The organism is Pseudoxanthomonas sp., from assembly GCF_027498035.1.
Lineage (GTDB): Bacteria > Pseudomonadota > Gammaproteobacteria > Xanthomonadales > Xanthomonadaceae > Pseudoxanthomonas_A.
In genome coordinates, this window is the sequence record NZ_CP114978.1 from 2,416,042 (window position 1) to 2,472,022 (window position 55,981).

The following is a 55,981-nucleotide window of genomic DNA, read 5'->3' on the forward strand; positions in this document are numbered from 1 at the left end:
GCAGCGACAGCGGCGGGTACAGCGTCCAGCCACCGGCAACCGCGCCACCGGGCAGGAACAGCGTCAGCAGCAGCATCGAGAAGGCCACCGGCAGCAGCCAGAACGACCAGTTGTTCATGCGCGGCAGGGCCATGTCCGGCGCGCCGATCTGCAGCGGGATCATCCAGTTGCCCAGGCCGACGAAGGCCGGCATCACCCCACCGAAGATCATCACCAGCGCATGCACCGTGGTCATCTGGTTGAAGAATTCAGGCTTGACGAACTGCAGGCCCGGTTCCATCAGCTCGGCGCGGATCACCACGCTCATCGCCGCGCCGATGATGAACATGATGAAGCTGAAGATCAGGTAGAGCGTACCGATGTCCTTGTGGTTCGTTGAAAAGAACCAGCGCTCGACGAACCCCTGCTTGTGGGCATGGTGATCGTCGTGGTGCTCTGCGGCGGAGTGGGCCATGGGGCGTGTTCCTCGAAAGCAGCGATGTGGCGGAAAGATCAGGCCTGCGGAGACGCGGGCGCTGCTTCAGTGGTGGGCGTGACGCTGGCGCTGCTGTCAGCGGGCGCGGCTTGTTCGGGCGTGGCATCCGGCGCAGGCGAACCCTCGACCGGTGCCGGCGACACCGGGGCGACCGGCTTCTGCGCGGCCAGCCACTGCTGGAATTCGGCCTTGGACACCGCGCGCACCACGATCGGCATGAAGCCGTGGTCCTTGCCGCACAGTTCGGCGCACTGGCCACGATAGACGCCGGGTTCTTCGATATTCGTCCAGGCTTCGTTGATCAGGCCCGGGATCGCGTCCTGCTTCCAGCCCAGCGCCGGCACCCACCAGGAATGGATGACATCGTCGGCGGTGATCACGAAGCGGATCTTGGTATCCACCGGCAGCACCAGCGGATGATCCACGTCCAGCAGGTAATGCGGATTGGTCGCGGCGGTCGGCACCTTGCCGGACTGGCGCATGCGATCCGAATCACGGTCCAGGCGGCTGGTGAATTCCACGCCCTGGCCCAGGTATTCGTACTTCCACATCCACTGGTAGCCGGTGACCTTGATGGTCATTTCCGAATCGCGGGTGTCGTACATCGCGATCAGCTTGGCCGTGGCCGGCCACGCCATCACCACCAGGATGATGATCGGGACGATGGTCCAGATCAGCTCGGCCGTGGTGTTGTGGCTGAACTGGGCGGCGACCGCGCCCTTGGACTTGCGGAACTTGAACATCGCATAGCCCATCGCGCCGAACACGATCACGCCGATGACCACGCAGACCCACAGCGCCACCATGTGCGCCTCATAGGCCATCCGGGCGGTATGGGTCACGCCCTTGCCCATGTTGAGCTGCCATTCCCTGGGATCGGCCTGCTGTGCCAGCGCCATCCTGGGAAGTCCTGCCAGTGCCAGCAGTACACCAACGTGCCTGCACCAAGCCTTCAGTTGCGTCATTGCCTAGACCCCACCCAGTGTCATCGGTCACGGCCGCAGCGCGGCCGCCAGTAAAGCGCGTAACTGTGTTGCCAACTGCTTGCGTTCGTCCGGACCCAGAAGCGCTCCCACCTCCACATGCCGGCCGCTGGAAGAAAGCGTGATCCGTTCGCCCTCGCCGCCCACGCCCAGCCGCACCCAGTAGGGATGGGCCCGGAACGCGGGTGCAGGCTGCGCTGACCGCCGCACCTCCACCAGTTCCGGGCCGATCGCGATCACTTCATCGCGCTGCCCGGATATCCATGCCGCCCGCAACGCCAGCCCGACCAGAGCGCTGTGCAGCACGGCGAACAGGGGCGCAAAGACATTGCCAGCCCACCAGCCCACCGCGGCCGCACCCAACATCAGGGCCGAACAGGCCGCGAACAGCTGCATGAACTGGGATGCATCGAGCGCCCTGGGTGGTCGCAGCGTCAGCTGCGTCCCCCGTCCCTCCGGGCCTTGATGCATCACCTCGATCATGTCGCCGCCCCGCACCTGTCACGCTGCGGAAAACGCCTGAATGGTAGCTGCGGGGGGCCACCCCGGCAACCGAGCGATTTTTGTGCAAACGCACATAAACGCTGCACGCTCAGGCATTTGCCGAGGGTCCGGCGCCGGCGCGAAGCCCGCCTGAGTGCGCTGACACCACGCCCACGGGCACCGATCGCCCGCGCGGGGATTCGCGGCGCCAACGGGATCGCCGCGAGACACACATTCCGGCACGTCCGGCCATTGCACCAAAGATGGAGGCCGACGCACGACGCAATGGCGGTGTCCGGGTGGGTGACGCGCCACGGCCAATCGCCACTATTCTCGCCACTGCACCGAAAGCCAGGTTGGCGACGACACGCCGCATCATCGGAGAAGCGTGCCGTCGCGCGCGTCAGCCTCAGCGCCGAACAGGCTGGCATGTTCCTTGCGTGATATGTCGATCACAGCAGTCGATGTCGCATGCCATACCGTCCGCAGTGGGGGGCAAGACCATGACCAACTCGGTGTTTTTCAGCCTGATCAGCGATTGCACGCTGTCGGTCGTGCTGTTTTTCCTGTTCCTGTACGTCGCCCGGATCTCGCGCACGCTGTACGGCATCGGGACCTGGGGGGCGGCGCATCTGGCCTACACCCTGGGCGCAGCCACGATCGATGTCGCCACCGATGCCTTGCGGGCACGCGGCCATCTGGGCGCAGCCATGTTGGCGACCAACCTGGGCGGCATGATCGCCTGCGCGGGCATGACCGGACTGGCCTGGGCCGTGGTGCAGTTCGTCCAGCAGCGCCCGCTGCGTCGACGTGAGCTGGCATGGATGCCGCTGGCGCTGCTGTTGCCGGCAATCGCCTGGTGCATCCGCGGCACCCAGCATGCGCAGGGCGTGGCGCTGAGTGCGGTCGAGGTGCTGTCACTGCTGGTGATGATCTGGCAACTACGGACCTTGAACACCACGCCCGACCGGGTTCCAGCGCGATTGATGATGGCCGCCTGCATCCTGCTGGTCGGTATCTACAGCAGTGTGGTCCCAGGCTGGTTCAAGGGCCTGTTCGGCCTCGACGACATGTGGGTCAGCGCCGACCTGGCGCTGTGGTTCATGCTCAATTTCTGCATGCTGACCCTGACCAGCTTCCATGCGGCCGAAGCGCTGCGCCGCAGCGCCCTGATCGACCCGCTGACCGGCGCGCTCAACCGGCGTGGACTCAGCCATGGCCTGGACCAACGCCGTGCCCCGGGTGCCGCCGCAATACCCGAAGGCCTGGCGGTCCTGGCCCTGGACCTGGATCGCTTCAAGGCGATCAACGACCAGCACGGCCATCGCACGGGCGACCGCGTGCTGCAGGCATTTTCCGACACCGTGCGCCGCTGCATCCGCCAGGACGACTTGTTCGCACGCACCGGTGGCGAGGAGTTCGTGGTGGTGAGCGCGGGGCTGGATCGCGATGAAGCTGCACAGCTGGCCGAGCGCATCCGCCTGGCGACCGAACAGATGCAGCTCCCGCAGCATCCCGGCCTACATGTCGGCGTGAGCGTAGGCGCGGCCTGCACCGTCCGGCGCGTCGCGGTCAGCGACTTGATGGATCTGGCCGACCAGGCGCTGTACGCCGCCAAGCATGGCGGCCGCAATCGCGTGGAACTGCACGAAGCCGGCTGAGTCACGCACAAAAGAAACCCCGCACGAGGCGGGGCTTCTTCACTACACGCTTGAAGCACGCGTCGGCCGAAGCCGACGCGAAGGATCAGAACTTGTAGGTGTACGAACCCGCCAGGATGTCGCCGGACACGTCGAACGAGCCCGCCAGCGTGCTGGAGGTGACCGAGGTCTCGTCGACGGTCGGGTCGGAGGTGAACAGGTGGGTATAGCCCAGGTTCCACTCACTGCTCGGCGAGGAAGTCCAGGTCAGACCCAGCGACAGCCACCTGCGGGTGGTGTCCGGCACGCGCACGTCGCGATATTCCACCGTGGTCGGGGTCTGGTCATAGGCCAGGCCGCCGCGGAAGGTCAGCGCGTCGCTCAGCTTGTAGTCCGCACCGACCGAGACGAAGGTCGTGTCGCGGTAGTTGAACACCAGCGTGTTGTCGGCCTGGGCCGAGTCGAAGTCGACGGTGATCTTGTCGAACTTGCTCCACGCCGTGCGGGTCACGTCCGCCGCGATCAGCCAGTGGTCGTTGATGATGTGGGTGAAGCTGGCCGTGGCGGTGGCCGGCATGATGACCTTGGCGCTGCCACCGGTGTTGATGTACTGCCCCGCCGCGGCTACGGCCAGCACGGCCGCAGCCTGACCCGGGACGTCGAAGGTGGCCTTGCCGTTGTCGATCTTGTGGTCGACCTGCGAGCGGTAGGTCAGGCCGATGTGGGTGTTCTCATCGATGCTGAACAGGCCGCCCAGGGTGAAGCCCATATCGGTACTGTCGCCCTTGACGCGCGAGTAGCCGTCAGCGCTGCCTGGGGTGAAGCCCGGCACGCCCTGCGCATACAGCGCGGTGCCGAAGTCGATGGCGTTGCTCAGGTCCACGTCCAGGCGTTCGGCGAACACCGACGCACCGAAGGACACCCACGGATTGACGTCGTAGGAGAACGAGATGCCGGCGTCGATGGCCTGCAGCTCGGTCTTGATGCCCTGGTAGCGGCCAACCCAGTCGCGGTCGTATTCGGTCTTGAAGCCGTACGGCACGGTGAGCGAGGCACCCAGGTGCATGTTGTCGCCGATCGGGGTGGCGAAGTAGATCGAGGGAACGGCCGCGATCGTGCCGGCATTGCCGCCGTCGCCACCACTGATCGCCGAGCCGGTACCAGCACCGGTCGCACCGACGTAGTTGCCACTGCCCTTGAAATCGGCGCCGAAGCTGATCGCGCTGACGCCGACGGACAGCTGGCGACCTTCGAGCAGGCGCATCGCGGCCGGATTGTTCACAACGACCGCGGTATCACCCGGGGCGCTGGCCGAACCAGCGAACGCGCGGCCCTGGGCCTTGGCGCTGTTTTCCTTCAGCTGGAACGCCGCAGCATGGGCGTGGCCACTGAGAAGAACGCCTGCGACACCGGCGGCCAGCAAGGAAAGACGGAAAAGATTCTGGGAAGACAGCATTTGGATGATCTCCGGAAGACAATATTTGGAACTGCCCGCGTCGTCGCGCTTGGCACCGTCATCAATGACGGCACCCTGCGCGCCGGAAGCCCCTCCCGACATACGACGGCGTATGTCAGTATAACGATTCGGGCTAACGCAACCGTAACGTTCATATTGGCTTTTAGTCGGGTTCAGGCCAGCTCCTGTACACCCGCCTTCGCAATTGGATTGCCCTGACCCGTGTTCATTTCCACGCCTTCCCGCCGCAAGCCGACCGTCCGCTGGGCCACGCCCCTGCTGTTTGCGTTGCTATGGCTCGCCTTCCTGTGGGCGATCACGCGCTCGGCGGGCCTGTACCGCAATCTGCTGCTGGAATGGGGCGCCCTGACCGGCGGCCTGGATACACCGCAGGACTGGCTGCAGGGCTTCACCGATGGCTCGGTGCTGCGCCTGTTCACCGCCTTGTTCCTGCATGCCGACTGGGCCCACCTGCTGGGCAACCTGGTGTTCCTGCTGATCTTCGGTCTGCCCGCCGAACGCGCGATGCGGGCCGTGGCGCTTCCTGCTGCTGTTCCTGCTGGGCGGTGCGGTGTCGAACCTGGCCGCGGTGCTGGTGATCGGCACGCCGGACCGGGTGATCATCGGCGCCAGTGGCGCGGTCTCGGCCGTGATCGGCGCCTACCTGGCGCTGTTTCCCAATGCGAAGCTGGGCGTGGTGGTGCCGCTGGGCTTGTTCCTGCAGTTCGTCAAGGCGCCGGCCGCGGTGCTGATCGGGGTCTGGGCGATCCTGCAGGTGGTGTTCGCCTACAGCGGCCCGGCGTTCGGCGCGGTGGCCTGGTCCGCGCATCTGGCCGGCTTCGTGTTCGGCGTGGTGTTCGCGCTGTTCGTGCGGGCGGCCATCGCGCGGCGGATGCGACGCCGCCACGGCTACTGAGCCGGCAGCCGTGGGAAAATAGCGGTGCAGCCCCCACCTCGGCGGCATCACTTCGTCTTCCGAATCCCGCGCCATGTCCAAGCCACTCTACAAAGTGACCTTCCTCAACCACGGCAAGGTGTATGAGCTGTACGCGCGCCAGGTGGCTTCGTCCAACGCGTTGTGGGGCTTCACCGAAGTCGGTGAGCTGGTGTTCGACGTGCACGATGGCCTGGTCGTCGACCCGACCGAAGAACGGCTGCGCGAAGAATTCGGCAACACCCGCGTGCTGCACCTGCCGATGCAGAGCATCGTGCGCGTGGAGGAAGTGGAGAAGAAAGGCGTCAGCGCAATCCGCGATGCGGTCAGCGGCGAAAAAGTCGTCACCCCGTTCCCGATGCCGTCACGGCCGCGCTGATGCCGATGCGCGTCGTCATCCCCGATGACTACCAGCGCGCGAGTGCCGCCCTACCCGCCTTGCACGCGCAGGGCGATGGGCTGCAGATCGAGGTGCTCGGCGCATTGCCCGATGACTTCGAACAACGCATCGCGCTGCTGAAAGACGCGCAGGCGCTGGTGCTGATCCGCGAACGCACGCAGATCGATGCTGCGCTGCTCGCACACCTGCCACGGCTGCTGCTGATCAGCCAGACCGGCAAGATCGGCGCGCATGTCGATGTCACCGCCTGCACCGCACACGGCGTGGCCATTGCCGAAGGCGTGGGCTCGCCGATCGCACCGGCGGAACTGACCTGGGCGTTGATCATGGCCGCGATGCGGCGCCTGCCCGACTATGCCGCCGCGCTGCAAACCGGGCGCTGGCAGGACGTGGGCGATGCGCGCCTGGGGCGCACGCTGCACGGGCGCACGCTTGGCATCTGGAGCTACGGCAAGATCGGTCGACTGGTCGCAGGCTATGGCCGTGCATTCGGCATGCAGGTGCTGGTCTGGGGCGGCGACGCGGCACGTGCGGCGGCGCAGGCCGATGGTTATGCGATGGCACCGTCGTGCGAGGCACTGTTCGAACGCAGCGATGTGCTGACGCTACACCGGCGCCTGGTGCCAGGCACGCGCCATCAGCTCGATGGCGCACTGTTGTCACGCATGAAATCCGATGCACTGCTGGTCAACACCAGCCGTGCCGAACTGATCGCGCCCGGCGCATTGCTGGCGGCGCTCGATGCAGGTCACCCAGGCATGGCGGCGCTGGACGTGTTTGAACACGAGCCGGCCAAACCGCAGCACGAACCGTTGCTCTCGCACCCGCGCGTGCTGGCGATGCCGCACCTGGGTTACGTCGAGCAGGACAGCTACGCGCTGTACCTGGGCACCGCGCTGGACAACGTGCGCGCATTCGCGACCGGTACGCCGCAGAACATCCTCAATCCGGAAGCGCTGTCCGCGCACCGCTGAGCCACGGCGCGCGCAAGGGCAAGGGCAAGGCTTACTTGCCCGGCGATGTGGCCGGCGTGGGCGCGACGTCACCTGCAGGTGACGCAGGGTCGGCCGCTGCCGGCTTGGCCGGCACTCCTGCAGGCTTCTTCGCAACCGGCTTGGCCTTGGCCGCTGCAGCCTTGGCATCGACCGCCTTCTGCGCCGCCGCGACCGACCCCGGATGCTTCAGCTCGGCCAGCGCCTGCTCCACCGGCTTGTCACCATTGAGCACGTCGCCGGCGGTATAGCCTTCGGCGCCTTCCTGATCGCCATGCAGGTGGCCCGGCAGGTTGGCTTCGCTGTAATTGGCAAGTGAGGGCGGGAGTTCCTCGTTGCCGGCGTCGTCGGGTTTGAGCAGCACGTCCGGGACAATGCCGGTGGCCTGGATCGACTTGCCGCTGGGCGTGTAATAGCGCGCGGTAGTCAGCTTGACCGAGTCACCGTTGTCCAGCGGCAGCACGGTCTGCACCGAGCCCTTGCCGAAGGTGCGGCTGCCGATGATGCGCACGCGGTTGTTGTCGCGCAGCGCGCCGGCCAGCACCTCGGCCGCGCTGGCCGAGCCACCATCGACCAGTACCACGACCGGCACGCCGCCCAGGCGATCGCCGGGCGTGGCCTCGAACTTGGCGTCACTGATCGCGATGCGGCCCTTGGTGGTGACGATGGTGCCCTTCTCCAGCAGGTCGTCTGCAATCTGCACGGCCGCGGTCAGCAGGCCACCCGGATTGCTGCGCAGGTCCAGCACCACGCCCTTCAGCGCGCCCTTGGATTTGACCTCGTCCACGGCTTTCTGGAAGTCCGCGCCGGTGTCGGCCTGGAAGGCGCTGATGCGGATATAGCCATAGCCCGGCTCCAGCATGCGCGAACGCACGCTGGCCACGCGGATGGTCTCGCGGGTCAGCACCTTGTCGAAGGGCTTGGGGGTCTTCTCGCGGACGATGGTCAGGGTGACCTTGCTGCCGACCGGGCCGCGCAGCGGCTCCATCGAGTCTTTCATGCCGCCCAACGACTTGCCGTCGATGGCGATGATCAGGTCGCCGGACTGAATGCCGGCGCGCGCGGCCGGCGTGCCGTCGATGGGGGAAACCACCTGCAGCGAGCCATCCGGCTGGGCCAGCAACTCCACGCCGATGCCATCGTAGGCGCCGTTGGCCTGCTCGTCGAAATCCTTGGCGTCTTCCTTGTCCAGATAGGCGCTGTGCGGGTCCAGGTCCAGCAGCAGGCCGCGGATCGCCGAATGCATCAGCTTCTGGTCGTCAACCGGCTCCACGTAGGCCTGCTTGACCGCGTTGAAGACCGAGACGAAGCGGCGGATCTCGTCCAGCGGCACGTCGGATGGCGTGGATTCTGACGCGGACGGATCGTCACTGGAGCCGACCGGCTTGGCGTCGTCGGTGCCGGTATCTTCCTGCTGGGTGGCGGGCGCCTGCTGTTGCGAGGTGTCCTGCGTCGTGGGCGTGGCTTCCTGGGCCAATGCCGGCGCGATGGCCAGCAGCAGGGACGACAGCAACAGGGACACACGCATGCGGCAACTCCGGGTGGATCGTGGGGACAGGTGCGGCTCGATTATGCGCGAAGCCAGGCTAAAACCTTGTTCCTGGCCACAAGGCCCGCACTTCCCCCTCGTCAGCGGCTTAGCGCCGCTGCAACCAGGACGACGGATCCACCGGCGAGCCGCCCTTGCGCAGTTCGAAGTAAAGCGCCGGAGTGCCCCAGCCGCCGGAACTGCCGACCTTGGCCACCGCTTCGCCCTTCTTCACCGTGTCGCCGGCATCGCGCAGCAGCGATTCGTTGTGCGCGTACAGGCTCATGTAGCCGTTGCCGTGGTCGATGATCAGGATCAGGCCGTAGCCGGTCATCCATTCGGAGAACACCACGGTGCCGTCGGCCACCGCGCTCACGGTGCTGCCGACCGGCGCACCGATCAACACGCCCTGGCTGGCGCGGCCGTCGGGCAGCTGCCCACCGAAGCGCGCCAGCAGGTTGCCCGATGCCGGCCAGCCCAGGCCACCCACTTTCAGCGCCGGCCCGGTTGCGACCTTGGGCGGCGGAGGCGGTGGCGCCTTGCGTGGCGGCGGTGCGGGACGGCCTTCGGCCAACGCTTCCTCGCGATCTTTCTGCGCCTGTTCGCGCGCGGCGGTTTCGCGTGCCGCTTCTTCGCGACGGGCGCGTTCGGCGGCGGCGCGGCGTTCGGCTTCGGCCCGTGCAGCGGCGGCACGCAGGTTGGCGAGCAGGGTTTCCAGCGCCTTGGCGTCGCGACCCAGCGCCTGGGCACGGTCACCGCGGTCTTCGTAACGCTCGTCCAGCTGGGCGACCAGCTTGGCCTGGCTGCCGCGGTCGCGCTTGAGCTGGGCGACCTGGGTCTGCTGCTGCTGGTGCGTAGCCTGCAGCGCGGCGCGACGGGTTTCGATTTCCGCTTCCAGCGTGCGCAATTCCTCCAACTGGCCGGTCAGCGCGTCGATGCGATGGGCGACATCGCCCTGCACGTAGCGGTGATAGACCATCGCCCGGTTCGCATCGGCCACCTTGTCCTGCGACAGCAGCACTTTCAGCGGTGCGTTGCTGCCAGTCATGTAGGCGGCGCGCACCAGCTGCGACAGCTCCTTGCGCTGCCCGGACAGATGCTGCTGCATGGCGTCACGTTTGGCCTGCAGTTCGGCCAGGGCCGCGGCCTCCTTCTGCAGCGCGGCCTGGGTCTGGGCCAGCTTGCGACTGCTGCTGCCGACCTGTTCATCGGCCGCGCGCAGCTGGCGCGACGCTTCGCCGCGCTGGCCTTCCAGGTCGCGGCGTTCGGCGGCCACGCTCTTGAGTTCCTTGCGGATGCCTTCGAGCTTCTTCTGCGTCTCTTTCTGGCTCTGCGCCAGGGCGATGCCACAGCCAGCCGTGGCCAGGGCCGCCAACAGCCCCAGCCTCACCTTGCGCAGCAGCACCGGCTTCATTCGGAGAACAGACTCACGCCGGTCATTTCGGCCGGCTTGGGCAGGCCGAGCAGGTCCAGCAGGGTCGGGGCGACATCGCGCAGGGCGCCACCTGCGCGCAGGTGCACGTTGCTGCGCTCACCCAGGTAGACCAGAGGCACCGGGCCGACGGTGTGGGCGGTGTGCGGCTGGCCGGTCTTGGGATCAGCCATCATCTCCAGGTTGCCGTGGTCGGCGGTGATGATCATGGCGCCATGTGCGGCGCGCACGGCTGCTTCGACTTTTCCGATCGCCACGTCGACCGCCTCGGCGGCCTGAATGGCCGCTTCCAGGATGCCGCTGTGACCGACCATGTCCGGGTTGGCCAGGTTGCAGATGATCACGTCGAAATTGCCGGAGCCGATCGCGTCGACCAGCTTGTCGGTGACTTCCGGCGCGCTCATTTCCGGCTGCAGGTCATAGGTGGCGACCTTGGGACTGGGCACCAGGATGCGCTGCTCGCCGACGTATTCGTCTTCGCGCCCGCCGCTGAAGAAGAACGTCACGTGCGCGTACTTCTCGGTTTCGGCGATGCGCAACTGGGTGAGGTGGTGCTCGGCCAGCAGTTCGCCCAGGGTGTGCTTGAGGTCGTCCGGGCCGAAGGCCACGTGCGCCGGCAGCTTGGCGTCGTACTCACTCATGCAGACGAAACGCGCCAGCTTCGGCTTGCGTGCTTCAAAGCCGTCGAAGGATGGCGACACGAACGCGCCGGTCAGCTGGCGGGCGCGGTCGGCGCGGAAGTTGAAGAAGATCACCGCATCGCCATCGGCCATCGGCGTGGCGCCGTCGATCACGGTCGGCAGCACGAATTCGTCATTCTCGCCGCGTGCATAGGCCGCGGCCAGCGCTTCCACGCCCGAGGCCGCGGTGAACTCACCCTTGGCTTCGACCATCGCGTCCCACGCCTTGCGCAGGCGATCCCAACGCTTGTCGCGGTCCATGGCGTAGTAGCGGCCGGACACCGAGGCGATGTGCGCGTTGCCCAGTTCGGTGCACTTGGCCTGCAACTTTTCCAGGCTGGCTTGCGCCGAACGCGGCGGCATGTCGCGGCCGTCCAGGAAACCATGCACGGCGACCTTGGCCACGCCACGGCGCTTGGCCAGTTCCATCAGCGCGAACAGGTGCTGCTCGTGGCTGTGCACGCCACCCGGCGAAAGCAGGCCCATCAACTGCAGGGTGCCGCCATCGGCCTTGACCGCGTCGCAGGCGGCGACCAGTTCGGCGTTGTCGAAGAAGCTTCCATCCTCGATGGCCGCATCGATCCGGGTCAGGTCCTGGTAGACGACGCGACCGGCACCCAGGTTCATGTGACCCACTTCCGAATTGCCCATCTGCCCGTCCGGCAGGCCCACGTGGCGGCCCTCGGTGTGGATCAGCGTGTTGGGACAGGTCTTCAGCAGCCGCCGCCAGTTGGGCAGCGTGGCCTGGGCCACGGCATTGTCGGTCGGGTCTTCGCGATGGCCCCAGCCATCCAGGATCAGCAGGACGACGGGCTTGGGGCGCTGGACGGAATCGGGCACGGGCAGGGACTTCCTCGACGTAGGCAGGCGCCGATTGTAGCGGGCGCTGCCGTGACGGCCTGCATGCGGTTTCGCGCCGGTTTAAACCTTCGGCCGGCAGGCTGCATCCCACTGGGCATCCACCAACACGGAAACACCGCCATGACCGACCGAAACCGTCGCCTGCCCATCGTCGCCCTGAGCCTGGCCCTGGCCCTGGCCACCGGCAGCGCTGCCGCCCAGCAGTCCATCGACAAGGTGCTGGGCAGCATCACTGCGCAGGCCGGCCAGGCCTATGGCGACCTGGAGACCGTCAACGGCAGCATCAGCATCGAGACCGGCGCCACCACCAAGGATGCCGGCACCGTCAACGGCGGCATCAGCGTGGCCGACAAGGCCATCACCGGCGACCTGGAAACCGTCAACGGCAGCATCAAGCTGGGCCGCGACGTCACCGTCAACGGCAGCCTGGAGACGGTCAACGGCAGCGTCTTCGTCGACCGCGGCGGCAAGATCACCAAGGGCATCGAGAACGTCAACGGCTCCATCGGCATCGTCGGCACCGACCTGGGTGGCGGGATCGAAACGGTCAACGGCGACATCACCGTCGGCGCGGGCTCGCATGTGCGCGGCGGCATCAAGATCGAGAAGAACGAATCCTGGGGCAAGAAGAACCGCAACAACCGCGACCTGCGCGTGATCATCGGGCCGAACGCGGTGGTCGAAGGCGCACTGGTGTTCGAACGCCCGGTCAAGCTGTACGTGCACAGCAGCGCCAAAATCGGCAGCGTGACCGGCGCCACGCCGGTGGCCTACAGCGGCGATACCGCACCGACCGAATAAACCCGCTGTCGGCATGGACAGGTGCCCGCGGCATATGCCGCGGGCTCGGGCTGGCTAGAATCCCCGGTTCCTGACGCCACCCCAAGGAACCCGCATGTCCCGCAAGCTGCTGCTGGGCCTGGCCGCGCTGACCGCGCTGTCAGCCTGCAAGAAGCCCGAATCCCCGGAGGCGCCCGCCGCTTCCGCCCCCCCGTCGGAGACCGTCGCCGCGCCTGCCGCGCCACATGCCTTCGCCCCGGAGATCAACGCCGCCGACTTCGGCGAACTGGTCAAGACCCTGTCTTCGGATGCGCTCGAAGGCCGCGGCCCCGGCACCGCTGGCGAAGACAAGACCGTCGCCTACATCACCGGGCAGATGCAGCGGATCGGCCTGCAGCCAGGCAATCACGGCAGCTGGACCCAGGACGTATCGATGGTGGAAACCACCGCCGACCCGGGCACGGCCATCACCCTGACCGAAGGCGACGGCACCACCAAGGCGCTGGCGTTCGGTGACCAGATGGTGATCGGCACGCGCACCGGCAAGACCGAAGTGAAAGTCGACAACAGCGAGCTGGTGTTCGTCGGCTACGGCGTGGATGCGCCGGAACGCAAGTGGAACGACTACGGCAACGCCAAGAGCTGGAAGGGCAAGACCGTGGTGATGTTCGTCAATGACCCGGGTTTCCACGTCGACGACGCCACGCTGTTCGACGGCAAGAAGATGACCTACTACGGCCGCTGGACCTACAAGTTCGAAGAAGCCGCACGCAAGGGCGCCGACGCGGCGATCATCATCCATGACACCGCCGGCGCCAGTTACGGCTGGGACGTGGTCAAGAACTCCTGGTCCGGCGCGCAGTACGACCTGCCGTCCAGGGACGATCCCGAACCGCGCGTGCCTGCGCAGGGCTGGATCACCCAGGACGTGGCGCGCGAGCTGTTCGCCAAGGCCGGGCTGGACCTGGACCAGGCTTACAAGGACGCGTCCAGGCGCGGGTTCAAGCCGGTGTCGCTGAAGGCCAAGGTCTCCTTCGACCTGAAGAGCAGCATCAGCGAAAAACAGTCGCGCAACGTGATCGGCGTGCTGCCGGGCAGCGAGAAGCCGGACGAAGCCGTGCTGTACATGGCCCACTGGGACCACCTGGGCAAGCATGACAACGAAGACGGCGACAACATCTACAACGGCGCGGTCGACAACGCGACCGGCGTGGCCGGCATCCTGGAAGTCGCCGATGCGTTCGCCCACCAGACGCCGAAGCCGAAGCGTTCGGTGGTGTTCCTGGCGGTGACGCTGGAGGAATCGGGCCTGCTCGGCTCCAAGTATTACGTCGCGCACCCGACCTTCCCGCTCGACAAGATCGCCGGCGTGATCAACATCGATGCGATGTCGGTGGCCGGCAAGGCCAGGGACGTGACCGTCACCGGCTTCGGCGCCTCGCAGCTGGAGGACATCCTCAAGCCGCTGGCCGAGGCGCAGGGCCGCACGCTGCACGCCGAATCGGCGCCGCAGAGCGGCTTCTATTTCCGCTCGGATCATTTCAACTTCGCCAAGGCCGGCGTACCGGCACTGTACACCGACGGCGGCGAAGACCTGCTCGAAGGCGGCAAGGCGGCCGGCGAGGCCTACGCCAAGGACTACGGCGAGCACCGCTACCACTCACCGGCCGACGAATACGACCCGGCCACCTGGAAGCTCGACGGCACCGTGCAGGACCTGGACCTGCTCTACGGCGTGGGCAAGTCGCTGGCCAGCGATGGCCAGTGGCCCAACTGGTATGCCGGCAACCCGTTCAAGGCCGCGCGCGACAGGATGATGAAGGCACCGGCGACGGCGAAGTAACGCCTGGTCCAGCGTCGCCAAGCAATCAACACAGGCCCGCAGATCGCGGGCCTGTGCATTTTCCGAAGATCACCACGGCAGCTCCGGGATTCGGCGGCCGCCTGCGACCAGCGTCATGCTGGCTTATGGCACCCGCGGTGCGCGCTCGCTGACCACGCCAGCTTCGACGATCTCGAGATGCGTCGGCGGCGCATCGCCGACGCCATCGAAGACCACCTGCAAGTCCCGCTCGCGCGCGAAGAAGCGTCGTGGCGATGCCGCATACAGCGGTAAATGGAAATCCCCTGCCGTCAGCAGCAGATGCGTCCCCTCAACCGTGATCCTGGCAAGACCAGCGGCACGGGTGTCGTACCGGCCCACCAGTCGCTGCAACTGCCCGGCATCCAACGACAGCACTGGATCGGTCGCCCGGTAGGGAGCGGCCTGATGATCGAAGCTCATGATGCGATGCATGCGCCACTGCATATCCGGGCCACGCGTCCACACCGAGGAAAATCGTGCCGAACCGTCAAGGCGCTCAGGCTGCGGCAGGCGGGTCACCAGAAAACGATGCTGGCCGGTGATCAACGCGCCGGCATCGGCCAGCGGATAGACCTGCACACTTCCAGCCACCGCCTCGCGCCGCAAATGCATGCCTGGAGTACCGCAGGGCCCCGCAGCCAATGACTGCACCACGGCCGCGCGCGTGCTGGTGAGTCCGGTCTTGTCGTGCCAGAACTCAACGTCAGGCGTCAGCAACGCGCCCATCGCCGCCAGGTCGCAACGGTTGTAGGCCTCCCAGAATGCCGCGTCGGCCTGACGCACTGCCGCCAGTTCGTCTGGTGCAGTGGCGGGTGGCGCTGCGCGTGCATTGGCAACGCCGACCACGAACACCGCCAGCAGCATGGCGCCTCGAACGAGATGCATGGCTGGTACTCGAAGAAGGCCTGCATGCAGCGTGCGCCCGCGCCACATGCCAGGAATGGGCCAGAGGTCATGGCCTGGCGTCCGAGTGCGACAGCAAGCGCTAAGCTGCGCGCCTTCTTCTGCCGGAATGCCGTCCATGTCCTACGCCGTCGCCTACTGGTGCGTGCTGATCATCGCTGTCCTGCCGTATGTATGGACCAGCGTGGCCAAGTCCGCGGCCGGCAAGCGCTACGACAACCGCAATCCACGCACCTGGCAGGCGCAGCAGGACAATCCGCGTTCGCAGTGGGCCCACGCCGCCCAGCTCAACGGCTTCGAAGCATTCCCGCTGATCGCCGCCGGCGTGCTGATGGCGCAGGTTGCAGGTGTGTCGGCGTCGGTGGCCGCGACGTTGGCACTGGTGATCCTGGCCGCACGCATCGCGCACGGGCTGGCCTACATCGCCGGATTGGCATCACTGCGCAGCCTGGTGTGGTTCATCGGCTTCGGCTGCACCGTGGCGCTGATGGTGCTGGCCGCACTGCACGTGGCGTAAGCGATCGTGCTCAACGCAGGTCGTGGTCCCAGCCGAACAGGTCCAGGGCTTTCAGGAATTCGGCGTCCAGCGGCGCCAGTGCTTCGATGCGCACGCCAGTGGCCGGATGCAGGAACGACAGCCGGCGCGCATGCAGCAGCATGCGATGCACGCCACGCATGCGGAACGCACGGTTGTGCCGCCCTTCGCCGTGGCTGGTGTCGCCGATCAGGTGATGGAAGGCATGCTTGAGATGACGCCGGATCTGGCGGAAGCGCCCGGTCTGCGGACGGCAGCGCATCAGCGCATAGCGCGAGGTCTCGAAGCCGCCTGACGGCACATCCAACTCACCCGTGGCCAGGCGCACGAAGCCGGTGATCGCCTGTTTCTTGACCGGCTTGCCCGGGCCGCCGTCGAGTTCGTGGTCGATGGTGAACTGCGCGTCCGGCCAACCGCGACACACGGCCAGGTAATCCTTTTCCACCTCGCGCGACATGAACACCTTGCCCAACGCCGAGGCGGTGTCGCGGTCGAAGGCCACCAGCAGGCAGCCGCTGGTGCCGCGATCCAGCCGGTGGATCAGGAAGATCGGCCTGCCCAGCTGTTCGCGCAGGTAATCGGCCAGGAACTGATCTTCGCCGCGCGCCAGGCCGCTGTCGTGGACCATCAGGCCCGCAGGTTTGTCGACGACGGCGAGCAGGTCGTCCCGATACAGCACGGGAATGGAAAGACGTTCGGACACGGAAAGCACGCAGGGCCAAAGGTGCTGATTATCGCCCGAATGGTGAACCATCCCGCCGTATCGCCGTCCGGAAAACGCAAAACGCACTGGCGGCCGGAAGACCGCCAGTGCGTTTCATGCAACGTTTCCAATGGTCCTGGCGTATCTGCGTCGGCGCATGCGCGCCGACGACCATCGACGCCGGCTTTGCCGGCCTAGAAGTACAGGCCCAGCTTCACGCCCACCGCCACCGCATTGTTACCACTGAAATCGCCGGCATAGCTGTGTGCACCGGTCTGGGCTTCCGCATCACCCAGCCAGAAGTACTTCACGCCACCGGAAATCTCGACCTTCGGCGTGGGGTTGTAGCGCAGGCCCAGGCCGACGTTCCAATAGCCTTCGGTCGGTCCAAGGGTGGTAACAGGGTTGCCCGCGCCACTGTCCCAACCCACCGAGACCGAGCCGCTGAATTGCTCGTTGAGCTTGCGACCCACGCCCAGGTTGGCCGACCACTGGTCCTTGGAGTAATCCACCAGGTTGAAGCCATCGGGCTTGCCGATCAGCGGGCCAACGGCTTCGGACAGCTGCCCGAATGCGGCCGGCTGGACGGCGAACTTGGACCACTGCACCCAGCGCACGTTACCGAAGGCCACCGTATTGGCCATGATGCCGGTCTGGAAATCCAGGTTCACCGACTGCGGCGTTGTCAGCTTGGTCACGCCACCGGTCAAACCTCCGCTCAAGCTCCCCAACGTCGCACCGATGGCCTGGCCCGTTGCCGCGGGGATCCTGCCAGCCAGCACCAGCTGCTGGATCAAGCCACCCAGCTGCGCGCTGTTGGCGCCCAGCGCACTGACCAGCGGCAGCGACTCCTTCGCATCCAGGTCGTAGTCGATCTCGGATCGATAGGTCAGCGAGACCTTCAGCGCGATATCCGGGACCTCGTAGGCAACGCCGGCCAGCCAGCCCCATTCACGCGTGGATGGAATGGAAAGGTTGTATCCGTTGTAGACCGAATACGTGGAGCCTCGCAGCTGCACGTTGCCCTTGATCTCCTGATAGACGCCACCGCCATAAATATTCAGGCCATCGATCGGCTGGAATCCGACGAGCGCGGTAGCGCTGCGGGTTCTCACTGAAACTTCCGTATCTCCGGTGAGTCCTGCATTCAAGCCGTAGGCAGCAAGCTGCCCGTTGGAGACGATGCTGGGGCCGGTGACCACAGGTAGGCCGGACAGCACGACATCGGTCGGGTTCGAAACAAAGTCGCTATTGCCGTGATACTCCGCGGAAGCACCAAACGGCTCGTCGTAAATCAGGCCGAACGAAACCTTCTGGAACGGCTGGATCTTGATCGCACCGCCGATGAAGTTATAGGTGTTCCCCACATCACCGGTCTTGTTGCCACTCTTGTCCTTGCCCTCCACGGTGGGATTGAGGAAGTTCCCGCCGTATTCGGCATAGTTCCCCGGCTTGAGGAAAGCGGCAATGGACTGCCCGGAGCGGTCCAGCGCCGCACCGAACACCGTTCCGCTCGCCGCAATGCAGGCCACGCCCACGCTCACTGCCAGCACATTCTTCTTGTTCAACATGTTGTCCCCTCACCCTGCCCTTGATGTTCAGGAGCCGAAGCAGCCCCCGCCCCATTGCTGTCGTCATGACACTGCCTGTTCAGGTACTTGCGGCCCATGTGGCCCTACATACTGGCAAGTACGGAGACATTCTGGGCCAGCCAAAGGATGGCGACTACTGACAAGATCCTCATTAAGTGGAATTTTTGTCAAACTTTGGTCTTAAGGGTTAGTCAGACCGCCATATCAAGCAACCACGGTCGCCACCGGCATCTCGCTCCACCCCTGAAATCATGGTGTTTTGAGGCCTCATCGGCCTCTCGAAACCGTCGCCATGCGGCGCGTCGACTAAATCCGCTTGCCCATTAACTTTCGCCGCAGCGCAGCATATTTTTCGTCGAAACTATCCCCGCCTTGCGTGGCGCGTTCGGGGTGCCGGCGTGGCCTGTGACCCCACTGCAGCACCTTGCCGATGGCATGGCCGGCAAGCGCGGTCAGACACTGCAGCCACGCCCATGCGCGCCCTACCCGATCGGCCGAAAGCCCGGCGTCATGGCCATCGGTCATGACGCCGGACCAGCGACACAGCATTCCGCGCAATTGCCCGCGGAGACCTTGACGCACTGCAGCGCGGCGGCCAACCATCACGAATCTCCCTCCGACGGCTCACCCCACCATGAAGCGCCTGCTACTGCCCCTGCTCCTGTTCGTCGCCAGCGGGACCGCACTGGCCGCGACCGGCCCCTACGATCCGGCCGCCGATGCCAAGGCCCAGGTCAAAAGCGCACTGAACGCGGGCAAGAAAGACCACAAGCCCACGCTGCTGATCTTTGGCGCCAACTGGTGCGGCGACTGCCGGGCACTGGACACCTCGCTGCACGGCGAGAAGAACGCCGCGCTGATCGCCAAGCGCTTCGAGGTGGTCAAGGTCGACGTGGGCAACTGGGACCACAATCTGGACATCGCCAACACCTATGGCAATCCGATCGAGAAAGGCATCCCCGCCGCGGTGGTAGTCTCGCCCGAGGGCAAGGTGCTCTACACGACCAAGCTCGGTGAACTGGCCAACGCCCGCAAGATGAGCGACGAAGGCATCTACGATTTCTTCGACAAGGTTGCCGCCCAGCACTGAGGGCTCAGCCGGCGCGAACCGCCAGCAGTTCGCCCTTGCCCACCGGCACCAGCGCGCAGGTGAAGTCCACATCGGCGCGCAGGACCTGTTCGAAGCTGCCCATCTGCGCGGCGTGCGAGATGGCGTTGTCCACCACCAGCAAGCCGCCGGGACGCAGCACCCGGCGCAGCGCCGGCCACCAGTCCAGGTAACGGCTGCGGTCGGCGTCCAGGAACACCAGGTCGAACGCGTCCGCCTCCGCAGCTGCCATCCAGGCCCCTGCATCGGCGTGGACAGCGGTGATCCGCGCGGCCAACCCGCTGCGCGCGAAGGTGTCCTGCGCCAGCTGCCACTTGGCCGCGGAAAATTCCAACGTGGTCACGTGCCCGTCGAGCACCGCGGCCGCCTCGGCCAGCCACAGCGTCGAATAGCCGTTGGACGTGCCGATTTCCAGCACGCGCCGCGCGCCGGTGGAGCGGATCGTCACCGAGAGGAATTCGCCGGTGTCCGGGGTGATGTTGAGCATCCGCTCGCTGCGCGCGGTGTGGGTGGCGTCGTTGTGTTCGCCGAACGCGGCCAGTTCGCGCTTGAGTGCCTGCAACTCCATGTCGATCCCTTGTCTTGCGTTGATCCGGCGAGCGCTGCGCTCAGCGCCGCAGCCAGGCCGACAGCAGCGCCAGGCTGCCCAGCGCGCCGGTGAACCAGGTCCACAGCGGCACATGGAACAACACCGGGCCGCCCACGCCGAAGGCGTGCAGCACCGCAGCCACCACCAGCAATCCGGCACCGGCAATCGCGGTCACCACGCGCCGCTGCAAGCGCTGCAGGGTCACGTTGAGATCGGCCAGGTCCTTGGAGCGCATCGCGAGTTCATGCTGACCCTCGACCTGCTGCTTGAGCCAGCTGTGCACCAGGCGCGGCATGTCCGGCGCGTGGGTCAGGATTTCCGGCAGCCGCTTGCGCAACTCATCGAAGGCGCGCTTGGGGCTGTAGCGTTCGACCAGGATGCGCTCCAGCACCGGCTTGGCCACGGCCCAGATATCCAGCTGCGGATCGAGCTGGCGGCCGACGCCTTCGATGTTGAGCAGGGTCTTCTGCAACAGGATCAGCTGCGGCTGCAGGGTGAGTTCGTACTTCTGCGCGGTGCGGAACAGCTTGATCAGCACCTGCGCCAGCGAGATCTCGCTCAGCGGCCGGGTGAAGTACGGCTCGCAGACCGCGCGCGCAGCGGCTTCCAGCTCGTCGATGCGTACGGTGCGCCGGCATCCAGCCCGCTTCGACGTGCAGCTCGGCGATGCGCCGGTAATCCTTGTTGAAGATGGCCATGAAGTTCTCGGCCAGGTAGTACTGGTCCTGCTGCGAGAGCTGGCCGACGATGCCGAAATCCAGCGCGATGAAGCGCGGATTGGCCTTGCGCGCCGGATCGGTATCGACCCAGATGTTGCCGGCGTGCGCATCGGCGTGGAAGAAGTTGTCGCGGAACACCTGCGTGTAGAACACGCGCACACCCTTGGCCGCCAGCGCCTTGCGGTCGATGCCGGCCGCGTCCAGCGCGGCGATGTCATCGGAGGGAATCCCGGTGACGCGCTCCATGGTCAGCGCGCGCTCTGCGGTGTGCGACCAGATGATCTCCGGCACGTACAGGTCCGGCGAGTCCTTCCAGAACCGGCGCATCACGCTGGCGTTGGCACCTTCGCGCTGCAGGTCGAGTTCGGCGGCCAGGGTGGTTTCGATCTCGGCGACGATTTCCTTCGGCCGGATCTTGTCGGCCGACGGGTGCGCGTAATCCACCAGCGCCGCGCCGGATTTCAGCAGCGCGATGTCGCCGGCGATCTGCGCTTCGATTTCAGGGCGCAGCACCTTGACCACCACCTGGCGACCATCGTGCAGCGTGGCTGCATGCACCTGGGCGATCGAGGCCGAGGCCAGCGGCTTGGTGTCGAACGAGGCGAAGGCTTCGCCGATCGGCAGCCCCAACGCTTTTTCCACGATGCGCAGCGCGGTATCGCCATCGAACGGCTTGACCCGGTCCTGCAGCAGGGTCAGCTCCTCGGCCACGTCCGGTGGGATCAGGTCGCGGCGGGTGGACAGGATCTGGCCGAACTTGACGAAGATCGGCCCCAGCTCCTGCAGCACCATGCGCAGGCGCGCGCCGCGGCTCAACGCCGCGATATCGTCGCGCGCACGCGGCACGAACGGCCGCGCCAGCTTCAACCATGGCTCGGCCGGCGTGCCGTCGAGCAACGCATCGAGCCGGTAGCGGATCAGCACCCGTCCGATCTTGTTCGCCCGCAGCGCGGCACGCACGCCCTTCATGCCCGGCAACATCATGCGCGGGCCGCCAGTCGGGTCATGCGCGCGGCCAGGCGTTCCACGTCGTCGCGCAACGTGTCCACGTCATCGTGGAAGGCGTCGAGTTCGCCGCGGGCCACGACATCGCGCGATTCCTCGGTGACGTATTCGGCGGCACTGGTCGCCAGCTCGCTGCCGGTGTCGCGCAGCTTGAGCAGGGTCGCGCGCACGCCTTGCGCGATCTGCACGCCAAGCACTTCACCGAACAGGGTGACAAATGGCTGCTGGAAATCCGGATCGAAGCGCGTGGCCAGGGTCTGCAGGCGGCGGGCCAGGTCGGCATCACCGGACACGCGCAGCTTGCCGACCGGCGCGGCGTCATCACGGCGAAAGAACGGCAGCTGGCCCAGCAATCCGCCCAGGGTGCTGCGCACGGCCAGGTCGGGTTCGTCGCCGGCGTCGACCGGACCGACGTGCAGGCGCTGGGCCTCCACCGCGATCTCCAGTGCCAGCGGCGGCGACTCCAGGGTGATCCGGATGCGGCGCCCGGCCAGTGGCGCCAGCGCATCTCGGGTATCCGGGTCCAGCGCGACGGCGCGGTTGAGGGCCGCTTCCAGCGCGCGGCCGGCCAGCGGTTTCAGGGCATCGAAGGGGGTCGGCGGCATGGCGCCATTCTAACCGTGACCTGACCTTGACCACGGCGCGGATGTGGTCAACGGCCGGCAGGTCGGTTCATGCTGTCGGCCCTTTTTGGCAGCAGTGGATAGACAGGCAGATGGGCAAGACGCGTGTGGGCATCATCTTCGGCGGTCGTTCGGCCGAACACGAAGTCTCCCTGCAATCGGCGCGGAACATCGTCGATGCGCTGGACACCGCGCGCTTCGAACCGGTGCTGATCGGCATCGACAAGCAGGGCCAGTGGCACCTGAGCGATCCGCGGGCCTGGCTGCTCAACCGCGACGATCCCAAGCGCATCGCCCTGCAGCCGTCAGGCCAGGCGCTCGCCCTGCTGCCCGGCCAGGCGCGCCAGCAGCTGCGCCCGGTGGACCCTGCCCTGGCGCTGGAACAGATCGACGTGGTGTTCCCGATCGTGCACGGCACGATGGGCGAAGACGGCTCGCTGCAGGGCCTGCTGCGCATGGCCAACCTGCCGTTCGTGGGCTCGGGTGTGCTGGGCTCTGCCGTGGCGATGGACAAGGACGTGGCCAAGCGCCTGCTGCGCGATGCCGGACTGCAGGTGGCGCCATTCGCCTGCCTGACCCGTCGCAGTGCCGAACACACCGGCTTCGACGAGCTGGTCGCGCGCCTGGGCCTGCCATTGTTCGTCAAGCCGGCCAACCAGGGCTCGTCGGTGGGCGTGAGCCGGGTCACCGACGCCGCCGGGTTTGCCGACGCGCTGGCGCAGGCCTTCCTGTACGACCACAAGGTGCTGGTGGAATCGGCCATCGACGGGCGCGAGATCGAATGCGCCGTGCTGGGCAACGACCAGCCGCAGGCCAGCGTGTGCGGCGAAGTGGTGGTGCACGACGCCTTCTACGCCTACGACACCAAGTACATCAGCGAAGACGGTGCGCAGGTGGTGGTGCCGGCCGACATCGACGGCGACACCCAGGTCCGCATCCAGCAGGTCGCGCTGCGTGCCTACCAGGCGCTGGACTGTGCGGGCCTGGCGCGGGTGGATGTATTCCTGACGCCGGGCGGCGAGATCGTGGTCAACGAGATCAATACCCTGCCCGGCTTCACCCGCATCAGCATGTATCCCAAGCTGTGGCAGGCCAGCGGGCTGGGCTATCGCGAACTGGTCACGCGCCTGATCGAACTGGCGCTGGAACGCCACGCTGCGGACGCCGCACTGCACAGTAGCGTGGCCCTGCCAGGATGAGCGCAGCACGCTTGCGCGCGATTGGCGAAGACGATTTTCCTGCGCTGCTGGCACTCAACAACCTGCATGCTGCCGAACTGTCGTGGCAGACGCCGGCGCAGTTCGCCGCGCTGCTGCGGCAAGCGTGCTGGACCCGAACGGCAGGCGACGGCGAAGCGCTGTTGGTTGCGCTGGACCAGGATGCGGATTACGACAACCCGAACTTCGCCTGGCTGAAGGCGCGGTTCGCACGCTTCATCTACATCGATCGCGTGGTGGTGGCGCAGTCACTGCAGGGCCAGGGCGTGGCGGGTGCGCTGTATCGCGAGCTGCAAACCCAGGCGCGCGCCTGGGATCATGCATCGCTGGTGTGCGAGATCAACCTGGACCCACCGAATCCGGCGTCGGTGGCGTTCCATCGGCGCCTGGGTTTCGCGCAGATCGGCCAGGCCGACCTGGCCAATGGCAAGCGAGTGGGTTACTACGTCTGCCCACTCTGATGCCCACAGGCATCAGGCGCTGCCAGATGCGACAGCGACCCCTCGTCGTGTCCCGGCAGTTCGGCACGCACACAGGCTGTCGACGGGCACATCGCAATCACGCAAGGATTCAACCCGGCGCGTTCCACGCAGCCTTCAGGCGCGCCAGGCCTTCGGCCATGGACACACGCGGCACGTAACCGAAATCGCGACGCGCCGGCTCCATCGAATACCAGTGTGGCGTGCACAGCTGCTCGGCCAGGAATCGCGTCAACGGTGGCTCGCCCTTGAGCGGCAGCACTTTCCACAATGCCTCGCAGGCGACGCCGATCCGGTACGCCGCCTTGAACGACAGCGTCTTGCGCACCGGCGGCGTGCCGGTGGCAGCCAGCAGGGCATCGAGCACCTCGCGCATCGGCCACGGTTCGCCGTTGGAAATGAAATACGCCTTGCCCGCGCAGGCCGAACCCGGCATCAGGTGATCGAACGCATCGAAATGCGCCTGCGCGGCATTGTCGATATACGTGGTGTCGACCTTGTTGCTGCCATCGCCGACCAGGCGCAGGCGACCACTGCGCGCACGCTCCACCAACCGCGGCAGGATCTGATGGTCGCCCGGCCCCCAGATCAGGCGCGGCCGCAGCGCGACCGTCGCCAGCTGCGCATCGTTGGCAGCCAGCACGAGCTGCTCGGCGATGGTCTTGGTAGCGGCGTACGGCGCCTGGAAGTCCTCGCCATAGGGCACTTCATCGGCGCCCAGCCCTTCGACCGGATGGGTGGCGCGATGGGTCACGCTGGGCGTGGAGGTGTACACCAGCCGGCTGATGCCTTGCGCGCGGCAGGCATCGAGCACGTGCTGCGTTCCGACCACGTTGGGCTGGTAGTAACTGTCGTAGCTGCCCCAGGCGCCAGCCTTGGCCGCGTTGTGGAAGACCGCCTCGACCCCGGCCACCGCATGGTTGAGCGCATGCGCATCGACCAGATCACCCTGCACCTGGCCCACGCCCAGTGCCGCCAGCGCAGGCGAATGGCTGCGCTGGAAGCTGATCACTTCATGCCCGCGCTCGACCAGCCCGCGGCACAGCGCCTGCCCGAGGAATCCGGCGCCGCCGGTGACCAGGATTTTCATGCTTGCTCCAGTTGCTGCGCCGCCCAGGCGGCGAGCTTCTCACGCCCGATCTTGGCGTTGTGGCGGATGTCCACCGGGAAGGCCGGATGGCACAGGAAGGTGTCGATGCCATGCAGCGTGTCGTGCCGCTGCGCGATGGCGCGCAGGTCGGCCTCCACCGCTTCGCGCTGCGTGGGTGGCACGCCCGGCAGCAGTTCGAAGCACAACACCGGCCGCTGTTGCCCGGCTGCGCCGACACCGACCAGCGCACTGCGACGCACTTCGCCGTGGACGTTGAAAACCGGCTCGACCTGCTCGGTGTACAGCGGCCCGGCCGCGGTCTCCACGCGCTGGGTCTTGCGCCCGCAGAACCACAGCCGCCCGGTCGCATCGAAGTAACCGACATCGCCCATGCGATGCACGATGCGCGCGCGGCCATCGGCCAGCGTCTCGCGGATCTTGGCGATCTTCGTGGCGGCATCGCGGTTGAAGTAGCTGTCGGTCGCGGTCGGGCCGGCCACGGTGATCTCGCCGACCACGCCGGCCGGCACCTCATGCGTGCCGGCCCAGTCTTCGATCGCGGCATCGTCGATGGCGATGATGCGGACTTCGTTCGGCGCGACCGCACGACCGACGCAGGTGCCGGCGCCGTGCTCGGTGGCTTCGCGCGTGGCTTCCAGCTCGCGGCCTTCGATCACCGCAACGGGCAGGCATTCGGTGGCGCCGTAAGGCGTCCAGAACTGGCCATCGTCAGGCAGCAGGCTGCGGATCTTCTCGACGATTTCCGGTGGCACCGGCGCGCCGGCCGAGGTCACCCGTTTCACCGTGGGCAGCGGATGGCCATAGTCGGCCAGCACCCGCATCAGCGCGGGCGAGCCGAACAGCTGGGTCACGCCGAAGCGCTTGATCGCCGCATGCAATTTGGCCGGATCGGCCTTGGCCGGACGCGTCGGGTCCATGTCGGGGATGACCGAGGTCAGCCCCAGCGCCGGATCGAACAGCGCAAACGGCGGGAACGTCGGCAGGTCGACCCCACCAGGCACCATGCCGAAGGCATTGCGCAGCAGTTCAACCTGGCCGACGAAATGACGATGCCGATAGACCACGCCCTTGGGCACGCCGGTCGAGCCACTGGTGAACAGGATGCCGGCCACGTCCTCGCCGTCGGTGGCCGCCAGCTGCGGTCCGGCGCCGGCACCATCGCGTTCGATCCGCGCCAGCGTCGCGCCGCCCCAACCCAGCTTCGGACCGGCAGTCACGATCTTCTTCGCACTGCGTGCCCAGCCCAGCGCCAGGCGCGCGATCTGGGCCAGCGGGATGCCGATGAAGGCCTCCGGCTGCGCTTCGTCCAGGCATTGCTTCAGCGCGCGCCGGTCGATGCCCGGATCGACCAGCACCGGCACCGCGCCGGCCTTGAACAACGCGAACATCAGCAGGAAGAATTCTGGCGAGGGCCGCACCATCACCACCGTGCGCGTGCCGCGGCCGATGCCGTACCTGCCCAGGCCCGCGGCGATGGCATCGCTGCGCGCATCCAGCTGCGCATAGGTCAGTTCGATGCCGTAGGCGCCGCCGCGACCCGGGCAACGCAGGGCGATCTGGCCGGGGCGCTCACGGGCCAGCTCCGGCAGGCGGGCAGCGATATTGCAGACAGTGGTCATCGGCCTATTGTCGCCGCTCGACGCAACCTGCGGCCAATGGCTTGCGCCTGCACGGGTTTCAGGCATGATCCGCGCCGCGATTTCCCGCTTTCACCGCGCACAGCCCGGTTTCCCGACATGCATCCCTGCCTGACCTGCGGCGCCTGCTGCGCCACCTTCCGCGTCAGCCTGCATTGGTCGGAAAGCGATCCCGACCTGGGTGGTGGCGTGCCGGCAGGCCTGACCGAGAAGATCGACGCCCATCGCGTGGCCATGCGCGGCACCTGGGAACAACGCCCGCGCTGCGTGGCCCTGGAAGCGGACATCGGCCGCCATTCGCGCTGCTCGATCCACCCGGTACGCCCCAGCGTGTGCCGTGAAGTCGAAGCCTCGTGGGAATCGGGCGTGATCAGCGCGCAATGCGACAAGGCGCGTGCGACGCATGGACTGCCGGCGCTCACGCCCGCGGATTGGTGACTGCAACTGGCGTGCAACCCGCGCGCAGTCGGCCCACACTATTGCGGTCTTTTGCATGAGGAATCGCACCATGGCCCGTCCCACCCTTTCCGCAGCGCTGGCTTCGGCCCTGGCGCTGGCCTGCGTGCCTGCACTGGCTGAAGTCCATGCCAGGCAGGATCTGCAGGTGATCGACAAACCGCACCTGGGCGGCGGCACCGGCACCGTGCACGGCCAGTTCGCTTTCACCCGTGACAAGGCGCCGGCCGATCATGCGCTGCGCGAGATCAGCTGGTTGACCATCGCCCCGGGCGACTCGATCGGCACCCACACCCATGCCAAGGACGAAGATGCCTACGTGATCGTGTCAGGCACCGGCACCTTCACCGATGCCGATGGCAAGCAGGTGCCGGTCAAGGCCGGCGACATCACCGTGGTGTACGAAGGCCAGTCACACGGCCTGGTCAATATCGGTACCGAGCCCCTGGTGCTGGTGGACGTGCTGGCAGCGAAGTAAACCGCTTCCCCCTGCCGCCGCGTTCAGCGCGGCGGCAGCGGATGGGTATCCAGGAAGGCGCGGATCGCCGGCACCAGTTCGGCCGCCTTGTCTTCCAGCACGTAATGCCCCGCATCGTCGAAGGCCGTGACCTGCGCATCGGGCAACGCCGCACGGAAGCCGGCCAGGAAATGCTTGTCGAACACGAAGTCCTTCAGCCCCCAGCCGATGAATGCCGGGCGGTCGGCGAAGGACGGCAACGCCTTGCCCGCCGCTTCCAGCAACGCCCAGGCGCGATCTGCAGAAGACAGTGGAATGTCCTGCATGAAGCGCACGGTCGAGATGCGGTTGGCCCAGGTGTCGTAGGGCGACACGTAGGCGCGGCGCACATCGGCCGGCATCTTCTTGCGCACGCCCACCCACGAGGCCCCGCCGGAGAACGCGTTGAACGCGCGGATGATGAAGGAGCCGAACAGCGAATCACGCCCCAGCGCGATCTGCCATGGCATCGGCTTGGCCGCCGGCAGCGGGAACGCCGCGGTGTTGGTGATCACCAGCCGCTTGACCTGCGCGGCATGCGACAACGCCCAGCCGAAACCGATCATGCCGCCCCAGTCGTGCACGGCCAGGGTCACCGGCGTGGCATCGTCGATCCCGGCATGGCGCAACAGCGCCTGCAAGTCTTCCACGCGCGAAGCCAACGTGTAGTCGTAATTGGGCGTGGCCGTGCCGTGCGGATGCGCCAGGCCACCGCCATCGTCAGGCTTGTCCGACAAGCCCATGCCGACGTGGTCGGGCACGATGCAGCGGTAACGGTCGCGCAACCCGCTCACCAGGTTGCGCCAGTAATAACTCCACGACGGATTGCCGTGCAGCATCACCACCACCTCGCCATCGCGCGGACCTTCGTCCAGGTACGACATGGCGATGCCAGGACGCACTTCGAAGCGTTTGGGGGTGAAGGGATAACCGGGAAGCTCTGCCATTTCACGCACCTGCGAAAAGGGCCGGATCACCGGCCCTTGTCTGATTCCATGCAACGCGCTGCTCAGCGCATCACCACACCACTTCGGCCATCGTGCAGTTCAGGCCCGAGCCGATGCCCAGCAGGGCGATGCGGTCGCCCTTCTTCAGGCGGCCCAGCTCCTTGAGCTTGCTCAGCACGATCGGCACCGAGGCCGGACCGATGTTGCCGTGCTCGCCGAAGATGGTCATGACCTTCTTCGGGTCGATGCCGAAGGTCTTCACGAACGCTTGGGTATGCGGGCGGCTGACCTGGTGGATGATGAACTGGTCGATCTCGTCCACCGCCCAGCCCAGCGCCTGGCGCGCGGCCACGAAGGTCTTCTGGGCCAGCTTCATGCCTTCGATCAGCAACATCTTGGTGTCGGTGACCATGCGGTCCAGGTTGCCGCGGCACAGCTTGTTCCACTCGGTGGCCGAGCGGGTCACGCCGCCTTTGTACACCGGCGCATCGGGCACCAGCTCGCGGCGCGCCATCACCATGGCCACCGAACCGCAGCCCAGGGTCAGGGCCGCCAGCTCGTCACGGAACTGTTGTTCGGTCACGTCCGGCGCGGTCATGCGCTCGATGGTCTTCTCATAGACCAGGTTGGCGGTTTCGCCATCGACCACCAGCGCGTACTCGATCTCGCCACGCTCGATCATGCGCGCGGCGATGTCCATGCCGTTGATGAAGGCCAGGCAGGCATTGGCCACGTCGAAGGCCATGCAGTGGTCGCCCACGCCCAGGTTGCCCGAGACGATGGAGGCGGTGGACGGCTCCAGGTAGTCGCGGCTGACCGAGGTGTTGACCAGCAGGCCGACGCGGTCGGCGCCGATGCCGGCATCGACCAGCGCCTTGCGGGCAGCCATCGTCGCGGCATCGGAAGCCTGGGTTTCGTCGTCCCACAGGCGGCGCTCGTGCACGCCGGCCACATCGTTCAGCACGTCGGTCTTGATGCCCAGCCGATCAAAAGTCGGCTGCAGGCGCGCGTTGATTTCCTTGGAAGTCAGCGTGTTGGGCGCATCGACGTGCGCCAGTCCCGCGATGGAGACGTTCTGGAAAAGCATTGGCGGGTGCCCAGGCTCAGGCGAAGGGGCGCCAAGGGTAGCCGGTTCCGGGATTTAACGCATCTTTGACGCGGCGCGCGATGTCCGACAAGTCGTCAACGGGCAGGCCCGCCGGATCGCTTGTTCAGCTGGCGGGGTCAGCGGCAGCGGAACGCGGCGAAGCGCTGCTCGCCGTCCACCGGCTGGGTCAATGGCTGGATCGTGTCGGCCTGCAGGGTCAGGGATTCGTTGCGGGCCAGGGTTTCCAGCTCGTCGCGGACCTTGACCTGGTTGCGTTCGTAGAAGGCCACCTTGTCCTTCACCGAAACCGCCACCTCGCCCAGCTTCTGGCAGCTGCTGGGATTGCCGGCGGGAATGACCTTGATCGCACTGGCCTGGGGCGATAACTCCACCCAGGTGCAGGCGGACAGCAGGGGCAGCAGGGCAGCGAGGGCGATCAGGCGCATGGGGGCTCCGGTCGGGAAAGCGGCGGTCGGGGCTGCATGGTGCCGCAGCCAGGATGAACGGGGAAGCGGATGTTTCTTCCCCGACCGCTCCACGCCCATGAAAATGCCAGCGCCCCGGAGTGCCTAGCGGGCGGCACGTCATCGCCCGCGGGTTCGCGTCATGAACCGGCAGATCCAATACCGCACAGGAAGATTTCAAGCCGCTGTTTGATGTGCTCGTTCCTGCGCGCGCGCTCAGGGGCGTGCTTGAGCCTTCTTCTTGGCAACAGCGCGCCAAAAACGATATCCATCAGCATGCCGGCATGCACCATCGGATCCCCGCCCGGCAGGCGGCCGCGTGCCGCTTCCCATTGCAGCCATTCGATCAACGCCTCGCGCGAGCGGAGGACCCCGTGTTCGTACAGGTAATCGGACAGCTCGGGAAACAGCACGGACTCGCGGACGATCAGGTTGAGCATCGCCTCGCGCGCGCGCTCAGCCTCATCGTCAATGTCCAGGCGAAAGATCCGGACCAGCGTCTCCAGCAACGGAAGTTCCTCGCCTTCTGGCCGCGGCAGGTCCAGGACCAGGTGCTGGTATTGGCCGATGACGGCCGCGAACAGTTCGGTCTTGTCGGCGAAGACCTCGTAGATCGAGCGCTTCGAGACCTTGGCACGGGCGGCGACATCGGCCGTGGTCGTCCGCGCGAAACCCAGCTCGACGAAGGCTTCCTGCGCGCCCTGGAGAATGGATCGGCGGCGTTCGTCATCTCCGATTACCCTGGGCCTTCCGGGCTTGCGGGCAGGCGCTGCTGGCTCCGTCGCTTTGATGTGCTTCCGGCGTTCTTCCATAACAACAAGCCTCCGATGAATATATCGGTACTATAACGGTACCTTATTTGTTGTAGATTATGGCAGTGTCTTGAAGCAGGCGCTCCCGGGAGACGACACGCGTTGCCGACCCGGCGCTGCACTCTTGTCCACTCGAGCAAGGAAAAGTGAACATGCCACGTGAAGTTCCGCAGGGAACCGGGCCAAGCCCCATCCGCGATCCGCGCGTACTGGAGGTCATCGAGCGCCTCAACGCCACGCGTCGCCATCCGCAGGACGACGCCTTCGCCGGGCCTTCGCGCCACGACGCCGACGCGTTCGCGGATTACGGATTTTCCATCCACCCTGACCAGGGCGACCTCATCTACCTGCTGTGCCGGGGCATGGGCGCAACGCGGGTCGTGGACTTTGCCACTTCCATCGGCATGTCGGCGCTGTACTTCGCAGCCGCCATGCGCGACAACGGCGGTGGACGCGTGATCGGCGCCGAACTGGTCCAGGCCAAGGTTGATACCGCGCGCCGCAACCTTGCCGACGCGGGACTGGCCGACTACGCCGACATCCGCGTCGGTGATGCCCGCGAAACGCTGCGCGACCTCGGTGGCCCGGTCGATTTTGCGCTGATCGACGGCTGGCCATTGCCGGAAGGTCCGTCGCTGGCCCGCCAGGTCATCGAGATCCTCGCGCCGCAACTGCGGATTGGGGGCTATGTGCTCAACGACAACGCCGAGCCAGACTTCCTCGCCTACATCCGCGATCCGGCCAATGGCTTCATGTCCGTCACCCTGCCGATCAAGCGCGGCACGGAACTCGCGCTGAAGATTGGCTGAGAAAATCCACATGCCTACACGACGCGAATTTCTGGAAACCGGGCTGGGCCTGAGCCTTGCCACACTGCTGCCTGGGACGAGCTTCGGCCAGGGGATACGGGCCGGGACATTCAAGGCTGGTGCGGGACGGGCGGATGTAGTGTTCGCCGCGGACCTCTATCCGCTGGACGGCTTTGCCGGCCAGCACGACCCACTCGCCACGCGCGTCCTGCTGCTGGAATCAGGCAGCGCCCGGCTAGCCATCGCCGTGATCGATCTGACCTCAATTTCAGAAGAGATGATTACCGGCATGAAGGCGATCCTCGCCGACGTTGCCGGCGTTGCAGCCGACAACGCCATCGTCTGCGCCAGCCACACGTTCTCGGCACCGCATGTCTTCACCGGAAACAACGCGCCGCCGGGTACCGATGTCGCGCGCAACGCTGCCGCCCTGGCGGCCTTCGAAGCGGCACTGCGGACGGCGGCGACGCAGGCCGTCACCGGGCTGCAGCCGGCGCGACTGGGTGCCGGCCAGGGCAGCACCCGGGTCAACGTCAACCGCGACGTCGCCACACCCCATGGTTGGTGGCTGGGTGCCGACGAGGCCGGCTTCGCCGACCCTACCGTCGGCGTGCTGCGTATCGATGGTGAAAACGACCGGCCGCTGGCGATCGTCATGAACGTCGCGGTGCAGTCCTCGATCATGGACGGTTCCCAGCGCGCGCGCGGCGGAAAGCTGATCAGCGCCGACCTGGCCGGTGCGGCGGCACGCCACGTCGAGGCCCATTACGGCGCCGGTACCGTGGCGCTGTTTCTGGTGGGGGCAGCTGGCGACCAGGCGCCCTACCTGCAGGCCAACCGCCACGTCGTCGATGCCGATGGCGTCGTCGGCCGGGCCGACATCCACGAGGCGGGCTTCGCGCTGGTGGACCTGCTCGGCGAACGGCTCGGTGGCGAGGTCGTGCGTGTCGCCGCGGGCATCCGCGTGCAGCCGGTGCCGGGACTGGGGGTGCGACGCGAGCAGGTGGAACTGACCTCGCAGGAATTCTCGCCGCGCAACCCGGCGACCGGGCCAGTCACCACCTTCAGCTATGCGGCCGGCGCCAAAACCGCGATGCCGGTGATGCTGATGCGCATCGGCAATGTCGCGCTGGTAGGCGTGCAGCCCGAGCTGGCTGCCAGCATTGGCGCCAGGATCCGTGCGGATTCACCATATCCGCATACCTTGGTGGCCACGATGGTCGATGGCGCGGCGAAATACATGCCAGACGCGCCCAGCTACGATCGCTATACCTACGAGGCGCGCAGTTCGCCCTATGCCCGTGGCGCGGCTGAAGCAGCAGCCACTGCAATCGCCAGCATGCTGAAACGGATGGACACCCCTTGAAAACCGAACTGGAGGACATGCCATGGCGTCACGTCGAGACTTTCTGATCATGAGTGCAGGCATCGGATCGCTGCTGGCGGTCGGTGTGACCGCGTGCGCGCGCAAGAGCATCGGCCAGGCGAAAAGCGCCACCGCCGTCACCCAGGTGTTTGGCGATGGCGTGCGCCTGACCGCGGTTGCCATCGAGTATCCGGAACCGGTCAAGAGCGCCGACCTGTCCGCCGCCGACTTCCAGGTCGAAGGCCGCACCGTCACCGACGTGTTCGCCAGTTCCTCCACCGATCCAGCAGACCGGGCAGAAGCCGGCCGCTTTGTCATCGTGACCCTGTCGCCCGAAGATGCCGACGCGGTCCTGGCCGAGAAGCTGCAGGCGCAGGGCGGCCAGGGTGGTGGCGGTCAAAGTGCCCAGGGCGGGCAGGCCGGGCCCGGGCCGGGCGGCCGTGGTCCCGGCAATGCGGGCGACATTCCCACCTACGACACGGCCTACAAGGCCGCCCAGGCCACGGTCGTGGCGCCAGGCGCCGGCACGCTGGCAACGACAGCCGCCCGCAACCTGATCGTCGACGATTTCCAGCAACTACAGTTCGACGACCCGAACACAGGCAAGACGCTGCGCTACAACCTGTTCGTGCCCAAGGACTACGACGCCAGCAAGTCCTATCCGCTGGTGCTGTTCATGCACGACGCCGGCGCGACCAGCGACGTAACCCGTACCACCTTGTTCCAGGGGTTGGGCGCGGTGGCCTGGGCCAGTCCCGACGACCAGGCCAAGCGCCCCTGCTTCGTGCTGGCGCCGCAGTACGCCGAGATCATCGCCGACGACGATTCGCGCACCTCGGATGCGCTCGACACCACCATCGACCTGATCAAGTCGCTGGCAGATCAATACAGCATCGATCGCACGCGTCTGTACACCACTGGCCAGTCCGGCGGCTGCATGACGTCGATCGCGATGGACATCAAGTATCCGGGCTTCTTTGCTGCCACGTTCCTGGTGGCTGGCCAGTGGGATCCGGCGTTTGTCAAGCCACTCGCGCGGCAGAAGCTGTGGATCCTGGTCTCGCAGGACGACGACAAGGCGTTCCCTGGCCAGAACGCGATCACCAAGGTACTGGAGCAAGAGGGGGCGAAGATCAGCCGCGCCACCTGGGACGGCACCTGGAGCGCCGAGCAGTTCCGCGCCGCCTTCGACAAGATCGACGCCGAGTGCAGTCCGATCAACTACGTGACCTTTGCCAAGGGCACAGTGATTCCCAAAGGCGACTCGGGCGCAGGCGCCAGCGGCCACCGCAACACCTGGCGCATCGCCTACACGATCGAACCGATCCGGGAGTGGATCTTCCGGCAACACGGGTAATCCAACAGCGCGTCGAGCCGGCGTGAGATGGCTCACATCGCGCCGGCCTCCGGGGTGTCCCGCCCGATTCCCGGAAGCCTTCTAAGGACCGCCAGCAAGGATGTCAGGCCGGCTTCGAAAAGCGCTCTGCACCTGTCGAGTCCGCCTGGATTGCTGTATCGGGCCCAGGCGTCATCCAGGGGCGTTCGGCACTGACGCCTTTATGAATTGGCAAAGCCCCGGCCCACGCTAGGTGGACCGGGGCTTCCGGAACGACAGCCGTGCTGCGACTTACTTGACCGGCTTGCCGTCGGCGTCGATCACAGACAGCTCGCCCAGCTTCAAGGCCTCGATCGGGGCCTGGATCTTGGACAGGTCGCCCACGATCACCCAGGTCAGCGCGTTGGCGTCGATGCCCTTGGCCGCGGCATTGGCCTGGGCCGGGGTGAACGCAGCCACCTGCGCGTTGCGCACCTGCACCCAGTTGTCCGGGCGGCCATAGCGGACGATGCCACCGATGGTGCTCATCACCGCATCAGCCGTCTCGTACGCACCGGGCTGGCTGCGCAGTTCGTTGGCGACGATCTTGTCGACCTCGGCCTCGGTCGCCGGCTGCTTGCCGCTGGTGTAGTCGACGATCTCGCGCTGCATCTCGGCCACCGACTCGGCGGTCTTGTCGATCTGCACCGGCGCAATGGACAGGAACGGACGCTGGCCCAGCGCATTGGTCAGCACGGTGCGGGCACCGTAGGACCAGTGCTTGTCCTCACGCAGGTTCATGTTCAGGCGCGAGGTGAAGGTCCCGCCCAGCACGTCGTTGGACAGGCCAAGCTGCACCGAACCGGCATCCTTGGTCGAAGGCATCAGCTCGCCGGCATAGATGTTGGCCTGCACCGCGCCCGGCTGGTCGATCAGGAACACGCGCGGTTTGGCCGGGCGCTTCACTTCCGGGATCGCCACGCCGGCCTTGGCCGTACCGATGCCCTTCCAATCGCCGAAGTACTTGTCCAGCATCGGCACGATCTGGGCCAGGGTCGTGTCACCAACCACGATCACCGTGGCCTGTTCCGGACGCAGCCACTGCTTCTGGTAGTTCAGCAGGTCATTGCGATCCAGCGCGGCAATCGCCGCTTCAGTGCCCGAACCGGTGAACGGGATGCCATACGGATGCGCCTCGCCGTACAGCAGCGGCGGCAGCACGCGCAGCGCGGCGGTCTGCGGACGCGCCTTCTCCTGGGCGATGCCGGCGATCCACTGGGCCTTGACCCGGTCGATCTCGGACGGCTCGAAGCGCGGCGCGCGCAGCATGGTCGAGAACAGGCTGACGGAAGGTTCCAGGTTTTCCTTCAGCGCCGATAGCGACGCGGTGGCGCCATCGAGCGAGGCACCGGCTTCCATCGCCGCACCCAGTTCTTCCGAACGCGACTTGAAGGCCAGCGAGCCCAGCTCGCCGGCGCCTTCGCCCAGCATCGAGGTCGCAAACCCGGCCGTGCCCAGCTTGCCGCCATGGTCGCTGGCGTAGCCGCCGTCGAAGTCATAGCTGATGTTGACCACCGGGATCTCGTGGCGCTCGGCCAGGACCACGGTGCTGCCATTTTTCAGCCTGGCGTGCTGCAGCGCCGGGAACTTGAGCTGCGGGAAGCTCTCGACCTTCGGCACGCCGGTCTTGCGGTCCACGCCGGTGGCCGAGACGGTGTACTTGGCGTCGGGCTTGGGCGTGATGAACGGCGCCGGCTTGGCCGAGGTTTCTTCCACCAGCGGCTGGCGCGCTCCCGGCTTGACCACGAAGGTGTGGCTCGGATTGCCCAGCCACTTGGCGGCGGCGTCGCGGACCTGTTCGATGGTCGCCGCGTTGATGTTGGCCAGCGACTCACGGAAGCAGCCCGGGTCGCCGGTGAAGGTCGCGCACGAAGCCAGCGCATCGGCCTTGCCGCCGAAGCCACCGATCCGCTCGATGCCACGGATGAAGCTGGCGCGGTAGGTGGTCTTGGCGCGCTCCAGTTCCTCTTCGGTCGGGCCGTCCTTGATCAGGCGGGCCAGCTCTTCGTTGATGACGGCCTCGACCTTGGCTTCCTCCACGCCGGTCTTGACCGTGGCGCGGATGCCGAAGTTGCCGCTCAGCTGCGAGCCGTAGTTGTAGGTGCTGATGCTGTCGACCAGCTGGTCCTTGTGGACCAGGCGCGCATCCAGGCGCGAGCTGGCGCTGCCGCCCAGCACGTCGGACACCAGGTCGAGCAGGTCGGCGTCCTTGCTGGCGGCCTGCGGCACGTTCCACAGGCGCTGCACCAGCACCTGCGGCACCTTGTCTTCCAGCGTGGTGCGGCCATCCTGCTTCAGCACCGCCACGTCGACCTTGGGCTGGGCCATGGTCGGGGTCGCCGGGATGTCACCGAAATACTTGGCGACCTTTTCCTTGGCGGTGGCCAGGTCGATGTCGCCGGCCAGCACCAGCACGGTGTTGTTGGGGCCGTACCAGGTCTTGAACCAGGTCTTGACGTCATCCAGCGAGGCTTCGTTGAGATCGTTCATCGAGCCGATCGTGGTGTGGTGGTACGGGTGGCCCACCGGGTACATGGTGCGCGCGACCACTTCGCGCAGCTGGCCGTAGGGCTGGTTCTCGCCCTGGCGCTTTTCGTTCTGGACCACGCCGCGCTGTTCGTCGAGGGTCTTCTGGTCGATGGCGCCAACCAAATGGCCCATGCGGTCCGATTCCATCCACAGCGCCATGTCCAGCGCGGTGGTCGGGATGTTCTCGAAATAGTTGGTGCGGTCGGTGTTCGTGGTGCCGTTCATGTCGGTGGCACCGGCCTGCTCGAACGGGGCGAAGTATTCGCCCGGCGCGTTCTCGCTGCCGTTGAACATCAGGTGCTCGAACAGGTGCGCAAAGCCGCTGCGACCGACCGGCTCATCCTTGCTGCCCACGTGGTACCACAGGTTCACCGCCACGATCGGCGCCTTGCGGTCGGTGTGCACGATCACGCGCAAGCCATTGGCCAGGGTGAACTGCTCATAGGGGATGTCGACCTTGGCCGGTGCGGTTGCGACCGTTGGCGATTGCGCCGCCGCGGTGGAGGCCACGCCGCCAAGCAGGGCGGCGGACAGGGCAAGGGCAAGCAGGTGGATCTGGGGACGCGGCGAAGTGCGCATGAAGCTCCTTTGTTCAACGAATGTCCGTGCGGCGCAAGCCGCGGCGGGTGACGGTCACAAGCCGTCGATGCTAGGCCGCGGACATCGGGTTTGCTCTAGGCCACAAGCCATGGTCGACGCTCCTGGACCGTTTCGTCATCCGGCGGGTGAAGCGATGCCCGCCTGACGGCCAGCTGATCAAACCACCCACAGCGCCCCTCCATCCAAACGCGGCAAGCGCGCATGGCATTCAAACCTTCGGGCACACCGCGGCATCTAGAGGGTGTACGCGGACACGTTCGCGGACAGCGGACACGCCGCGAGACTCCAAATAAGCCCATTGAAACAATGCGTTGCGGTTGGCACGCCGCCTGCTTGCTCCAGGAAGCACGTACCAGGCCCGGCGCAATATTGAACAAAAGCTGAATTGAAGCGGAATTTTTTCACTCGCCGCGCTTGACCGAACTGATTAGGTGTTCTACCTTACTACCACACCACGCAACGACATCACTACGGAGATATGCCATGAACACGAACGCCCTGCTGCCGCTGACCGCCGCGACCCTGTTCGCCCTGTGCACCGGCTCGATGATCCTGTCCCACAACGCCCGCACCACCGACACGCTGACTTCGGCTGCCACGGCCAGCACGCAGACCATCGTCGACCTGCCGACCGTCAGCGTCCGCCCCGATCCGGCCGACCTGGGCTATTTCAACGCGACCCAGAGCGCCCGCATCGTCGATCTGCCGGCTGTCACCGTGACCCCGGACCTGACCGACCTGGCCTACTACGAAGCCGCGCGCAGCGCCGAGCGCATCGTGACCCTGGCGACCGTCACGGTTCGCCCGGCGGCAGCCGACCTGGCCTGGTATGTGGCGCATCAGGCCGGCCAGGTGGCCAGCGTCGACACGCACGCCCTGCGTGCCAGCGCCAGCCAGATCGACGCCCAGATCGCCGTCGGTGCCGCCAAGCTGGTCCGCGAGGCCACCACCCGCTAAGCCACCTGCACCGCGGGCACGACGTGCGCATTCCCCAGCGCCGCGCCCGCCTGCAGTGAAGGGGCCGGCGAAGCCTCTAGACTTGTCGGGCCTTCGGTTCTTCCAACGCCCCCATGCATCCCCCGATCCGCATTCGCTCCACCGCCACCGCTGCAACCGAAGTCCGCGCCGCATGAGCGCGCCGTTCCAGCTGGATGTGCTGCTCTACCAGCCCGAGATCCCGCCCAACACGGGCAACGTGATCCGGCTGTGCGCCAACACCGGCGCGCGCCTGCACCTGATCCGCCCGCTCGGTTTCACCCTGGAAGACCGCCAGCTCAAGCGCGCCGGGCTGGATTACCACGAGTACGCCGCCCTGCAGGTGCATGACGACCTGTCCGCCGCGCTGGCCACCATCGCCCCGCGGCGGTTGTTCGCCCTGAGCACCCGCGGCCGGCATCGCTACGACGCAGTGGACTACGCGCCCGGCGATGCCTTCCTGTTCGGCCCGGAGACCCGCGGCCTGCCGGCCGACGTGCTGGAATCGGTGCCGACCGAACAGCGCCTGCGCCTGCCGATGCGCCCGGACAACCGCAGCCTCAACCTGTCCAACACCGTGGCGATCATGGTGTTCGAGGCCTGGCGCCAGCAGGGCTTCGACGGCGGCGCCTGAACGCCGGGCAAAATCATTGCTTGCAATTAGATTGTGCGCGATTTAAATTGCCCGCCATGGCCTCCCAAGACGCCCCGACCCGCGACCCGCTGCACCTGGACAACCAGGTGTGCTTCGCGCTGTATTCGGCCAACCTGGCGCTGACCCGCGCCTACCGTGGCCTGCTGGCGGAGCTGGGCCTGACCTACCCGCAATACCTGGTGATGCTGGTGCTGTGGCAGCAGGACGGCCAGACCGTGTCGGCGATTGGCGAGAAGCTGTTCCTCGATTCGGCCACCCTGACCCCGCTGCTCAAGCGCCTGCAGACCGCCGGCCTGGTGACCCGGACCCGCGCCGTCCAAGACGAACGCCAGGTCGTGATTGCCCTGACCGAAGAGGGCACGGCACTGCGCGCCCGCGCCAAGGCCGTGCCCGAGGGCCTGGTCTGCGCCATGGACTGCCCGCCGGATGCGCTGATGCAGCTCAAGGTCCAGCTGGAAGGCCTGCGCGACAACCTGGGCCGCAATACCTGACACGCCCTTCCCCTTCAAATCCTCGTGCCACGCTCATGAAGTCGCGCACGATTCAATCGCCAACAACCAAAGGAAACGCCACCATGCAACCCGACAAGATCCTCTACACCGCCACCGCCATCGCCAAGGGCGGCCGCGAAGGCCGCGGCATCACCCCTGATGGCCCGCTGGACCTGCAGCTGTCCACCCCGAAGGAACTCGGCGGCGCCGGCGGCCCGGGCACCAACCCCGAGCAGCTGTTCGCCATCGGCTATGCGGCCTGCTTCATCGGCGCGCTGAAGGCCGTCGCCGCCCGCGAAAAGATCAAGGTGCCTGACGACGTGGCCATCGAAAGCAAGGTCGGCATCGGCCCAGCCGGCAGCGCCTTTGCCATCGCCGTCGAACTGAGGATCGAGCTGCCCGGCATCGAGCGCGAAGCAGCACAGGCCCTGGTCGAAAAAGCGCACCAGGTCTGCCCGTACTCCAACGCCACCCGTGGCAACGTGGACGTCGTGCTGACCGTCGTCTGATCGGCACCAGCGCAGGAAAAGACGGCACGGCGTTGTACACGCCGTGCCGTCTTTCGTTTCAGGCAGGCTGACAGCGCGTCGCCCGGGTCAGCGAAGCGCGCCCGGGCCGATTCAGAGCCCCAGGTACAGATCCGCGCTGTTCTTGACCTCTTCCATCACCGCGTAGGTGCGGGCTTCACGCACGCCGGGCAGCTTCCACAGCACCTTGCCGGCGATCTCGCGGTAGTCGGCCATGTCCGCGGCGCGCAGCTTGATCAGATAGTCGAAACCGCCGGCCACCAGGTGGCACTCCATGACTTCGGGCTGGTCTTTGATCGCGGCCTGGAACTGCTCGAGGATGTTGTGCGTGGTCCGGTCCAGCAGGATCTCCACGAACACCAGCATCCCGGCACCGAGCTTGTGCGGATTGAGCCGCGCCCGGTAGCCAATGATGTAGCCCTCGGTGGTCAGCCGCTTGACCCGCTCCAGGGTGGCGGTCGGCGACAGGTGCACCGCCTCGGCCAGCTTGAGGTTGGTGATCCGACCGTCCTCCTGCAGCAAGGCGAGGATTCTGCGGTCGGTGCGGTCCAGGGCAGCGGGAAGTTGGCGCATGTGCGGATGATAGCCCTGGTTACCGAACAAAATCCGGTGGCACCGGGCTGAAAATGGCACATCTTCAGCTCACCCCTACTTTGGCGGTCAATCATGCGGCTTCCCATCCCCTATCGCGCAGAGCCGGACGTGCTCGCCCCGCTGCTGCAGCGCCTGCACGGCCTGGACTGGGCCCTGGCCAGCGGTGACGCGATTGGCTGGATCGGCCAGGTCCGCACCAGCAAGCCATCGGCGTTCGCGATGGAAACCCTGCTGCGCGAGTTCCCGCTGTCCAGCGCCGAAGGTCTGGCCCTGATGCGCCTGGCCGAGGCGCTGCTGCGCGTACCCGATGCCGATACCGCCATGACCCTGACTGCCGACCAGCTGGGCCGCGCGGATTTTTCCAGTGCCTCGCAGTCGTGGCTGGCCACGCTGTCCAACCAGGCCATCAGCCTGTCCAAGAAGATGCTGGGCGAAGACGGCCAGAAGGCCGGCTTCCTGGCGCGCATGGGCGCCAAGGCCGTGGTCGCCGCGACCGTGCGCGCGGTCCAGCTGATGGGCAAGCAGTTCGTCATGGGCGAGACCCTGGACGAGGCGCTGGATGACGCGCGCAAGCAGCGCAAGGCGCGCCGTGGCCTGCGTTTTTCCTACGACATGCTGGGCGAAGGCGCGCGCACCGACGCCGACGCGCTGGAATACATGCACAAGTACCACGCAGCCATCGCCGCGCTGGCCAAGTCGCGCGACGCCGGCACGACGGTGGAACAGGCCGATGGCATTTCGATCAAGCTCTCGGCCATCGATGCGCGCTACGAAGCGGTGCAGCACGGCCACGTCATGGCGCTGCTGGTCCCGCGCGTCTGCGAGCTGGCCGAAGCCGCCGCCAAGGCCGACCTCAACCTGACCATCGACGCCGAGGAAAGCGAACGCCTGGAGCTGTCGCTGGACGTGCTGGAAGCCGTCGCCACGCACACCGCCGCCAAGTATCCGCAGTGGAATGGCTTCGGCCTGGCCGTACAGGCCTACCAGACCCGTGCCCTGCAGACGATCGACGAAGTTGCCCGCATCGCCCGCGCGTTGAAGGTGCGTTTCATGGTGCGGCTGGTCAAGGGTGCCTACTGGGACTACGAGATCAAGCGCGCGCAGGAACTGGGCCTGGCCGCCTTCCCGGTGTTCACCCACAAGCACCATACCGACCTGTCGTACCTGGCCTGCGCCCAGGCGATGCTGGCCATGCCCGACGCGATCTATCCGCAGATCGCCGGCCACAACGCCGGCACGATCGCGGCGGTGCTGCACATGGCACGCGAAGCGAACGTGCCGTTCGAACTGCAGCGCCTGCATGGCATGGGCGATGCGGTGCATGAAGCCGCACACAAGCAGTATCCGGACGTCGGCCTGCGCGTGTACGCACCGGTCGGCCCGCACAAGGATCTGCTCGCCTACCTGGTGCGTCGCCTGTTGGAGAACGGTGCCAATTCCTCGTTCGTGCATCAGCTGGCCGACGAATCGCTGGCACCGTCCGCACTGGTGCAGTCGCCGCTGCACATCGAAGCAATCAGCGCGGTCACGCTACCGTTGGACATCCTGCGCGTGCGCCGCAACACCGCCGGGCTTGATGTGACCTGCAAGGCCATGTCCGATGTGCTGCTGGCCCCGTATGCCGGCACTGTGCTGCCGACACCGGTACTGACCCCGATCAACCAGATCGATGCGATCGTGCAGGACCTGGCCAAGGGCCAGAAAGCCTGGAACACCACCCGTGTCGAGACCCGCGCTAGCGCGCTGGAACAGGCCGCCGACGTGCTGGAACGCGACATCGCCCAATGGTGCGCGCTGATCGTGCGCGAAGGCCATCGCACCTGGGGCGACGCGGTGTCCGAAGTGCGCGAGGCCGCTGACTTCTGCCGCTACTACGCCTTGCAGGCACGCGGCCTGATGGCGCCGCAGGTGCTGCCGGGCGTGACCGGCGAACGCAATACCTATTCGCTCGGCGGGCGCGGCGTATGGGTGTGCATCTCGCCGTGGAATTTCCCGCTGGCGATCTTCGCCGGTCAAGTGGTCGCCGCGCTGGTCACCGGCAATGCCGTGGCCGCCAAGCCAGCCGAACAGACCCCCGGCGTGGCCGCCGCGATGATCGCGCTGCTGCACGACTGCGGCGTGCCGAAGGACGCGCTGCAGGGCGTGTACGGCGCCGGCGACACCGGTGCGGCACTGGTCGCCCATCCGCGCATCGCAGGCGTGGCGTTCACCGGTTCGACCCCGGTGGCCAAGGCGATCTCGCGCACGCTGGCCGAGAAGGACGGTCCGATCGTGCCGTTGATCGCCGAGACCGGCGGCATCAACGCGATGATCGTCGACTCCACCGCCCTGCCCGAGCAGGTCGTCGATGCGGTGGTGCAGAGCACTTTCCGCAGCGCCGGCCAGCGGTGCTCCGCACTGCGCGTGCTGTGCGTGCAGGACGACATCGCCGATGGCGTGCTGAAGATGCTCTCGGGTGCGGTCGCGCTGCTCAACGTCGGCGACCCGGCGCAGCTGTCGACGGACCTTGGCCCGGTCATCGATGCCGAAGCGTTCGCCAAGCTGCAGGGCCAGATCAGCGCGCTCGAAAGCCGCGCCAAGCTGATCGCGCGTGCGCCGCTGCCGGCGAGCGCATTGCCCAACAGCATCGCGCCGGCCGCCTTCGAAGTGGCCTCGCTGGCCGAAGCACGCGAAGAAGTCTTCGGCCCCGTGCTGCAGGTCGTGCGCTGGAGCGGCAGTGTCGACACGCTGGTCGAGCAGATCGATGCGCTGGGCTACGGCCTGACGCTGGGCGTGCAGACCCGCATCGATACCCGCGCCCAAGCCATCGCCGCCACCGCGCAGGTCGGCAACATCTACGTCAACCGCAACATGATCGGTGCGGTCGTCGGCGTGCAGCCGTTCGGTGGCGAAGGCCTGTCCGGCACCGGCCCCAAGGCCGGCGGCCCGAACTACCTGCCGCGCTTCTGCGCCGAATACTGCGTGAGCATCAACACCACCGCGGCCGGCGGCGACGTCGAGCTGCTGATGGGCGCGCACTGAGCCTTGCTGGCGCCACGCGACGACACACATCGTCGCCAAAGCGCCACGCATTTTTGAGCTTCCAAACCGCCGCCTGAATTAATAAACCGTTACGTTCAATATTCAGGATTGATTGCGCCGGCGAGGCAGAAACTCACTCCCGTACTCGCCGGGGTGGCTCTGGCGAATGCAGGCAACCAAGCGATCTCTCTCCCGCTTAGTTGCCGCCGAAGCCCGACCTTCCCCAGGTCGGGCTTTTTTTTGGGGCCACCATGAAGAAAACCGGATAGCCCAGGATCAGCGCGGCGGCGGCGTTGCCGGTGGGCCGGATTGGCCGTGAACGACTCCGGCGACAACGACCTTGACCACGGCGCCGCCATCGGTGCCGCTAACTGATGCGGAAGCCCACCGCGCCCATCGCCGCGCGAATCAGCATCGACACCAGCAGCAGCGCGCCGACGCTGCAGGCCCAGATCAGCACCAGCCAGCCGATCCGACGCAACCAGGATTTCGGCGCGGTCATCAGTGGTAACCGTCGCCGTGGCGCACCTTGCCGCGGAACACCCAATAGCTCATCGCGGTGTACATCAGGATGATCGGGATGATGAACAACGCGCCGACCAGGGCAAAACCCATGCTCTGCGGCGGCGAGGCTGCATCCCAGATAGAAATCGACGGTGGGATGACATTCGGCCAGATGCTGATCCCCAGGCCGCTATAGGCCAGGAACACCAGCGCCAGGGTCAGCAGGAACGGCGCGATCTGCCGCCCCGCCGCCAGGCTCCTGACCAGCCCGTACGCGCTGGCCGCCACCAGTAGCGGCACCGGTGCGAACCATAGCAGCCGCGGCCATGCCAGCCAGCGGTCACGGATGCCGGCATGGGTCAGCGGCGTCCACACGCTGATGATCACGATCACCAGCAGCACCGCCCATACCAGGTAGCGGGCGAAACGCCGGACCCGGCGTTCCAGGTCGCCTTCGGTCTTCATCACCAGCCAGGTCGCGCCCAGCAGGCCGTAAGCAGCCAGCAGGCCCACGCCGACGAACAGCGGAAACGGCGCCAGCCAATCAAGTGCGCCGCCGACGAAACGGCCATCGCGCACTTCGAAGCCGTTGAGGAACGCGCCCAGCGTGACGCCCTGGAAGAAGGTCGCCACCGCCGAGCCGATCACGAACGCCTTGTCCCACAGGTGGCGGCGTTCGTCGCTGGCCTTGAAGCGGAACTCGAACGCCACGCCCCGGAAGATCAGCCCGATCAGCATCAGCACCAGCGGCAAGGTCAGTGCCTCCAGGATGACCGAGTAGGCCAGCGGGAAGGCGGCCAGCAGCGCCGCGCCCCCCAGCACCAGCCAGGTCTCGTTGCCGTCCCAGACCGGCGCGACGGTATTCATCATCACGTCGCGGTCGCGCTTGTCCGGGAACAGCGGGAACAGCAGGCCGATGCCCAGGTCGAAGCCATCCATGATCACGTACATCATCACGCCGAACAGGATGATGACGGCCCATACCAGCGGAAGATCAATGCCCATGGTCGTTGTCCTGGCTTGAGGTGGTATCGCGCTCGCTGGGCATCGACAGCGGACGGGCCGGCGTGCGTCGCTCGCCCGGGCCACCAACATCGACCACCCCGCCTTCGTCCGAATGCGGTCCCTTGCGCAGTAGCCGCAGCATGTACATGGTGCCGGCGCCGAAGACGATGAAGTACACGACGACGAACAGGATCAGGGTCGAGGCCAGGTGCACCGTGCTGTGGTGCGAGGCTGCATCTACGGTGCGCATCAGGCCGTAGACCACCCAGGGCTGGCGGCCGATCTCGGTGGTGTACCAGCCAGCCAGGATCGCGACCAGCCCGGCAGGGCCCATCGCCAGCGCGAACCGCGCCAGCAACCGGCTTTCGTAAAGCTTGCCGCGCCAGCGCTGGAAGGCGCCGAGCAAGCCCAGCAGGATCATCGCCACGCCCAGGCCGACCATCACGCGGAAGGTCCAGAAGACGATGGTGGAGTTGGGCCGGTCTTCCCGGGGGAAATCCTTCAGCGCCGGGATCTGCCCATCCAGGGTATGCGTCAGCAGCAGGCTGCCCAGGTAGGGAATCTCGACCGCGTAGCGCGTCTTTTCCGCCGCCATGTCCGGGATGCCGAACAGGATCAGCGGCACGGCCTTGCCCGGCTCGCGTTCCCAGTGGCCTTCGATGGCGGCCAGCTTGGCGGGCTGGTGTTCCAGCGTGTTCAGGCCATGCGCATCGCCGATCAATGCCTGGATCGGCGCGGCGAACAGCACCATCCACAGCGCCATCGACAGCGAAGTCCGCACCGCTTCGTCGCGCCGCCCCTTGAGCAGGTGGAAGGCGCCAGTCGCACCAACCAACAGCGCGGTGGCCAGGAACGCGGCGGTCACCATGTGCGCCAGGCGGAACGGGAAGGACGGGTTGAAGATCACCTGCAGCCAGTCCACCGGCACCACGCGGTTGTTGATGATCTCGAAACCCTGCGGGGTCTGCATCCAGCTGTTGGAGGCCAGGATCCACGTGGCCGAGATCAGCGTGCCCACCGCCACCGCGGCCGAGGACACGAAGTGCAACCCCGGTCCGACGCGGTTGAGGCCGAACAGCATCACGCCCAGGAAGCCGGCTTCCAGGAAGAACGCGGTCAGCACCTCGTAGGTCAGCAGCGGGCCAGTGACGCTGCCGGCAAAGCGCGAGAACTCACTCCAGTGCGTGCCGAACTGGTAGGCCATCACCAACCCGGAGACCACGCCCATGCCGAAGGCCACGGCAAACACCTTGAGCCAGAAGTGGTACAGGTCCAGGTACACCTGACGCTTGGTCCTGAGCCACAGCGCCTCCAGCACGGTCAGGAAACTGGCCAGGCCGATGGTGATCGCGGGGAAGACGATGTGGAACGAAATCGTGAAGCCGAACTGGATTCTGGCCAGCAGCACTGCGTCGAGGGTCGCCATGTCTACGCTACCGTTGTCTGGATGGTCTTTCGGGCCGGATCGACCGCCGCGCCGGGTGCGGGGCGGTGCAACCGGCTATGTTTTGCGCGCTTTCGCGGGCACTTGCAACGACCTCGCCCGGCTCAGGAGCCGATGGCGGCGAAAGTCGCCATCTCGCCGTCCTGGATCTCGTAGCCACCGGCCACGGTGGGATACAGGATGTTGGCCTTGACCAGGCGATTGATGGCGGTCTGGATCTTCTGCGGATTGACCACGCGCCCATCGGTCAGCTCACCGCTCAGGCGCAAGGAGAAATCCCGCGTGTACAGGCTGCGTCCGCGTCCCTGCACGACATTGCACAGCAGTCGCTGGTCCAGCTCGCGCAGCGCGCTCCAGCGCCGTGAAAACCCGTTGCGTGCGGCCGTTTCCTGCCAGCGCGCGAAGGCGATGGCCGGGTGGCCCGCTCCAGCCAGCAGCCGCATCAGGGCGTCCATGTACTGCGGCACGTGGCCCACCTGCGCCAGCGCCTGGGCTAGGCCCGCGCATTCGGCGCGATCGATGCCCAGCCGCTCCACGCGGTCGAGCACATAGTCCTCTCCCAGCACTGGCAGCTGCATGTTGAGCCTGGCGCCACGCGAGATCGGCGCGGCATCCATCAGGCTGGACGGCAGCCCCGACAGCAACAGCCCGGTGCGCACACCAGACCGCGACAACAGCGCCAGCGCGGCGAACAGCTGCGCACGCGAGCCATCGCCCAAGGCTTCCAGCCCATCCAGCACGAGCAGGACCGGCATCGGTCGCAGGTCCAACGCGCGGGCCAGCCGCTCCAGGCGTGCACATGGCCCACTGGCCCGGGCCGATTCCAGTTCAACACTCCAGCCAGGCGACAGCGCGCCAGCCAGGCCGGCCAGGCCTTCAAGCTGATCGAACAATCCCTGCAGCACGCCGGGCTTGGCCGCCTGCGGCGACCAGCGCAACAGGTCCCAGCCCCACTGCGTTGCGGCCGGCACCAGTTCGTGGTCGATGAAACTGGTCTTGCCCATCGCGCTGGACGCGCTGAGCAGCACCAGCCGGGTGAACCCGCTCTTGAGTGCGGTCTCGATCAGCGACAACAGCGCTGGCCGGGGCACATAGGGCAGCGGCGGCACCCGGCACGCGCCGGCGTGCGTACCGGGCGTGGCCTGCGATGCGGCGCTCATGCCTGCCCGGCGCCGCAACGGCTTCGCCCATGCCAGTTCAGGCGTGGACAGAACGGTATCCATTTCAGTGGACCGCCGCCGGCGTCGACATGTCCATCGGCATCATGTTGAGGTTGGCGTTATGCATGACCCACAGCGAGCCTGCCACCACGATGACGATCAGGAATCCGGTGCACAGGAAGATGCCGGTGTTGTCGCGCTGGCGCTTGGCCGTGCCCAGGTGCAGGAACACGCGCAACTGCAGGACCAGCTGCACCACGCACAGCAACACCAGCAGCGGCAGCCGCAGTCCGGCTGGAATGGCCGAGATCGCAACGGTAGCGAACGAAGCAGCCGTCAGGATGAAGCAGGCCACCAGGCCAACGACATAGCTGCCGAGGGTGCCGTGCGCCGGATCGGCGTGGGAGGAATGGCTCATACGAACTCCCGCAAATAGACGAAGGTGAAGACACAGATCCAGATCAGGTCCAGGAAGTGCCAGAACAGGCTCAGGCAGGCCAGGCGACGGGCGACCACCGCATCCAGGCCGAACTTCCAGACCTGGTGGACCATCACCGCCAGCCACAGCAGGCCGAAGGACACGTGCAGGCCGTGGGTGCCAACCAGGCTGAAATACGCCGACAGGTACGCGCTGTGCTGCGGGCTGACGCCCTCGTGCAGCAGCTCGGCAAACTCGAACACTTCCATGCCGATGAACGAGGCACCCAGCAGCCCGGTCACCACCAGCCAACCCATCACGCGCTGGCGTTTTCCGGCATGTAGCGACAGCATGCCCAGGCCGAAGGTGAAGCTGCTGGCCAGCAGCAACATGGTTTCGCCGAACACGAACTTCAGGTCGAACAACTCGCGTCCGCCGGGTGATCCGGCGGTGGCGTTCATCAGCACCCCGTAGGTGGCGAACAGGACCGCGAAGATCAGGCAGTCCCCCATCAGGTAGATCCAGAAGCCGAGCGTGGTCTTGCTGCCGTCGTCGTGCGCATGGTCGTCATGCGCAGCGTGGCCAGCGGCGACGGGGTGTTGCACGGTGGTGGCCATCAGACCGCTCCTCCTTCCAGTTTGCGGAAACGCGCGTTCTCAATGCGCTCTACCTCGGCTGCGGGGACCCAGTAGTCCACGTCGCGGTCGTAGGTCCTGGCGATGAAGGTGCCGATGGCGCCCACCAGGCCCACGATTGCCAACCACCAGATGTGCCAGATCAACGCGAAGCACAGCAGGCCACCGAACACCGAGACGATCACCCCGGCGCCGGTGTTGCGTGGCATGTGGATGTCCTCGTAATGGTCAGGGCGCGAGTAGGCACGGCCGGAGGCCTTGTCCTCCCAGTGCTGTTCCAGCGAATTGATCTGCGGCAGCACGGCGAAGTTGTAGAACGGCGCCGGTGAATCAGTGGCCCATTCCAGGCTGCGTGCATTCCACGGGTCGCCGGTGAGGTCGATGTTGTCCTTGCGGTCGCGGATGCTGACGTAGAACTGGATCAGCATCGAGCCGATGCCGGCGGCGATGAGCAGTGCACCGAACAGCGCCACGATCAGCCACGGCTGCCAGCCTTCGACCGAGTAATGGTTCATGCGCCGGGTCATGCCCTTGAAGCCGAGCACGTACAGCGGCATGAAGGCGAACAGGAAGCCCCATAGCCAGAACCAGAACGAAATCTTGCCCCAGCGCTCGTTGAGCGTGAAACCGAACACCTTGGGGAACCAGAAGGTGATGCCGGCCAGGCAGCCGAACACCACGCCACCGATGATCACGTTATGGAAGTGGGCGATCAGGAACAGGCTGTTGTGCAGCACGAAGTCCGCGCCCGGCACCGCCAGCAGCACGCCGGTCATGCCGCCGATGGCGAAGGTCACCATGAAGCCGATCGTCCACAGCGTGGAGGAGTGGTAGCGGATGCGACCGCGGTACATGGTGAACAGCCAGTTGAACAGCTTCACCCCGGTCGGGATGGAGATGATCGAGGTCATGATGCCGAAGAACGCGTTGACGTTGGCGCCCGAGCCCATGGTGAAGAAGTGGTGCAGCCAGACGAAGAACGACAGCACGCCGATCGATGAGGTGGCGTAGACCATCGAGGTGTAGCCGAACAGCGGCTTGCGCGAGAAGGTGGCGATGATCTCGGAGAACGCGCCGAAGCACGGCAGGATCAGGACATACACCTCCGGGTGGCCCCAGACCCAGATCAGGTTGATGTACATCATGGCGTTGCCGCCAAGCTCGTTGGTGAAGAAATGCATGCCCAGGTAGCGATCAGCCGCCAGCAGCGCCAGGGTCGCGGTCAGCACCGGGAAGATCGCCACGATCAGGATGTTGGTGATCAGCGCGGTCCAAGTGAACACCGGCATCTTCATCAGGTTCATGCCCGGCGCACGCATCTTGAGGATGGTGACCAGGAAGTTGATGCCGGTCAGCGTGGTGCCGATGCCGGAAATCTGCAGCGCCCAGATGTAGTAATCCACGCCGGTGGTCGGGCTGTAGCCCAGTTCGGACAGCGGCGGATAGGCCACCCAGCCGGTCGCGGCGAAGTCGCCGACGAACATCGACAGCATCACCAGCACCGCGCCCACCGCCGACAGCCAGAAGCTGAGCGAGTTGACGAACGGATAGGCCACGTCGCGCGCGCCGATCTGCAACGGCACCACCACGTTCATCAGGCCGATGATCAAGGGCGTGGCCACGAAGAAAATCATGATCACGCCGTGGGCGGTGAAGATCTGGTCGTAATGATGCGGTGGCAGGTAACCGGCCGCGCCGTTGGCGGCGATGGCCTGCTGGGTACGCATCATCAACGCATCGGCAAAGCCGCGCAGCAGCATGACCAGCGCCAGGATGATGTACATCGCGCCGATCTTCTTGTGGTCCACCGAGGTGATCCATTCACGCCACAGGTAGCCCCACTTGCCGGCGCGGGTGATCGCCGCCAGCAGGAGCAGCCCAAGGACCGCGACCACCGCACCGGTGCCCATGATGATGGGCTCGTGGTAGGGGATCGCTTCGAGATTCAACTTTCCAAGCAACACGGTTAGTTCTCCTGCGTTGCCGGCGTTGCGGGGCCGGACATGGCGGACATGTCATGGCCCCGCATGCCAGGCATCGGCGATGAGGGATTGGGTTTCTGTTGGCGGAACTGGACCGACGCGTGGTCGATCTGTTGCACGCCGTGCGCATCCATCGGCCCGTACTTGCTCAGCACCGCATCGAAGGGATCGTCCATGGCCAACTGGTAGGCCCGGACCGGAGCGCCGGTGCTCGGCTGTTCCAGGGCGGTGAAGGTCTGTGCGTCGAGTTTGTAAGGCGAGGCCTTGGCGCTGGCGAGCCACTGCTCGAACTCGGCCTGCGGCTTCACCAGTGCACGGAAATGCATGTCGGAGAACCCGGCGCCGCTGTAGGAGGCGGACATGCCTGCGTAATCGCCCGGCGTGTCGGAGATCAGGTGCAACTGGGTCTGCATGCCGGCCATGGCGTAGATCTGGCTGCCAAGCTGCGGGATGAAGAACGAGTTCATGATCGACTCGGCGGTGATCTTGAAAGCGACCGGCTGGTCGACCGGCAGCACCAGCTGGTTGACCGATGCCACGCCCTGGTCGGGGTAGATGAACAACCATTTCCAGTTCAGCGCCACCACTTCCACGTTCAGCGCCGGCTTGTCGTGCGCGATCGGCTTGTAGGGATCCAGGTCGTGGGTCGAGCGCCAGATCAGCACGGCCAGCACGGTCACGATCAGGCAGGGAATGGACCACACCACGATTTCGATGGCGGTCGAATGCGACCACTTCGGGGCGTAGGTGGCCTTTTCGTTGGTCTCGCGGTAATGCCAGGCGAAATACAGCGTCAGCACGATCACCGGCACCACCACCATCAGCATCAGCGCCAAGGCCAGCAGGATCAGGGACTTCTCGTGCTCGCCGATGGCCCCCTTGGGATTCATCAGTTCAAGGCTGCAGCCGCTGAGCAAGGGCAGCAGCAGCGCCGCCGTTCCCTGGGTGACACGCCGCAGGCGTGTGGTGGCGGTTGCGCGTATCGGCCCGGGGCCGGACTTGCGTCGTGGGATCAACATGGCTTCGCTATCTAGGTGCCACGCAAGGACCCGTCCTGGATCCAGACGCCGGCATATTGGCTTGCATGTCCCTTACGGACCTGCTCTTGTACGGACTCTTCCGTTGCAGGCGCGATGCTAGAAGCATGCAAGATCCATACATGGATATTTTTATGACTGGATTTCGTCAATGAAGACGCCCCTGGGCTGGCTGGCCGGATTCGCGTCCGCGTCGGGCCCGCGCTACCTGCGGATCGTGTCCGCGCTCGAAGCAGCCGTTGCCGACGGCGTCCTGCTCCCCGGGGAGCGGATGCCGGCCCAGCGCACCCTGGCTGACGCGCTGGGGCTGGACCTCACCACGGTCAGCCGCGCCTACCAGGAGTGCCGCAAGCGAGGACTGGTCGACACGCGCGGGCCACAGGGCACCTTCGTCGCGCCGCCCAAGGTCGAGTTCGACCAGATCGTCGACCTGAGCATGAACATCCCGCCCGCGCCTGCGGGGATCAACCTGATGGATCTGTTGCGGTATGGACTGTCCCAGGTGCTGGTCCGCAGCGAAGCGCCCAGATTGATGACCTATCACCTCGGTGGTGGCAGCGTTGCCGATCAGGAGGCGGGCCGACGCTGGCTGCAGCAGATGCTGGGACCGGACTTCCCGGGACAGGTGATCGCCTGCCCTGGCGCCCAGGCCACGCTCGCCGCCTTGATCATGACCCTGACGGCCCCGGGCGATGCCATTGGCTGCGAGCCACTCATCTATCCCGGGCTGCTGCTCGCGACCCAGACCCTGGGCCGCCGCGTGGTCACCATCGGGACAGATGCGGACGGCATGACGCCGGACGGCCTGGAAGCGGCGCACCGCGAGCACGGCGTGCGCGTGGTGTATCTCAACCCGACCGCACAGAACCCAACCGGCCACACGATCCCGCTCGATCGCCGGAACGCGCTTGCCAAGGTCGCATCCGGGCTGGATCTGATCGTGCTGGAGGACGATCCCTACTGGCTGCTTGCCGAGCAGGCCCCGCCGCCATTGGCCGCGATCGCCCCTGGCCAGACCTGCTACATCGCCACGCTGTCCAAATGCCTCAGCCCGGGTCTGCGCACTGCGTACCTGCGACTACCGCCACAGGTTGATCCCCAGGCGTTCCTTGCAGCGCTCCGCTCCATCAGCCTGATGTCGGCACCGCTGCTGATTTCCATGGTGACCCAGTGGATCCTGGACGGCACCGCGCAGCAGCTCCTGCAAGCCGTGCAGAAAGAAGCCAGGGAACGACGCGCCATCGCACGCCATGCACTGTCCGGGCTTCACGAAGACCCCTGCGATGGCGTCCATCTATGGCATCGACTCCCGCCACACTGGAACGCCGATGCGTTTGCACGCGCCGCCCAGCGCGAAGGCCTGACCGTGGCACCCTCCTCCGCCTTCGCCCTGCATGGCGCCGCACCATACGACGCGATCCGCATCTCGCTGGGCGCGGTGACCACGCGTGCCGAACTCACTTCCGCCCTGCGCAAGCTGGATCGGCTGATCCAGCAACCACCTGCGGAGTCGCTGCGGATCATGGTCTGAATCCGCCAAGATTGACCGGCAGCCGATTGGCGCTTGAACCCGGATGTCGAGGCCAGCCCTTCGATGCCGATGACCTCGGTTGCCAGGACCTTGCTCCACCAGGCAGTGAGGGCAGCCAATAAGAAACCCGCGCAGGGCGCGGGTTTCTTATTGGCTATCGGACAGGGCTGCCGTCCGGACTGCCCTCAGCGACGTCAGCCTGCGCTGTCCTTGAACAGGGTTTCCGGATACTCCGGCTTCTGCTCGCGGGCCAGCAGGCGCTCCAGCGCATCACGCGGAGTGATATCGCCATGCAGGACATCGCTCACCGCCTCGGTGATCGACAGGTCGATGCCGTGCTTGCGCGCCTGGCGCATGACCTCATCGGCGGTCTGCACCGATTCGACCACCTGGCCGATTTCGCGCACGGCTTCCTCGATCGACTGGCCGCGACCCAAGGCCAGGCCCAGGCGGCGGTTACGCGACAGATCGCCGGTGCTGGTCAGGACCAGGTCGCCCAGGCCGGCCAGCCCCATCAGGGTCTCCGGGCGCGCACCGATCGCCGCGGCCAACCGCAGCATTTCGTTGAGGCCGCGGGTGATCAGGCCGGCACGGGCGTTCAGGCCCAGGCCCATGCCGTCGGCCACGCCGGTCGCCACCGCCAGCACGTTCTTCATTGCCCCGCCGAGTTCGGCGCCGACCATGTCGTTGCCGGTGTAGGCGCGGAACGCGGGGCCGTGCATCACGTCGGCGACCTGCTGGCAGAACGCCTCGTCGGCGCCGTGGATGGTCAGCGCGGTGGGCAGGCCCTGCGCGACTTCCTTGGCGAAGGACGGGCCGGTGACCACGGCCAGCGGCACGTTGGTGCCCAGCACGTCTTCGGCCACTTCATGCAGGAACCGGCTCGACCCCGGCTCGAAGCCCTTGGTCGCCCAGCTCACGCCCACGCCGGCCGGCAGCAGCGGCGCCAGCGCGCGCAGCGTTTCGGTAAAGGCATGCGAAGGCACCACGACCAGCACCTGGTCGGCACCGGCCACGGCCGCGGCCATGTCGGTGGTGGCGCGCAGGTTTTCTGGAAGTGGAATCCCCGGCAGATAGCGCGGATTCTCGTGGGCGGTATCGATGGCGTGGGCCACTGCCGCATCGCGACCCCACAGCACGGCCTGGTGGCCGTGCCGTGCGATCAGTGCAGCCAGTGCGGTTCCCCAGGAACCGGCACCGAGTACCGCGACTTTCAACACTTTCATTTCGTCCCCCGACGTGGGTCCAGGGGACCAAGCTTTAGCACAGGCAGCATCAAGACTCAGACGTTGCCGACCGGCGGGTCGTTTTCGATGATGCCCTGCTGGCCCTGCTGTGCACGCTGGCGCAGCGTCTCGGCATACAGGCCGTCGAAGTTGATCGGCTGCAGGAAGAACGGCGGGAAACCACCGGCCTGGATCAGGTCGCTCAGCAGCTGGCGCACGTACGGGAACAGGATGCTCGGGCACTGAGTCCCCAGCAGCGCGTCGATGGTCTGCGGGTCGAAACCGGCCAGGCCGAACACGCCAGCCTGCTGCACTTCGGCCACATAGGCGGTCTTGTCGCCGGCCTTGCAGGTCAGGGTCACGCCCAGGACCACTTCGAAGGCATTCTCGGCCAGGCGCTGGACGCGCTGGTTGAGGTTGAGGTTGAGCTCCGGCGCGATGTTCTCGGAGTAGATCCCCGGGGCGCTGGGCACTTCGAAAGACACGTCCTTGACGTAGATCTTCTCGACGGTGAAGTTCGGGCCGGTGGCCTGGTTGGCAGCCTCGGTGGCGCCGTTGGTGATCTCGTCGGACATCGTGTACTCCGGAATGCGTTGCAGTGATGGGCGGAAAACCCGGGATTATTGCATGGGGTGGCGGCGCGTCCGGCCCGGTTCAAGGGCAGGCGCGCGATCAGGCCTGTTCAGCGGTCAGGCGCGGCCCTTGACCAGCGGCAGGTCGGCGGCCTGCCAGGCGGCGACGCCGCCATCGAGCACGTAGACCTTGGTGAAACCGGCTTTTTTCAGCTGGGCCGCGGCGCCTGGCGCGGTCTGGCCGCTGCGGCAGACCAGCACCACCGGGCGTTCGCCCGCACCGGCCAGCAGCTTGTGCTTGGGATCGAACTTGCCCGCCAGGTTCTTGCTGCCGGGGATGTGGCCCTTCTCGAATTCACCACTGGCCGAGAGGTCCAGCACCAGCGCGTTCTCGCTGTTGACCAGCGCAGTCAGCTGGGCCGGGCGCAGGCCGGTGTAGCCGCGGAACAGACGCATGATTTCGGTCACGATGATCGCGAGCGTCAGGCCCACCAGGGCCATCGAAAGCATGGCGTTGTCGGCGGCGAACGCCTT

General features: G+C 66.3%; 51 protein-coding genes and 2 pseudogenes (2 of these 53 running past the window's edge). 21 read left to right on the forward strand and 32 right to left on the reverse strand.

Translation table 11 applies throughout. The annotated features are described in order from the left end of the window. The 3 genes in view from ctaD to O8I58_RS10475 are tightly spaced (at most 38 nt apart) and all read right to left on the reverse strand, a layout consistent with a single transcriptional unit that may run on beyond the window. On the reverse strand, positions 1-454 hold the beginning of the coding sequence (gene ctaD / locus O8I58_RS10465) for a cytochrome c oxidase subunit I (protein WP_298315379.1). 1,160 nt of this gene lie to the left of the window's left edge; 454 of the gene's 1,614 nt are visible here — the first part of the coding sequence; the start codon lies at positions 452-454; its stop codon lies beyond the left edge, outside the window. A 38-nt stretch (positions 455-492) separates the two neighbouring features. Further along, entirely contained in the window at positions 493-1,440 is a 948-nt protein-coding gene (gene coxB / locus O8I58_RS10470; RefSeq protein ID WP_298315382.1) for a cytochrome c oxidase subunit II, read from the reverse strand. Between the two features lie 27 nt (positions 1,441-1,467). After that, the gene (locus tag O8I58_RS10475; protein ID WP_298315385.1) at positions 1,468-1,941 is read right to left on the reverse strand and encodes a DUF2244 domain-containing protein; all 474 of its coding nucleotides are present in this window, start codon (positions 1,939-1,941) and stop codon (positions 1,468-1,470) included. Positions 1,942-2,405: 464 nt separating this feature from the next. Between O8I58_RS10475 and O8I58_RS10480 the strand changes: the two genes are divergently transcribed. Then, positions 2,406-3,602: a GGDEF domain-containing protein gene (locus O8I58_RS10480; protein ID WP_298315390.1), complete on the forward strand. Its 1,197-nt coding sequence runs from the start codon at positions 2,406-2,408 to the stop codon at positions 3,600-3,602. A gap of 85 nt (positions 3,603-3,687) precedes the next feature. On the opposite strand, the gene O8I58_RS10485 is transcribed toward O8I58_RS10480, so the two are convergent. After that, complete coding sequence (locus tag O8I58_RS10485; RefSeq protein ID WP_298315392.1) at positions 3,688-5,037, reverse strand: outer membrane protein transport protein; 1,350 nt, start codon at positions 5,035-5,037, stop codon at positions 3,688-3,690. 222 nt (positions 5,038-5,259) lie between these two features. Here O8I58_RS10485 and O8I58_RS10490 point away from each other — a divergent pair. The 3 genes and pseudogenes from O8I58_RS10490 (at position 5,260) to O8I58_RS10500 (ending at position 7,345) form a co-directional block, all read left to right on the forward strand. Further along, a pseudogene (locus O8I58_RS10490) lies at positions 5,260-5,953 on the forward strand (rhomboid family intramembrane serine protease). Positions 5,954-6,026: 73 nt separating this feature from the next. Continuing rightward, positions 6,027-6,350 (forward strand): DUF1820 family protein, encoded by a 324-nt coding sequence (locus O8I58_RS10495; RefSeq protein WP_298315396.1) that lies wholly within the window; start codon positions 6,027-6,029, stop codon positions 6,348-6,350. A 5-nt stretch (positions 6,351-6,355) separates the two neighbouring features. Beyond that, positions 6,356-7,345, forward strand: coding sequence for a D-2-hydroxyacid dehydrogenase family protein (locus O8I58_RS10500; RefSeq protein WP_298322903.1), 990 nt, complete (start codon positions 6,356-6,358; stop codon positions 7,343-7,345). Positions 7,346-7,376: 31 nt separating this feature from the next. On the opposite strand, the gene O8I58_RS10505 is transcribed toward O8I58_RS10500, so the two are convergent. The 3 genes from O8I58_RS10505 to gpmI form a co-directional block, all read right to left on the reverse strand. Next, complete coding sequence (locus O8I58_RS10505; RefSeq protein WP_345781307.1) at positions 7,377-8,891, reverse strand: S41 family peptidase; 1,515 nt, start codon at positions 8,889-8,891, stop codon at positions 7,377-7,379. Between the two features lie 109 nt (positions 8,892-9,000). After that, entirely contained in the window at positions 9,001-10,305 is a 1,305-nt protein-coding gene (locus tag O8I58_RS10510) for a murein hydrolase activator EnvC family protein (protein ID WP_298315399.1), read from the reverse strand. After that, on the reverse strand, positions 10,302-11,843 hold the full coding sequence (gpmI, locus tag O8I58_RS10515; protein WP_298315402.1) for a 2,3-bisphosphoglycerate-independent phosphoglycerate mutase: 1,542 nt from the start codon (positions 11,841-11,843) through the stop codon (positions 10,302-10,304). The genes O8I58_RS10510 and gpmI overlap by 4 nt, the downstream gene beginning before the upstream one ends. A gap of 141 nt (positions 11,844-11,984) precedes the next feature. Between gpmI and O8I58_RS10520 the strand changes: the two genes are divergently transcribed. Continuing rightward, positions 11,985-12,665, forward strand: a complete 681-nt coding sequence (locus tag O8I58_RS10520) for a DUF4097 family beta strand repeat-containing protein (protein WP_298315406.1) — start codon at positions 11,985-11,987, stop codon at positions 12,663-12,665. A 94-nt stretch (positions 12,666-12,759) separates the two neighbouring features. Continuing rightward, positions 12,760-14,487 (forward strand): M28 family metallopeptidase, encoded by a 1,728-nt coding sequence (locus O8I58_RS10525; RefSeq protein WP_298315408.1) that lies wholly within the window; start codon positions 12,760-12,762, stop codon positions 14,485-14,487. A 123-nt stretch (positions 14,488-14,610) separates the two neighbouring features. Here O8I58_RS10525 and O8I58_RS10530 read toward each other — a convergent pair whose 3' ends face one another. Beyond that, complete coding sequence (locus O8I58_RS10530) at positions 14,611-15,372, reverse strand: nuclear transport factor 2 family protein (protein ID WP_298315411.1); 762 nt, start codon at positions 15,370-15,372, stop codon at positions 14,611-14,613. Positions 15,373-15,529: 157 nt separating this feature from the next. On the opposite strand from O8I58_RS10530, the gene O8I58_RS10535 reads away from it, so the two are divergent. Continuing rightward, entirely contained in the window at positions 15,530-15,928 is a 399-nt protein-coding gene (locus tag O8I58_RS10535; RefSeq protein WP_298315414.1) for an MAPEG family protein, read from the forward strand. Positions 15,929-15,938: 10 nt separating this feature from the next. On the opposite strand, the gene O8I58_RS10540 is transcribed toward O8I58_RS10535, so the two are convergent. Then, positions 15,939-16,700 (reverse strand): pseudouridine synthase, encoded by a 762-nt coding sequence (locus tag O8I58_RS10540; RefSeq protein WP_298315417.1) that lies wholly within the window; start codon positions 16,698-16,700, stop codon positions 15,939-15,941. A gap of 143 nt (positions 16,701-16,843) precedes the next feature. Next, positions 16,844-18,217, reverse strand: a complete 1,374-nt coding sequence (locus tag O8I58_RS10545; protein ID WP_298315420.1) for an outer membrane protein transport protein — start codon at positions 18,215-18,217, stop codon at positions 16,844-16,846. Between the two features lie 658 nt (positions 18,218-18,875). Between O8I58_RS10545 and O8I58_RS10550 the strand changes: the two genes are divergently transcribed. Continuing rightward, entirely contained in the window at positions 18,876-19,331 is a 456-nt protein-coding gene (locus O8I58_RS10550) for a thioredoxin family protein (RefSeq protein ID WP_298315422.1), read from the forward strand. A gap of 4 nt (positions 19,332-19,335) precedes the next feature. Here O8I58_RS10550 and O8I58_RS10555 read toward each other — a convergent pair whose 3' ends face one another. The 3 genes and pseudogenes from O8I58_RS10555 to O8I58_RS10565 all read right to left on the reverse strand — a co-directional run bounded on the left by O8I58_RS10555 (position 19,336) and on the right by O8I58_RS10565 (position 22,267). Then, on the reverse strand, positions 19,336-19,917 hold the full coding sequence (locus tag O8I58_RS10555) for an O-methyltransferase (RefSeq protein WP_298315425.1): 582 nt from the start codon (positions 19,915-19,917) through the stop codon (positions 19,336-19,338). A gap of 40 nt (positions 19,918-19,957) precedes the next feature. Next, positions 19,958-21,617, reverse strand: a pseudogene (gene ubiB / locus O8I58_RS10560) (ubiquinone biosynthesis regulatory protein kinase UbiB). A 20-nt stretch (positions 21,618-21,637) separates the two neighbouring features. Beyond that, positions 21,638-22,267, reverse strand: a complete 630-nt coding sequence (locus tag O8I58_RS10565; RefSeq protein WP_298315428.1) for a ubiquinone biosynthesis accessory factor UbiJ — start codon at positions 22,265-22,267, stop codon at positions 21,638-21,640. A gap of 110 nt (positions 22,268-22,377) precedes the next feature. Here O8I58_RS10565 and ddlA point away from each other — a divergent pair, with 110 nt between their 5' ends. Together ddlA and O8I58_RS10575 are read left to right on the forward strand one after the other, a co-directional pair. Beyond that, complete coding sequence (gene ddlA, locus O8I58_RS10570) at positions 22,378-23,484, forward strand: D-alanine--D-alanine ligase (RefSeq protein WP_298315430.1); 1,107 nt, start codon at positions 22,378-22,380, stop codon at positions 23,482-23,484. Further along, on the forward strand, positions 23,481-23,963 hold the full coding sequence (locus O8I58_RS10575) for a GNAT family N-acetyltransferase (RefSeq protein WP_298315433.1): 483 nt from the start codon (positions 23,481-23,483) through the stop codon (positions 23,961-23,963). Before ddlA ends, O8I58_RS10575 begins: the two co-directional genes overlap by 4 nt. Before the next feature lie 109 nt (positions 23,964-24,072). On the opposite strand, the gene oleD is transcribed toward O8I58_RS10575, so the two are convergent. Beyond that, a complete protein-coding gene (oleD, locus tag O8I58_RS10580) occupies positions 24,073-25,071 on the reverse strand; it encodes a 2-alkyl-3-oxoalkanoate reductase (protein WP_298315435.1) in 999 nt (332 codons plus the stop codon). Beyond that, on the reverse strand, positions 25,068-26,711 hold the full coding sequence (gene oleC / locus O8I58_RS10585; RefSeq protein WP_298315438.1) for an olefin beta-lactone synthetase: 1,644 nt from the start codon (positions 26,709-26,711) through the stop codon (positions 25,068-25,070). The genes oleD and oleC overlap by 4 nt, the downstream gene beginning before the upstream one ends. Positions 26,712-26,828: 117 nt before the next feature. Here oleC and O8I58_RS10590 point away from each other — a divergent pair, with 117 nt between their 5' ends. Both O8I58_RS10590 and O8I58_RS10595 read left to right on the forward strand, forming a co-directional pair. After that, a complete protein-coding gene (locus O8I58_RS10590) occupies positions 26,829-27,167 on the forward strand; it encodes a YkgJ family cysteine cluster protein (protein WP_298315441.1) in 339 nt (112 codons plus the stop codon). Between the two features lie 70 nt (positions 27,168-27,237). Continuing rightward, positions 27,238-27,663 carry a cupin domain-containing protein gene (locus O8I58_RS10595; RefSeq protein WP_298315444.1) on the forward strand — a complete coding sequence of 142 codons (426 nt, stop codon included), beginning with the start codon at positions 27,238-27,240 and terminating at the stop codon, positions 27,661-27,663. A gap of 23 nt (positions 27,664-27,686) precedes the next feature. Here O8I58_RS10595 and O8I58_RS10600 read toward each other — a convergent pair whose 3' ends face one another. The 4 genes from O8I58_RS10600 to O8I58_RS10615 form a co-directional block, all read right to left on the reverse strand. Beyond that, a complete protein-coding gene (locus O8I58_RS10600) occupies positions 27,687-28,628 on the reverse strand; it encodes an alpha/beta fold hydrolase (RefSeq protein WP_298315446.1) in 942 nt (313 codons plus the stop codon). A gap of 70 nt (positions 28,629-28,698) precedes the next feature. Then, complete coding sequence (locus O8I58_RS10605) at positions 28,699-29,715, reverse strand: 3-oxoacyl-ACP synthase III (protein WP_298315448.1); 1,017 nt, start codon at positions 29,713-29,715, stop codon at positions 28,699-28,701. Between the two features lie 137 nt (positions 29,716-29,852). After that, positions 29,853-30,161, reverse strand: coding sequence for a DUF4156 domain-containing protein (locus O8I58_RS10610; RefSeq protein WP_298315451.1), 309 nt, complete (start codon positions 30,159-30,161; stop codon positions 29,853-29,855). Positions 30,162-30,319: 158 nt separating this feature from the next. After that, positions 30,320-30,991, reverse strand: coding sequence for a TetR/AcrR family transcriptional regulator (locus tag O8I58_RS10615; protein ID WP_298315454.1), 672 nt, complete (start codon positions 30,989-30,991; stop codon positions 30,320-30,322). Between the two features lie 152 nt (positions 30,992-31,143). Between O8I58_RS10615 and O8I58_RS10620 the strand changes: the two genes are divergently transcribed. From O8I58_RS10620 to O8I58_RS10630, 3 genes are read left to right on the forward strand one after another with little or no spacing between them, the layout of a single operon-like run. Continuing rightward, positions 31,144-31,800, forward strand: a complete 657-nt coding sequence (locus tag O8I58_RS10620) for an O-methyltransferase (RefSeq protein WP_298315457.1) — start codon at positions 31,144-31,146, stop codon at positions 31,798-31,800. A 10-nt stretch (positions 31,801-31,810) separates the two neighbouring features. Continuing rightward, on the forward strand, positions 31,811-33,166 hold the full coding sequence (locus O8I58_RS10625; protein WP_298315459.1) for a neutral/alkaline ceramidase family protein: 1,356 nt from the start codon (positions 31,811-31,813) through the stop codon (positions 33,164-33,166). A gap of 22 nt (positions 33,167-33,188) precedes the next feature. Next, positions 33,189-34,523 (forward strand): alpha/beta hydrolase family protein, encoded by a 1,335-nt coding sequence (locus tag O8I58_RS10630; RefSeq protein WP_298315462.1) that lies wholly within the window; start codon positions 33,189-33,191, stop codon positions 34,521-34,523. 270 nt (positions 34,524-34,793) lie between these two features. Here the strand turns inward: O8I58_RS10630 and O8I58_RS10635 are convergent, their stop codons facing one another. After that, the gene (locus O8I58_RS10635) at positions 34,794-37,649 is read right to left on the reverse strand and encodes a M16 family metallopeptidase (RefSeq protein ID WP_298315465.1); all 2,856 of its coding nucleotides are present in this window, start codon (positions 37,647-37,649) and stop codon (positions 34,794-34,796) included. 504 nt (positions 37,650-38,153) lie between these two features. Here O8I58_RS10635 and O8I58_RS10640 point away from each other — a divergent pair. The 4 genes from O8I58_RS10640 to O8I58_RS10655 all read left to right on the forward strand — a co-directional run bounded on the left by O8I58_RS10640 (position 38,154) and on the right by O8I58_RS10655 (position 40,300). After that, positions 38,154-38,627, forward strand: a complete 474-nt coding sequence (locus O8I58_RS10640; protein WP_298315467.1) for a hypothetical protein — start codon at positions 38,154-38,156, stop codon at positions 38,625-38,627. A gap of 172 nt (positions 38,628-38,799) precedes the next feature. Then, positions 38,800-39,279: a tRNA (uridine(34)/cytosine(34)/5-carboxymethylaminomethyluridine(34)-2'-O)-methyltransferase TrmL gene (trmL, locus tag O8I58_RS10645; protein ID WP_298315470.1), complete on the forward strand. Its 480-nt coding sequence runs from the start codon at positions 38,800-38,802 to the stop codon at positions 39,277-39,279. A 56-nt stretch (positions 39,280-39,335) separates the two neighbouring features. Then, positions 39,336-39,791: a MarR family winged helix-turn-helix transcriptional regulator gene (locus tag O8I58_RS10650; protein WP_298315471.1), complete on the forward strand. Its 456-nt coding sequence runs from the start codon at positions 39,336-39,338 to the stop codon at positions 39,789-39,791. An 83-nt stretch (positions 39,792-39,874) separates the two neighbouring features. Further along, entirely contained in the window at positions 39,875-40,300 is a 426-nt protein-coding gene (locus O8I58_RS10655) for an organic hydroperoxide resistance protein (protein WP_298315473.1), read from the forward strand. 111 nt (positions 40,301-40,411) lie between these two features. Here the strand turns inward: O8I58_RS10655 and O8I58_RS10660 are convergent, their stop codons facing one another. Then, positions 40,412-40,891 carry an Lrp/AsnC ligand binding domain-containing protein gene (locus tag O8I58_RS10660; RefSeq protein WP_298315475.1) on the reverse strand — a complete coding sequence of 160 codons (480 nt, stop codon included), beginning with the start codon at positions 40,889-40,891 and terminating at the stop codon, positions 40,412-40,414. A gap of 93 nt (positions 40,892-40,984) precedes the next feature. Between O8I58_RS10660 and O8I58_RS10665 the strand changes: the two genes are divergently transcribed. After that, complete coding sequence (locus O8I58_RS10665; protein ID WP_298315477.1) at positions 40,985-43,933, forward strand: L-glutamate gamma-semialdehyde dehydrogenase; 2,949 nt, start codon at positions 40,985-40,987, stop codon at positions 43,931-43,933. Between the two features lie 367 nt (positions 43,934-44,300). Here O8I58_RS10665 and O8I58_RS10670 read toward each other — a convergent pair whose 3' ends face one another. The 8 genes from O8I58_RS10670 to cyoA all read right to left on the reverse strand — a co-directional run bounded on the left by O8I58_RS10670 (position 44,301) and on the right by cyoA (position 52,100). Continuing rightward, positions 44,301-44,435: a DUF2474 domain-containing protein gene (locus O8I58_RS10670; RefSeq protein WP_298315479.1), complete on the reverse strand. Its 135-nt coding sequence runs from the start codon at positions 44,433-44,435 to the stop codon at positions 44,301-44,303. After that, complete coding sequence (cydB, locus tag O8I58_RS10675) at positions 44,435-45,442, reverse strand: cytochrome d ubiquinol oxidase subunit II (protein WP_298315481.1); 1,008 nt, start codon at positions 45,440-45,442, stop codon at positions 44,435-44,437. Before cydB ends, O8I58_RS10670 begins: the two co-directional genes overlap by 1 nt. Next, entirely contained in the window at positions 45,432-46,868 is a 1,437-nt protein-coding gene (locus O8I58_RS10680) for a cytochrome ubiquinol oxidase subunit I (RefSeq protein WP_298315484.1), read from the reverse strand. Before O8I58_RS10680 ends, cydB begins: the two co-directional genes overlap by 11 nt. A 122-nt stretch (positions 46,869-46,990) precedes the next feature. Further along, a complete protein-coding gene (locus tag O8I58_RS10685; protein WP_298315487.1) occupies positions 46,991-48,046 on the reverse strand; it encodes a P-loop NTPase family protein in 1,056 nt (351 codons plus the stop codon). A gap of 64 nt (positions 48,047-48,110) precedes the next feature. Further along, entirely contained in the window at positions 48,111-48,464 is a 354-nt protein-coding gene (cyoD, locus tag O8I58_RS10690; protein WP_298315491.1) for a cytochrome o ubiquinol oxidase subunit IV, read from the reverse strand. Further along, entirely contained in the window at positions 48,461-49,081 is a 621-nt protein-coding gene (gene cyoC, locus O8I58_RS10695; protein WP_298315494.1) for a cytochrome o ubiquinol oxidase subunit III, read from the reverse strand. The genes cyoD and cyoC overlap by 4 nt, the downstream gene beginning before the upstream one ends. Beyond that, the gene (gene cyoB / locus O8I58_RS10700; RefSeq protein ID WP_298322906.1) at positions 49,081-51,060 is read right to left on the reverse strand and encodes a cytochrome o ubiquinol oxidase subunit I; all 1,980 of its coding nucleotides are present in this window, start codon (positions 51,058-51,060) and stop codon (positions 49,081-49,083) included. The genes cyoC and cyoB overlap by 1 nt, the downstream gene beginning before the upstream one ends. Before the next feature lie 5 nt (positions 51,061-51,065). Beyond that, positions 51,066-52,100: a ubiquinol oxidase subunit II gene (gene cyoA, locus O8I58_RS10705; protein WP_298315497.1), complete on the reverse strand. Its 1,035-nt coding sequence runs from the start codon at positions 52,098-52,100 to the stop codon at positions 51,066-51,068. 169 nt (positions 52,101-52,269) lie between these two features. Here cyoA and O8I58_RS10710 point away from each other — a divergent pair, with 169 nt between their 5' ends. Then, positions 52,270-53,649 carry an aminotransferase-like domain-containing protein gene (locus O8I58_RS10710; protein WP_298315500.1) on the forward strand — a complete coding sequence of 460 codons (1,380 nt, stop codon included), beginning with the start codon at positions 52,270-52,272 and terminating at the stop codon, positions 53,647-53,649. A 194-nt stretch (positions 53,650-53,843) separates the two neighbouring features. On the opposite strand, the gene O8I58_RS10715 is transcribed toward O8I58_RS10710, so the two are convergent. The 3 genes from O8I58_RS10715 to O8I58_RS10725 all read right to left on the reverse strand — a co-directional run. Next, on the reverse strand, positions 53,844-54,875 hold the full coding sequence (locus O8I58_RS10715) for an NAD(P)H-dependent glycerol-3-phosphate dehydrogenase (protein WP_298315502.1): 1,032 nt from the start codon (positions 54,873-54,875) through the stop codon (positions 53,844-53,846). Between the two features lie 56 nt (positions 54,876-54,931). Further along, positions 54,932-55,450 carry a protein-export chaperone SecB gene (secB, locus tag O8I58_RS10720; protein WP_298315505.1) on the reverse strand — a complete coding sequence of 173 codons (519 nt, stop codon included), beginning with the start codon at positions 55,448-55,450 and terminating at the stop codon, positions 54,932-54,934. A 114-nt stretch (positions 55,451-55,564) separates the two neighbouring features. After that, positions 55,565-55,981 carry the 3' portion of a rhodanese-like domain-containing protein gene (locus tag O8I58_RS10725; RefSeq protein WP_298315508.1) on the reverse strand. 18 nt of this gene lie beyond the right edge of the window, so only the last 417 of its 435 coding nucleotides appear in the window; its start codon lies off the right edge, out of view; the stop codon is at positions 55,565-55,567.

What these genes read in the sequence shown, in the direction of transcription:
- O8I58_RS10590 (WP_298315441.1), top strand. Translation starts at nt 26,829, where the DNA reads ATGCATCCCTGCCTGACCTGCGGCGCCTGCTGCGCCACCTTCCGCGTC.
- O8I58_RS10685 (WP_298315487.1), bottom strand. Translation starts at nt 48,046, where the DNA reads ATGAGCGCCGCATCGCAGGCCACGCCCGGTACGCACGCCGGCGCGTGC.
- O8I58_RS10625 (WP_298315459.1), top strand. Translation starts at nt 31,811, where the DNA reads ATGCCTACACGACGCGAATTTCTGGAAACCGGGCTGGGCCTGAGCCTT.
- O8I58_RS10680 (WP_298315484.1), bottom strand. Translation starts at nt 46,868, where the DNA reads ATGGCGACCCTCGACGCAGTGCTGCTGGCCAGAATCCAGTTCGGCTTC.
- O8I58_RS10565 (WP_298315428.1), bottom strand. Translation starts at nt 22,267, where the DNA reads ATGCCGCCGACCCCCTTCGATGCCCTGAAACCGCTGGCCGGCCGCGCG.
- O8I58_RS10620 (WP_298315457.1), top strand. Translation starts at nt 31,144, where the DNA reads ATGCCACGTGAAGTTCCGCAGGGAACCGGGCCAAGCCCCATCCGCGAT.
- coxB (WP_298315382.1), bottom strand. Translation starts at nt 1,440, where the DNA reads ATGACGCAACTGAAGGCTTGGTGCAGGCACGTTGGTGTACTGCTGGCA.
- secB (WP_298315505.1), bottom strand. Translation starts at nt 55,450, where the DNA reads ATGTCCGACGAGATCACCAACGGCGCCACCGAGGCTGCCAACCAGGCC.
- O8I58_RS10535 (WP_298315414.1), top strand. Translation starts at nt 15,530, where the DNA reads ATGTCCTACGCCGTCGCCTACTGGTGCGTGCTGATCATCGCTGTCCTG.
- O8I58_RS10615 (WP_298315454.1), bottom strand. Translation starts at nt 30,991, where the DNA reads ATGGAAGAACGCCGGAAGCACATCAAAGCGACGGAGCCAGCAGCGCCT.
- O8I58_RS10550 (WP_298315422.1), top strand. Translation starts at nt 18,876, where the DNA reads ATGAAGCGCCTGCTACTGCCCCTGCTCCTGTTCGTCGCCAGCGGGACC.
- O8I58_RS10600 (WP_298315446.1), bottom strand. Translation starts at nt 28,628, where the DNA reads ATGGCAGAGCTTCCCGGTTATCCCTTCACCCCCAAACGCTTCGAAGTG.
- O8I58_RS10495 (WP_298315396.1), top strand. Translation starts at nt 6,027, where the DNA reads ATGTCCAAGCCACTCTACAAAGTGACCTTCCTCAACCACGGCAAGGTG.
- O8I58_RS10635 (WP_298315465.1), bottom strand. Translation starts at nt 37,649, where the DNA reads ATGCGCACTTCGCCGCGTCCCCAGATCCACCTGCTTGCCCTTGCCCTG.
- O8I58_RS10660 (WP_298315475.1), bottom strand. Translation starts at nt 40,891, where the DNA reads ATGCGCCAACTTCCCGCTGCCCTGGACCGCACCGACCGCAGAATCCTC.
- O8I58_RS10525 (WP_298315408.1), top strand. Translation starts at nt 12,760, where the DNA reads ATGTCCCGCAAGCTGCTGCTGGGCCTGGCCGCGCTGACCGCGCTGTCA.
- O8I58_RS10710 (WP_298315500.1), top strand. Translation starts at nt 52,270, where the DNA reads ATGAAGACGCCCCTGGGCTGGCTGGCCGGATTCGCGTCCGCGTCGGGC.
- O8I58_RS10655 (WP_298315473.1), top strand. Translation starts at nt 39,875, where the DNA reads ATGCAACCCGACAAGATCCTCTACACCGCCACCGCCATCGCCAAGGGC.
- O8I58_RS10630 (WP_298315462.1), top strand. Translation starts at nt 33,189, where the DNA reads ATGGCGTCACGTCGAGACTTTCTGATCATGAGTGCAGGCATCGGATCG.
- O8I58_RS10485 (WP_298315392.1), bottom strand. Translation starts at nt 5,037, where the DNA reads ATGCTGTCTTCCCAGAATCTTTTCCGTCTTTCCTTGCTGGCCGCCGGT.
- O8I58_RS10650 (WP_298315471.1), top strand. Translation starts at nt 39,336, where the DNA reads ATGGCCTCCCAAGACGCCCCGACCCGCGACCCGCTGCACCTGGACAAC.
- trmL (WP_298315470.1), top strand. Translation starts at nt 38,800, where the DNA reads ATGAGCGCGCCGTTCCAGCTGGATGTGCTGCTCTACCAGCCCGAGATC.
- cyoD (WP_298315491.1), bottom strand. Translation starts at nt 48,464, where the DNA reads ATGAGCCATTCCTCCCACGCCGATCCGGCGCACGGCACCCTCGGCAGC.
- cyoC (WP_298315494.1), bottom strand. Translation starts at nt 49,081, where the DNA reads ATGGCCACCACCGTGCAACACCCCGTCGCCGCTGGCCACGCTGCGCAT.
- O8I58_RS10555 (WP_298315425.1), bottom strand. Translation starts at nt 19,917, where the DNA reads ATGGAGTTGCAGGCACTCAAGCGCGAACTGGCCGCGTTCGGCGAACAC.
- O8I58_RS10475 (WP_298315385.1), bottom strand. Translation starts at nt 1,941, where the DNA reads ATGATCGAGGTGATGCATCAAGGCCCGGAGGGACGGGGGACGCAGCTG.
- O8I58_RS10500 (WP_298322903.1), top strand. Translation starts at nt 6,356, where the DNA reads ATGCGCGTCGTCATCCCCGATGACTACCAGCGCGCGAGTGCCGCCCTA.
- oleC (WP_298315438.1), bottom strand. Translation starts at nt 26,711, where the DNA reads ATGACCACTGTCTGCAATATCGCTGCCCGCCTGCCGGAGCTGGCCCGT.
- O8I58_RS10640 (WP_298315467.1), top strand. Translation starts at nt 38,154, where the DNA reads ATGAACACGAACGCCCTGCTGCCGCTGACCGCCGCGACCCTGTTCGCC.
- O8I58_RS10610 (WP_298315451.1), bottom strand. Translation starts at nt 30,161, where the DNA reads ATGCGCCTGATCGCCCTCGCTGCCCTGCTGCCCCTGCTGTCCGCCTGC.
- O8I58_RS10665 (WP_298315477.1), top strand. Translation starts at nt 40,985, where the DNA reads ATGCGGCTTCCCATCCCCTATCGCGCAGAGCCGGACGTGCTCGCCCCG.
- O8I58_RS10575 (WP_298315433.1), top strand. Translation starts at nt 23,481, where the DNA reads ATGAGCGCAGCACGCTTGCGCGCGATTGGCGAAGACGATTTTCCTGCG.
- O8I58_RS10530 (WP_298315411.1), bottom strand. Translation starts at nt 15,372, where the DNA reads ATGCTGCTGGCGGTGTTCGTGGTCGGCGTTGCCAATGCACGCGCAGCG.
- O8I58_RS10540 (WP_298315417.1), bottom strand. Translation starts at nt 16,700, where the DNA reads ATGGTTCACCATTCGGGCGATAATCAGCACCTTTGGCCCTGCGTGCTT.
- ddlA (WP_298315430.1), top strand. Translation starts at nt 22,378, where the DNA reads ATGGGCAAGACGCGTGTGGGCATCATCTTCGGCGGTCGTTCGGCCGAA.
- cydB (WP_298315481.1), bottom strand. Translation starts at nt 45,442, where the DNA reads ATGGGCATTGATCTTCCGCTGGTATGGGCCGTCATCATCCTGTTCGGC.
- O8I58_RS10715 (WP_298315502.1), bottom strand. Translation starts at nt 54,875, where the DNA reads ATGAAAGTGTTGAAAGTCGCGGTACTCGGTGCCGGTTCCTGGGGAACC.
- O8I58_RS10505 (WP_345781307.1), bottom strand. Translation starts at nt 8,891, where the DNA reads ATGCGTGTGTCCCTGTTGCTGTCGTCCCTGCTGCTGGCCATCGCGCCG.
- O8I58_RS10520 (WP_298315406.1), top strand. Translation starts at nt 11,985, where the DNA reads ATGACCGACCGAAACCGTCGCCTGCCCATCGTCGCCCTGAGCCTGGCC.
- O8I58_RS10595 (WP_298315444.1), top strand. Translation starts at nt 27,238, where the DNA reads ATGGCCCGTCCCACCCTTTCCGCAGCGCTGGCTTCGGCCCTGGCGCTG.
- cyoA (WP_298315497.1), bottom strand. Translation starts at nt 52,100, where the DNA reads ATGTTGATCCCACGACGCAAGTCCGGCCCCGGGCCGATACGCGCAACC.
- O8I58_RS10605 (WP_298315448.1), bottom strand. Translation starts at nt 29,715, where the DNA reads ATGCTTTTCCAGAACGTCTCCATCGCGGGACTGGCGCACGTCGATGCG.
- O8I58_RS10510 (WP_298315399.1), bottom strand. Translation starts at nt 10,305, where the DNA reads ATGAAGCCGGTGCTGCTGCGCAAGGTGAGGCTGGGGCTGTTGGCGGCC.
- O8I58_RS10480 (WP_298315390.1), top strand. Translation starts at nt 2,406, where the DNA reads ATGTCGCATGCCATACCGTCCGCAGTGGGGGGCAAGACCATGACCAAC.
- O8I58_RS10670 (WP_298315479.1), bottom strand. Translation starts at nt 44,435, where the DNA reads ATGACCGCGCCGAAATCCTGGTTGCGTCGGATCGGCTGGCTGGTGCTG.
- oleD (WP_298315435.1), bottom strand. Translation starts at nt 25,071, where the DNA reads ATGAAAATCCTGGTCACCGGCGGCGCCGGATTCCTCGGGCAGGCGCTG.